General features: G+C 46.7%; 49 protein-coding genes and 1 tRNA gene (2 of these 50 running past the window's edge). 31 read left to right on the top strand and 19 right to left on the bottom strand.

Annotation, left to right across the window (positions count from 1 at the left end):
- The 3 genes from mutA to JXR92_RS17255 form a co-directional block, all read left to right on the top strand.
- Positions 1-1,476 carry the 3' portion of a methylmalonyl-CoA mutase small subunit gene (mutA, locus tag JXR92_RS17265; RefSeq protein WP_044467850.1) on the top strand. It extends 423 nt beyond the left edge of the window, so the window shows 1,476 of its 1,899 coding nt (coding positions 424-1,899); its start codon lies beyond the left edge, outside the window; its stop codon occupies positions 1,474-1,476.
- 1 nt (position 1,477) lies between these two features.
- Positions 1,478-3,625, top strand: coding sequence for a methylmalonyl-CoA mutase (gene scpA, locus JXR92_RS17260; protein ID WP_005833154.1), 2,148 nt, complete (start codon positions 1,478-1,480; stop codon positions 3,623-3,625).
- 314 nt (positions 3,626-3,939) lie between these two features.
- Positions 3,940-6,129 carry a DNA topoisomerase 3 gene (locus JXR92_RS17255; protein ID WP_138345009.1) on the top strand — a complete coding sequence of 730 codons (2,190 nt, stop codon included), beginning with the start codon at positions 3,940-3,942 and terminating at the stop codon, positions 6,127-6,129.
- 11 nt (positions 6,130-6,140) lie between these two features.
- Here the strand turns inward: JXR92_RS17255 and JXR92_RS17250 are convergent, their stop codons facing one another.
- Genes JXR92_RS17250 through aroC form a run of 4 tightly spaced genes read right to left on the bottom strand, consistent with a single transcriptional unit; the run spans position 6,141 to position 10,246 of the window.
- The gene (locus JXR92_RS17250) at positions 6,141-6,695 is read right to left on the bottom strand and encodes an NUDIX hydrolase (protein WP_005827192.1); all 555 of its coding nucleotides are present in this window, start codon (positions 6,693-6,695) and stop codon (positions 6,141-6,143) included.
- Positions 6,696-6,709: 14 nt separating this feature from the next.
- Positions 6,710-7,789: an anhydro-N-acetylmuramic acid kinase gene (locus tag JXR92_RS17245; RefSeq protein ID WP_117600013.1), complete on the bottom strand. Its 1,080-nt coding sequence runs from the start codon at positions 7,787-7,789 to the stop codon at positions 6,710-6,712.
- A 15-nt stretch (positions 7,790-7,804) separates the two neighbouring features.
- Positions 7,805-9,160: a dipeptidase gene (locus tag JXR92_RS17240; RefSeq protein WP_138345011.1), complete on the bottom strand. Its 1,356-nt coding sequence runs from the start codon at positions 9,158-9,160 to the stop codon at positions 7,805-7,807.
- A gap of 9 nt (positions 9,161-9,169) precedes the next feature.
- On the bottom strand, positions 9,170-10,246 hold the full coding sequence (gene aroC, locus JXR92_RS17235) for a chorismate synthase (RefSeq protein WP_138345014.1): 1,077 nt from the start codon (positions 10,244-10,246) through the stop codon (positions 9,170-9,172).
- 373 nt (positions 10,247-10,619) lie between these two features.
- On the opposite strand from aroC, the gene JXR92_RS17230 reads away from it, so the two are divergent.
- On the top strand, positions 10,620-11,972 hold the full coding sequence (locus JXR92_RS17230) for a DUF4925 domain-containing protein (RefSeq protein WP_206897505.1): 1,353 nt from the start codon (positions 10,620-10,622) through the stop codon (positions 11,970-11,972).
- Between the two features lie 121 nt (positions 11,973-12,093).
- On the top strand, positions 12,094-13,374 hold the full coding sequence (locus JXR92_RS17225; protein WP_138345016.1) for an L-cysteine desulfidase family protein: 1,281 nt from the start codon (positions 12,094-12,096) through the stop codon (positions 13,372-13,374).
- Positions 13,375-13,473: 99 nt separating this feature from the next.
- Here the strand turns inward: JXR92_RS17225 and JXR92_RS17220 are convergent, their stop codons facing one another.
- Positions 13,474-14,046 carry an FKBP-type peptidyl-prolyl cis-trans isomerase gene (locus JXR92_RS17220; protein WP_117600018.1) on the bottom strand — a complete coding sequence of 191 codons (573 nt, stop codon included), beginning with the start codon at positions 14,044-14,046 and terminating at the stop codon, positions 13,474-13,476.
- Positions 14,047-14,534: 488 nt separating this feature from the next.
- Here JXR92_RS17220 and ilvD point away from each other — a divergent pair, with 488 nt between their 5' ends.
- From ilvD to ilvC, 5 genes are all read left to right on the top strand, one after another.
- Positions 14,535-16,337, top strand: a complete 1,803-nt coding sequence (gene ilvD / locus JXR92_RS17215) for a dihydroxy-acid dehydratase (protein WP_138345018.1) — start codon at positions 14,535-14,537, stop codon at positions 16,335-16,337.
- Between the two features lie 84 nt (positions 16,338-16,421).
- Positions 16,422-18,173, top strand: coding sequence for a biosynthetic-type acetolactate synthase large subunit (gene ilvB / locus JXR92_RS17210; RefSeq protein WP_138345020.1), 1,752 nt, complete (start codon positions 16,422-16,424; stop codon positions 18,171-18,173).
- Between the two features lie 32 nt (positions 18,174-18,205).
- Entirely contained in the window at positions 18,206-18,766 is a 561-nt protein-coding gene (gene ilvN, locus JXR92_RS17205) for an acetolactate synthase small subunit (protein WP_005833135.1), read from the top strand.
- Complete coding sequence (locus JXR92_RS17200) at positions 18,766-19,515, top strand: acyl-[acyl-carrier-protein] thioesterase (RefSeq protein WP_138345035.1); 750 nt, start codon at positions 18,766-18,768, stop codon at positions 19,513-19,515. The genes ilvN and JXR92_RS17200 overlap by 1 nt, the downstream gene beginning before the upstream one ends.
- A 50-nt stretch (positions 19,516-19,565) precedes the next feature.
- Positions 19,566-20,609: a ketol-acid reductoisomerase gene (gene ilvC / locus JXR92_RS17195; RefSeq protein ID WP_138345022.1), complete on the top strand. Its 1,044-nt coding sequence runs from the start codon at positions 19,566-19,568 to the stop codon at positions 20,607-20,609.
- Positions 20,610-20,670: 61 nt separating this feature from the next.
- Here ilvC and JXR92_RS17190 read toward each other — a convergent pair whose 3' ends face one another.
- Positions 20,671-22,566: an AAA domain-containing protein gene (locus JXR92_RS17190; RefSeq protein ID WP_131225397.1), complete on the bottom strand. Its 1,896-nt coding sequence runs from the start codon at positions 22,564-22,566 to the stop codon at positions 20,671-20,673.
- 132 nt (positions 22,567-22,698) lie between these two features.
- On the opposite strand from JXR92_RS17190, the gene JXR92_RS17185 reads away from it, so the two are divergent.
- The 7 genes from JXR92_RS17185 to JXR92_RS17155 all read left to right on the top strand — a co-directional run bounded on the left by JXR92_RS17185 (position 22,699) and on the right by JXR92_RS17155 (position 32,462).
- Positions 22,699-24,942, top strand: a complete 2,244-nt coding sequence (locus JXR92_RS17185) for an aconitate hydratase (protein ID WP_131225396.1) — start codon at positions 22,699-22,701, stop codon at positions 24,940-24,942.
- Between the two features lie 3 nt (positions 24,943-24,945).
- Positions 24,946-26,106 (top strand): NADP-dependent isocitrate dehydrogenase, encoded by a 1,161-nt coding sequence (icd, locus tag JXR92_RS17180; RefSeq protein ID WP_138345024.1) that lies wholly within the window; start codon positions 24,946-24,948, stop codon positions 26,104-26,106.
- 12 nt (positions 26,107-26,118) lie between these two features.
- Positions 26,119-27,462 carry a citrate/2-methylcitrate synthase gene (locus tag JXR92_RS17175; protein ID WP_131225394.1) on the top strand — a complete coding sequence of 448 codons (1,344 nt, stop codon included), beginning with the start codon at positions 26,119-26,121 and terminating at the stop codon, positions 27,460-27,462.
- 160 nt (positions 27,463-27,622) lie between these two features.
- Positions 27,623-29,284: an IS1182 family transposase gene (locus tag JXR92_RS17170; protein WP_138346716.1), complete on the top strand. Its 1,662-nt coding sequence runs from the start codon at positions 27,623-27,625 to the stop codon at positions 29,282-29,284.
- A 242-nt stretch (positions 29,285-29,526) separates the two neighbouring features.
- Complete coding sequence (locus JXR92_RS17165; RefSeq protein ID WP_138345763.1) at positions 29,527-30,297, top strand: DUF1295 domain-containing protein; 771 nt, start codon at positions 29,527-29,529, stop codon at positions 30,295-30,297.
- A 65-nt stretch (positions 30,298-30,362) separates the two neighbouring features.
- Positions 30,363-31,586, top strand: a complete 1,224-nt coding sequence (locus tag JXR92_RS17160) for an NADH:flavin oxidoreductase (protein WP_138345765.1) — start codon at positions 30,363-30,365, stop codon at positions 31,584-31,586.
- A gap of 36 nt (positions 31,587-31,622) precedes the next feature.
- Positions 31,623-32,462, top strand: coding sequence for an SDR family oxidoreductase (locus JXR92_RS17155; RefSeq protein ID WP_138345767.1), 840 nt, complete (start codon positions 31,623-31,625; stop codon positions 32,460-32,462).
- Positions 32,463-32,522: 60 nt separating this feature from the next.
- Here JXR92_RS17155 and pfkA read toward each other — a convergent pair whose 3' ends face one another.
- The 3 genes from pfkA to cmk all read right to left on the bottom strand — a co-directional run bounded on the left by pfkA (position 32,523) and on the right by cmk (position 35,213).
- Positions 32,523-33,503, bottom strand: a complete 981-nt coding sequence (pfkA, locus tag JXR92_RS17150; protein ID WP_005827137.1) for a 6-phosphofructokinase — start codon at positions 33,501-33,503, stop codon at positions 32,523-32,525.
- Between the two features lie 140 nt (positions 33,504-33,643).
- A complete protein-coding gene (locus JXR92_RS17145) occupies positions 33,644-34,510 on the bottom strand; it encodes a 4-hydroxy-3-methylbut-2-enyl diphosphate reductase (RefSeq protein WP_117964110.1) in 867 nt (288 codons plus the stop codon).
- A 7-nt stretch (positions 34,511-34,517) separates the two neighbouring features.
- On the bottom strand, positions 34,518-35,213 hold the full coding sequence (gene cmk / locus JXR92_RS17140) for a (d)CMP kinase (RefSeq protein ID WP_138345769.1): 696 nt from the start codon (positions 35,211-35,213) through the stop codon (positions 34,518-34,520).
- A gap of 262 nt (positions 35,214-35,475) precedes the next feature.
- On the opposite strand from cmk, the gene JXR92_RS17135 reads away from it, so the two are divergent.
- From JXR92_RS17135 to JXR92_RS17095, 9 genes are all read left to right on the top strand, one after another.
- Positions 35,476-36,162: an energy transducer TonB gene (locus JXR92_RS17135; RefSeq protein WP_117600030.1), complete on the top strand. Its 687-nt coding sequence runs from the start codon at positions 35,476-35,478 to the stop codon at positions 36,160-36,162.
- Positions 36,163-36,242: 80 nt separating this feature from the next.
- Positions 36,243-37,217, top strand: coding sequence for a polyprenyl synthetase family protein (locus JXR92_RS17130; RefSeq protein WP_117600078.1), 975 nt, complete (start codon positions 36,243-36,245; stop codon positions 37,215-37,217).
- A gap of 16 nt (positions 37,218-37,233) precedes the next feature.
- Positions 37,234-37,935 carry a hypothetical protein gene (locus JXR92_RS17125; protein WP_131225390.1) on the top strand — a complete coding sequence of 234 codons (702 nt, stop codon included), beginning with the start codon at positions 37,234-37,236 and terminating at the stop codon, positions 37,933-37,935.
- Between the two features lie 8 nt (positions 37,936-37,943).
- Positions 37,944-38,723, top strand: coding sequence for a TatD family hydrolase (locus JXR92_RS17120; protein ID WP_138345773.1), 780 nt, complete (start codon positions 37,944-37,946; stop codon positions 38,721-38,723).
- 162 nt (positions 38,724-38,885) lie between these two features.
- A tRNA-Ser gene (locus tag JXR92_RS17115) sits at positions 38,886-38,973 on the top strand.
- A 77-nt stretch (positions 38,974-39,050) separates the two neighbouring features.
- Complete coding sequence (locus tag JXR92_RS17110; protein ID WP_117964113.1) at positions 39,051-39,854, top strand: MotA/TolQ/ExbB proton channel family protein; 804 nt, start codon at positions 39,051-39,053, stop codon at positions 39,852-39,854.
- Between the two features lie 5 nt (positions 39,855-39,859).
- Positions 39,860-40,345, top strand: a complete 486-nt coding sequence (locus tag JXR92_RS17105; RefSeq protein WP_117600034.1) for a hypothetical protein — start codon at positions 39,860-39,862, stop codon at positions 40,343-40,345.
- A 35-nt stretch (positions 40,346-40,380) separates the two neighbouring features.
- On the top strand, positions 40,381-40,971 hold the full coding sequence (locus tag JXR92_RS17100; protein ID WP_117600035.1) for an ExbD/TolR family protein: 591 nt from the start codon (positions 40,381-40,383) through the stop codon (positions 40,969-40,971).
- Positions 40,971-41,435 (top strand): ExbD/TolR family protein, encoded by a 465-nt coding sequence (locus JXR92_RS17095; protein ID WP_025833345.1) that lies wholly within the window; start codon positions 40,971-40,973, stop codon positions 41,433-41,435. The genes JXR92_RS17100 and JXR92_RS17095 overlap by 1 nt, the downstream gene beginning before the upstream one ends.
- A 74-nt stretch (positions 41,436-41,509) precedes the next feature.
- Here JXR92_RS17095 and JXR92_RS17090 read toward each other — a convergent pair whose 3' ends face one another.
- Positions 41,510-42,046 carry a GNAT family N-acetyltransferase gene (locus JXR92_RS17090; RefSeq protein ID WP_117964114.1) on the bottom strand — a complete coding sequence of 179 codons (537 nt, stop codon included), beginning with the start codon at positions 42,044-42,046 and terminating at the stop codon, positions 41,510-41,512.
- A 24-nt stretch (positions 42,047-42,070) separates the two neighbouring features.
- A complete protein-coding gene (locus JXR92_RS17085) occupies positions 42,071-43,348 on the bottom strand; it encodes an IgA Peptidase M64 (RefSeq protein WP_117964115.1) in 1,278 nt (425 codons plus the stop codon).
- 237 nt (positions 43,349-43,585) lie between these two features.
- On the opposite strand from JXR92_RS17085, the gene JXR92_RS17080 reads away from it, so the two are divergent.
- Entirely contained in the window at positions 43,586-44,062 is a 477-nt protein-coding gene (locus JXR92_RS17080) for an Lrp/AsnC family transcriptional regulator (protein WP_005827104.1), read from the top strand.
- Here JXR92_RS17080 and JXR92_RS17075 read toward each other — a convergent pair.
- From JXR92_RS17075 to JXR92_RS17050, 6 genes are all read right to left on the bottom strand, one after another.
- Positions 44,059-44,553, bottom strand: a complete 495-nt coding sequence (locus JXR92_RS17075; RefSeq protein ID WP_138345775.1) for a dihydrofolate reductase — start codon at positions 44,551-44,553, stop codon at positions 44,059-44,061. The two genes, JXR92_RS17080 and JXR92_RS17075, sit on opposite strands and share 4 nt — an antisense overlap.
- A 45-nt stretch (positions 44,554-44,598) precedes the next feature.
- Positions 44,599-45,393, bottom strand: coding sequence for a thymidylate synthase (locus JXR92_RS17070; RefSeq protein ID WP_138345777.1), 795 nt, complete (start codon positions 45,391-45,393; stop codon positions 44,599-44,601).
- A 75-nt stretch (positions 45,394-45,468) separates the two neighbouring features.
- Positions 45,469-46,650 carry a cardiolipin synthase gene (cls, locus tag JXR92_RS17065; RefSeq protein WP_259300437.1) on the bottom strand — a complete coding sequence of 394 codons (1,182 nt, stop codon included), beginning with the start codon at positions 46,648-46,650 and terminating at the stop codon, positions 45,469-45,471.
- Between the two features lie 214 nt (positions 46,651-46,864).
- Positions 46,865-47,191, bottom strand: coding sequence for a DUF5056 domain-containing protein (locus JXR92_RS17060; protein ID WP_138345779.1), 327 nt, complete (start codon positions 47,189-47,191; stop codon positions 46,865-46,867).
- The gene (locus JXR92_RS17055) at positions 47,178-47,723 is read right to left on the bottom strand and encodes an RNA polymerase sigma factor (RefSeq protein WP_138345781.1); all 546 of its coding nucleotides are present in this window, start codon (positions 47,721-47,723) and stop codon (positions 47,178-47,180) included. Before JXR92_RS17055 ends, JXR92_RS17060 begins: the two co-directional genes overlap by 14 nt.
- Positions 47,720-48,346, bottom strand: coding sequence for a DUF6249 domain-containing protein (locus JXR92_RS17050; protein WP_138345783.1), 627 nt, complete (start codon positions 48,344-48,346; stop codon positions 47,720-47,722). Before JXR92_RS17050 ends, JXR92_RS17055 begins: the two co-directional genes overlap by 4 nt.
- A gap of 254 nt (positions 48,347-48,600) precedes the next feature.
- On the opposite strand from JXR92_RS17050, the gene JXR92_RS17045 reads away from it, so the two are divergent.
- The 4 genes from JXR92_RS17045 (at position 48,601) to JXR92_RS17030 (ending at position 54,488) form a co-directional block, all read left to right on the top strand.
- The gene (locus JXR92_RS17045; RefSeq protein WP_117991071.1) at positions 48,601-48,942 is read left to right on the top strand and encodes a hypothetical protein; all 342 of its coding nucleotides are present in this window, start codon (positions 48,601-48,603) and stop codon (positions 48,940-48,942) included.
- 64 nt (positions 48,943-49,006) lie between these two features.
- On the top strand, positions 49,007-51,430 hold the full coding sequence (locus JXR92_RS17040) for a TonB-dependent receptor (protein ID WP_138345785.1): 2,424 nt from the start codon (positions 49,007-49,009) through the stop codon (positions 51,428-51,430).
- A 90-nt stretch (positions 51,431-51,520) separates the two neighbouring features.
- A complete protein-coding gene (locus JXR92_RS17035; RefSeq protein WP_131225387.1) occupies positions 51,521-52,978 on the top strand; it encodes a methyltransferase RsmF C-terminal domain-like protein in 1,458 nt (485 codons plus the stop codon).
- Positions 52,979-53,255: 277 nt separating this feature from the next.
- Positions 53,256-54,488, top strand: a complete 1,233-nt coding sequence (locus JXR92_RS17030) for a serpin family protein (RefSeq protein ID WP_138345787.1) — start codon at positions 53,256-53,258, stop codon at positions 54,486-54,488.
- A 56-nt stretch (positions 54,489-54,544) separates the two neighbouring features.
- Here the strand turns inward: JXR92_RS17030 and JXR92_RS17025 are convergent, their stop codons facing one another.
- Positions 54,545-55,771: a TolC family protein gene (locus JXR92_RS17025; RefSeq protein WP_057087220.1), complete on the bottom strand. Its 1,227-nt coding sequence runs from the start codon at positions 55,769-55,771 to the stop codon at positions 54,545-54,547.
- Positions 55,764-57,671 carry the 3' portion of an efflux RND transporter permease subunit gene (locus JXR92_RS17020; protein WP_138345789.1) on the bottom strand. The gene runs 1,215 nt beyond the window's last position, so 1,908 of the gene's 3,123 nt are visible here — the last part of the coding sequence; its start codon lies off the right edge, out of view; it ends in the stop codon at positions 55,764-55,766. The genes JXR92_RS17025 and JXR92_RS17020 overlap by 8 nt, the downstream gene beginning before the upstream one ends.

Below are 57,671 nucleotides of genomic sequence, written 5' to 3'. Positions count from 1 at the left end.
TCTACCTGCCAAGGGCATGTGGTGGAACTTGCGGAACTTCTTGTCGCTTATTTCCAGAAAAAGGATTATGATTTGACGAAGTTGCAGGGTTCCATCAACTATGACTACTTCAACAAGATGCTGGCCAAAGGTAAAGAAAAAGGTGATATGGTGGCAACAGCCAAGGCACTGCTCGAGGCTACCGCTTCCCTTCCGAAATACCGTGTGTTGAATGTGAATGCGTTGACATTAAACAATGCAGGTTCTTATATTTTCCAGGAGTTGGGTTACGCTTTGGCTTGGGGTAATGAATATATGAATCAGTTGGTTGATGCCGGTCTGCCGGCTGCAATGGTAGCCAAGAAGATTAAGTTTAATTTCGGTATCAGTTCCAACTACTTCCTTGAAATAGCCAAATTCCGCGCTGCACGTATGCTGTGGGCTAATATTGTGGCTTCTTACAGTCCTGAGTGTCTGCGCGACTGCGAAAACAAGGGTAAGGATAACGAGTGTCGCTGTGCAGCCAAGATGAAGATTCATGCGGAAACTTCTTCATTCAACCTGACTTTGTTTGATGCACACGTAAACTTGTTGCGTACGCAGACTGAGGCGATGAGTGCCGCCCTTGCCGGTGTTGACTCAATGACGGTTACTCCGTTCGACAAGACTTATGATGCTCCTAACGAATTCTCTGAGCGTATGGCGCGTAACCAACAATTGCTGTTGAAAGAAGAATCGCACTTCGATAAGGTTATAGACCCGGCTGCAGGTTCTTACTATATCGAGAACTTGACCGTCTCTATTGCCAAGCAGGCTTGGGACCTCTTCCTCGCTGTAGAAGAAGACGGTGGTTTCTATGCTTCCGTGAAAGCCGGAAAAGTGCAGGCTGCCGTAAACGAGAGCAACAAGGCACGTCATGCTGCAGTCGCCAAGCGTAAGGAAGTGTTGCTGGGTACTAACCAGTTCCCCAACTTCAATGAAAAGGCCGGGGATAAGAAACCGGTTGAGGCTACTTGCTGTTGCGGCGGCGGACATACGTGCGAAAAAGATGTTCCGACACTGAACTTTGACCGTGCTGCCAGTGAATTTGAAGCGTTGCGTCTCGAAACAGAGGCTTCCGGCAAACGTCCGAAAGCGTTTATGCTGACTATCGGTAATTTGGCCATGCGCCAAGCACGTGCACAGTACTCTTGCAATTTCTTGGCTTGTGCCGGATATGAAGTTGTAGACAACCTCGGTTTCTCCACTGTAGAAGAAGGTATAGAAGCTGCAATGGCTGCCAAGGCCGACATCGTGGTATTGTGTTCAAGTGATGATGAATATGCAGAATATGCTGTTCCCGCCTTCAAGGCTCTGAATGGTCGTGCCATGTTTATCGTAGCCGGTGCTCCTGCTTGCATGGACGACTTGAAGGCTGCCGGTATCGAGAACTTTATCCATGTCCGTGTCAACGTGCTGGAAACATTAAAGGAATACAACGCTAAACTTTTGAAGTAAGATGAGAAAAGATTTTAAAAACTTAGATATATATGCCGCTTTTCAACCCGTCAATGGTGCTGAGTGGCAAAAGGCTAACGGCATCCATGCTGATTGGAAAACGCCGGAACACATTGAGGTGAAGCCTGTTTATACAAAAGAAGACCTTGAGGGAATGGAACATTTGGGTTATGCTGCCGGACTTCCTCCTTATTTGCGTGGTCCGTACTCTGTAATGTATACATTGCGTCCCTGGACTATCCGTCAGTATGCAGGTTTTTCTACAGCGGAAGAGTCAAATGCCTTTTACCGTCGTAATTTGGCTTCCGGACAGAAAGGTCTGTCCGTAGCTTTCGACTTGGCCACTCACCGTGGCTACGACCCCGACCACGAACGTGTAGTGGGTGACGTAGGTAAGGCAGGTGTGTCTATCTGTTCCTTGGAGAATATGAAGGTGCTGTTCGATGGAATTCCTTTGAACAAGATGTCCGTCTCCATGACCATGAACGGTGCCGTACTTCCTGTTATGGCATTCTACATCAACGCAGGTCTGGAGCAGGGTGCCAAGTTAGAAGAAATGGCTGGTACTATCCAGAACGATATCTTGAAGGAATTCATGGTGCGTAATACCTATATCTACCCGCCTGCATTCTCTATGAAGATTATTTCTGATATCTTTGAATATACTTCTCAGAAAATGCCTAAGTTTAACTCTATCTCCATCTCCGGCTACCACATGCAGGAAGCGGGTGCTACGGCAGACATCGAGTTGGCTTACACCCTGGCAGACGGTTTGGAATATCTGCGTGCCGGAACGGCTGCGGGTATTGACATCGATGCTTTCGCACCGCGTCTCTCTTTCTTCTGGGCCATCGGAACGAACCACTTTATGGAAATTGCCAAAATGCGTGCCGCACGTATGTTGTGGGCAAAGATTGTGAAGCAGTTCAACCCGAAGAATCCGAAGTCGCTGGCTTTGCGTACGCACTCCCAGACTTCCGGCTGGTCGCTGACAGAGCAAGACCCGTTCAACAATGTGGGCCGTACTTGTATCGAGGCGATGGCTGCTGCATTGGGACATACTCAGTCACTGCATACCAATGCTCTTGACGAGGCTATTGCCTTGCCGACGGATTTCTCTGCACGTATTGCACGTAATACGCAGATTTATATTCAGGAAGAAACTTACATTTGCAAGAATGTAGACCCATGGGGTGGCTCTTATTATGTGGAAAGTTTGACCAATGAGTTGGCTCACAAGGCTTGGGAATTGATTCAGGAAGTAGAGAAGCTGGGCGGTATGGCAAAAGCCATCGAAACCGGTATTCCCAAGATGCGTATCGAAGAGGCTGCTGCACGTACACAAGCCCGTATTGATAGCGGTTCACAGACCATTGTCGGCGTGAACAAGTATCGTCTGGAGAAAGAAGCTCCGATTGATATTCTTGAAATCGACAATACGGCTGTCCGTCAGGAACAGATTGAAAACCTGAAGCGTCTGAAGGAAGGACGTAACCAGGCAGAAGTGGACAAGGCATTGGAGGCTATTACTGAATGTGTAAAGACAGGTAAGGGTAACTTGCTGGAACTGGCAGTCGAGGCAGCCCGTGTCCGTGCCACTTTGGGGGAAATCTCTTATGCTTGCGAAAAGATTGTAGGACGTTATAAAGCAGTAATTAGAACTATATCAGGCGTGTATTCATCAGAAAGTAAGAATGACAGCGACTTCCACCGTGCTTGTGAATTAGCTGAGAAGTTTGCGAAGAAAGAGGGACGTCAGCCTCGTATCATGGTAGCAAAGATGGGGCAGGACGGTCACGACCGCGGTGCCAAAGTTGTTGCAACCGGATATGCCGACTGTGGCTTCGATGTGGACATGGGACCCTTGTTCCAAACACCGGCCGAGGCTGCCCGCGAAGCAGTTGAGAACGACGTTCATGTAGTGGGGGTTTCTTCATTGGCTGCCGGACACAAGACATTGGTTCCGCAGATTATCGAAGAACTCAAGAAGTTGGGACGTGAGGACATCGTAGTGATTGCCGGTGGTGTAATCCCCGCACAAGACTATGACTTCCTTTACAAGGCAGGCGTAGCTGCCATCTTCGGCCCCGGTACTCCGGTTGCCAAGGCTGCTTGCCAGATATTGGAAATCTTGTTGGATGAAGAATAATCCGACACGTTAAATGTTAAAAGAGGGACGGCATATGTTTACATATCCGTCCCTTTTTCTTAATCTGTGTTATAGAACATATTTTTTAGTTGGATAATTTGCAGATTTATCAGAAGTCCGTATCTTTGCAATGTGTTTTTCATAGTATTAGATTTAAGGTTAACAAAGGTTGGAGTACAGCGGTACTCCTTTTTTTATGTTCATATGTCAGCTTTTGGGGAGAAAAAATTACCAGGTCTATGTTATCGTTCCTTGCTTATCGTTTCGTTCTTGCCCCCTTTTTATTACCTTTGTCCCACTAAATAAAATAGCGAATGATAGTTTGTATTGCCGAAAAGCCCTCTGTGGCGCGTGACATAGCCGATGTATTGGGAGCGAGAGAAAAGAAAGACGGATACATCGAAGGAAATGGATACCAGGTGACCTGGACATTCGGTCATCTTTGTACGCTGAAAGAGCCGCATGAATATACCCCTAATTGGAAGTCATGGAGCTTGGGAAGCCTGCCCATGATACCTCCCCGTTTCGGCATTAAGCTGATTAGTAATCCCACATACGAGCGCCAGTTCCATACGATAGAGAACCTCATGCAACATGCCGATATGATTATAAACTGTGGTGATGCCGGGCAGGAGGGAGAATTGATACAGCGTTGGGTGATGCAGAAGGCCGGGGCACGTTGTCCGGTGAAACGTCTTTGGATATCTTCATTGACAGAGGAAGCTATTCGTGAGGGGTTTGCCAAGCTGCGTGATGCGTCGGATTTCCAGCCTTTGTACGAAGCAGGCTTGTCGCGTGCCATTGGCGACTGGCTGCTCGGGATGAATGCCACCCGCCTCTACACCATGAAGTATGGGCAGAACCGGCAGGTACTTTCTATCGGCCGTGTGCAGACGCCGACACTGGCGCTGATTGTAAACCGTCAGTTGGAAATACAGAATTTTGTTCCCAAGCAATACTGGGAGCTGAAGACCGTCTATCGTGATACCACTTTCTCCGCCATCCTCCGGAAAAGTGAGGAGGAACTGGTACTGGAAGCCGAGAAGCAGAAAGAGGCCATAGCTGCTGGGAAGAAACCTAAAAAAGAAGAAGAGAATCGAGGTATCGACCCCATTACCGACCGCGAACGTGGGCTTGCTCTATTGGATCAGGTTAAGAATTTTCCTTTTACTGTGACGGATGTCACCAAGAAAGAGGGGAGGGAGGCGCCACTTCGCTTGTTTGACTTGACTTCTTTGCAAGTGGAATGTAACAAGAAGTTTGCCTATTCCGCTGATGAGACGCTGAAAATCATCCAGTCTTTGTATGAGAAGAAAGTGGCTACCTATCCACGTGTAGACACTACCTATTTGAGTGATGACATCTATCCCAAATGCCCCGGCATCTTGAAAGGTCTGCGTGATTACGAGACATTTACAGCCCCTTTGACAGGAACTGCATTGTTGAAGTCCAAAAAGGTTTTCGATAACTCGAAGGTAACAGACCACCACGCCATTATTCCTACCGGCCAGCATCCGCAGAATCTGACGGATATGGAACGTCGCGTATTCGATTTGATAGCACGCCGTTTCATTGCTGTATTCTATCCCGATTGTAAGTTTGCCACTACCACCGTATTGGGCGAGGTAGAGAGCATAGAGTTCAAGGCCACCGGCAAGCAGATTCTGGAATCGGGTTGGCGTGTTATCTTCGGCACCCCCTCGGTACAATCGCAGGAGGAGAAAGAGGAAAAGGGAGAAGAGGAGAATGTGCTTCCGGCTTTTGTGAAAGGAGAAAGCGGACCGCACGTTCCTGATTTATATGAGAAGTGGACGCAACCGCCCCGGCCTTATACGGAAGCCACCCTGCTGCGTGCTATGGAAACGGCGGGCAAGCTGGTGGATAACGACGAACTGCGTGATGCGCTGAAGGAAAACGGTATCGGTCGTCCGTCTACCCGTGCAGCCATCATCGAGACGCTGTTCAAGCGGAATTATATCCGCAAGGAAAAGAAGAATCTGATAGCCACTCCTACCGGTGTGGAGCTGATACAGATTATTCATGAGGAGCTGTTGAAGTCGGCGGAACTGACCGGTATTTGGGAGAAAAAACTACGTGAGATAGAAAGGCGGACATATAATGCCGGACAATTCTTGGAAGAATTGAAGCAGATGGTATCGGAAATCGTGATGAGTGTACTTTCTGATAACAGCAACCGCCACATCACCATCCAAGCGTCTGCTCCCGAAAAGGGCAGTAAGGCTTCTGCCAAGACAGAGGCTGCCGATAAGCCAAAAAAGGAGCCGAAGAAAAGAGCACCGAGAAAGTCTGCCGCCGCAGGTAAAAAGACGAAACAGGCTTTGGGCGCTGTGGCAGCTTCAAGTGTGGAGGTTCCCGTACAAGCTGACGATTTCGTCGGTCAGTCTTGTCCGCTTTGCGGAAAAGGTACCGTTATCAAGGGGAAAACAGCTTACGGTTGTTCTGAATGGAAATCTGGATGCACATTCCGCAAGCCGTTTGAATAAGGGTAATCACATTAAATAATTCTCTCCGCCATGTATTTCCAGAGGGGAGCAGCCATCAGCGCCTGGCGGATGCTTCCTTGCTGCAGCAATTCCTTGACCTCTTGCAAGGAAAGCAGGTGTACGGTCAGGTTTTCTGTATCTTCCAACTGTTGCTCGGAGATTTTCTCCACGTCCGTAGCCAGGAAACAGTAGGTAATGTTGGTGTGGGTACTTGGATTGGGAGAGATTTGCATGAACTCTTTCCATACTCCGTTTCCATAGCCGGTTTCTTCCAAAAGTTCCCGTTGTGCGGAAACCATCGGAGAGCCGTCCTCTTCTTCGCATACCCCTGCACAGAGCTCATAGGACGTTTCTTGTATGCCATGCCGGTATTGGCGGATAAAGACAAATTGTCCATCACGGGTGATGGCAATGGTATTCACCCAGTTGGGATATTCCAATATATAATAGGAGGGGATGTGGTTGCCGTTGGGTAGCACTACATGGTCCTTACGCACAGTGAGCCACGGGGCCCGATGAAGGTATTCGCTGGATAAGACGGTCCAGGTGTCTTTTGATTTTTCCATAATGGTAGAATTGACTATATTTTAAACAGCATCCCTCCGATATTATCTGCCGTGGCTCCCGTTACCGAGGCGAGGCATCCGGGTGTGTCCGCCATATAGAGGGCACCCAGGAAAGCAAAGATTAGGGCTTCCTTGTACTCTATGATTTGCCGGCTGGGAATCACGATTTCACACGGACACAAGGCGTCGATACGTTCTATGAGGAACTTGTTGAATGCACCTCCACCGGTAATCAGCAGCTTTCCATTGCCATCGGGCAAGGGGTGGGCGGTGATGATGCGTGATATTTGCCAGGCGGCATGCTCGTAAAAGGTACGTAGCATATTCTCCATACTCAAGCCATAACGCTCGAGCATGGGATATACCAGCGTTTCCACCCACTCCCGTCCCAATGATTTCGGTCCGGACTGATGGTAGAAATCCATTCCGTTCAGTTCGTCCAGCAGTTCTTGGCAAATGTTGCCTTGCCGTGCTATCTCGCCGTCACGGTCAAATTCCAATCCTATTTGCCGGCAGTAATGGTTGATGATGTAATTCACCGGACTGATGTCAAAAGCGATGCGCCGCCCGTCCTGCTCGAATGAGATGTTGGAGAAGCCGCCGATATTCAAACAGAAGTCGTAGTCAGCAAAAAGCAACCGGTCGCCAATAGGTACGAGTGGAGCGCCCTGCCCACCTAGCATGATGTCCAGCCGCCGGAAATCCGAAACGGTAGGTATATGGGTTTCAGCGGCAATGGCGGCTCCATCACCTATTTGGTACATGATTCTCTTTTGAGGCTCATGGAAGATAGTATGCCCGTGGGAGGCGATAATATCGGGGTGGACTCCAAATTCTTGCATGAACTCGTTGACACGTTCACCGAGAAACTTTCCATAGGAGCTGTGGAAAGTGATGAACTCCAAAGCACTCATTGTCTGTGCACCGGTACCCAATATCTGCTTCATGGCGTCAGGGTAGCTATAGCCTTTCGCACAGTCTATGTGGAAAGACCATTTTCCAGCTTGTCGTCGGAAAGTGCAACAACATACGTCCAGTCCGTCAAGAGAGGTGCCGGACATCAGGCCGATGGCTTGAATTTGGAAGTCTTTCATCCTGATTTTCTTGTTTTATTTATAATTGAGGTAGAATTCGACAACGGCTTCTATTCCTTTACGGAAGATGTCCAATGGTATATTCTCATTAGGTGAGTGGATGGCGTTGGATTCGAGCCCGAAGCCCATCAATACGGTTTTGATACCCAGCACTTGCTCGAAGGTGGAAATGATGGGGATACTTCCACCTCGACGCACTGCCAGCGGTTTCTTTCCGAATGCTTTTTCAAAACCTTTTTCGGCGGCTTGATAGGCGGGCAGGCTGATGGGGCATACATATCCTTGTCCGCCGTGCATCGGAGTGACTTTTACCTGCACCGAATCCGGTGCTATGTCTAAGATATAGTCGGCAAACAGTTTGGATATTTTATGGTGGTCCTGGTGGGGAACTAACCGGCAGGATACCTTGGCGTATGCCTTGGATGGGAGCACGGTCTTGGACCCTTCACCCGTATATCCGCCCCAGATGCCGCATACGTCGAAAGATGGACGGCAACTGTTACGTTCCAGCGTACTGTAACCTTTCTCTCCGAAAAGCGCTTTTACATTGATAGCCTTTTTGTATTTCTCTTCGTCGAAAGGAATGCGGGCTATCATGTCGCGCTCAGCTTGGGGAACTTCTTCCACATCGTCATAGAAACTCGGTATGGTGATACGTCCCCCCGCATCCGTTACTTTGCTGATAATCTGGCAAAGCACGTTGATGGGATTGGCGACGGCACCGCCGAAGTGTCCGCTGTGCAGGTCGCGATTAGGGCCGGTCACTTCTATTTCCCAATAGGCAAGTCCGCGCAATCCAGTGGTCAGTGAAGGCAGGTCGGCGCCAAGCATGCTGGTGTCCGAAACCAGTATGACATCTGCTTTTAGCAGTTCTTTGTGCTCTTGGCAGAAGCTTTCCAGACTGGGCGAGCCGATTTCTTCTTCTCCTTCGAAGATGAATTTCACGTTGGTTTGCAGCAGTCCGTTTCTGACGAGGTATTCAAATGCTTTCACTTGTATGAAAGACTGCCCTTTGTCATCATCAGCACCACGTGCCCAGATATGTCCGTCGCGTATTTCAGGCTCAAAGGGTTCGCTTTTCCAAAGTTCGAGAGGCTCGGCCGGCATCACGTCGTAGTGGGCATATACCAATACGGTCTTGGCGTCCGGGTCTACGATTTTCTGTCCAAAAACAATTGGATTTCCTTTTGAAGGCATTACCAGAGCTTCGTCTGCTCCGGCTTCGAGCAACAGTTGTGCCCAGCGTTTGGCGCAGGCAAGCATATCGTCGTGATACTCGGGTTTGGCACTGATGCTTGGAATACGGATGAGGCTGAACAAGTTTTCCAGCATTTTAGACTCGTTCTCTGTAATATATTTCTTTATTTCCATAGGTGAATATTATAGCTGAGTTGTTCTGTCAATCAGGTAATAATCCAGCAATGTCATTGCTGTCATTGCTTCCACGATGGGTACTGCGCGTGGCAATACGCACGGATCATGGCGTCCGCGGGCTTTCAGGGTGGTGTCTACACCGTCAATGTTCACGGTGTGTTGCTCCATCAGTACGGTTGCCACGGGTTTGAAGGCTACACGGAAATAGATGTCTTGTCCGTTGCTGATTCCACCTTGTATACCGCCCGAATGATTGGTGCGGGTCTCGATACGTCCGTTGTTGTTGTAGAACACGTCATTCTGCTCTGAGCCTTTTTGCTTTAATCCCTTGAAACCGTCTCCATACTCGAATGCTTTTGCTGCATTGATGCTGAGCATGGCTGCTCCGAGTGCCGCATGGAGCTTGCCGAATACGGGTTGTCCCAGTCCGATGGGGCATCCTTTGATGACACAGGTCACCACTCCTCCGATAGTATCTCCTTCTCCCTTTATCTTGAAGATGAGTTCTTCCATTTCTTTCGCCTTCGCCGGGTCGGGGCAGCGGACCGGATTGGTCTCTATCAGGTCGAGGTCGTATGCGGTATAGTTCTCTTCAAGGCGGATAGAGCCTACTTGTGAAGTGTATGCCGTGATGTGTATACCCAACTGCTTTAGTGCCAATTTGGCCAAGGCGCCCGCCACTACACGCGAGATTGTTTCACGGGCCGATGAACGTCCGCCTCCGCGATGGTCTCGGATGCCGTATTTTACCTTATAAGTATAGTCGGCATGTGACGGGCGGTAGACTTCTTTCAGATTATTGTAATCGTCAGAATGCTGGTTTTGGTTCCATACAATGAATCCTATGGGGCAGCCTGTGGATTTTCCTTCGAAGATGCCGGAGAGGAACTCCACTTTGTCACCCTCTTTCCGAGCAGTAGTGATACGTGACTGTCCGGGGCGGCGTCGGTTGAGCTCTGCCTGGACGAAATCCATATCAATGGCTATTCCTGCAGGGAATCCGTCTATCACTCCTCCCACACCCTTACCGTGTGATTCCCCAAAACTGGTAAGACGGAGAATATTTCCAAATGAGTTGAACATATCAAATGCTTTAAAGGTTTATATATGAGGTTAATGTGCCAATACGCTTTATAGGAAATGCTTTTGACTTTATAAAGATAACAACTTTTTTCATAAAACGTTTAAGGAAATAAGATAAAAAATCCTTTCCGTATAAAGTTGCCTGCCTTTACCAGAGTTTGGCTAATGGTTTGTTCTTTATAAAAATGGCTTACTCTTTATGAAATATACATCGGAATTTCACTCGTAATGATGAAAAAAGGAACATCTATTTTTTAGAAAAGACCTTGTACTGTAACCTTAAAAAGTGTTACTTTGCACCTTTAATTTAAAATGGGAAATTAATAGCTCCCTTGGGAAGCTTTTTATTAACTAAACAAGTACTCAAAAAAGTATGAAAAAGAATTTATTTTATTTATTTGCATTGATCTGTTCAATGAGTTTATTCACGGCTTGTAGTGATGATGACGATGAAAATTGGAAGAAAGTGCCTAATCAGATTATTACAGCTGAAAATCTGGAACTGGAAACTAATATTCCAACAAGTTCTGATGCTAGTATGAAATTAGCGATGACCGATGCGCAGAATGGTATTTTGACGTTGAATAAAGTGGTTAGAGGTGCAGATGAAATAGAAATTAATGTGACTGTTGTTGAACAGACAGACGGTACTTTTAAGTTTCAAGGCGAGAAAAGTGTAACGCCTGCTACTAAGGCGGCTTGGGTGCTGCTTAGCTCTACGAATGTGAAAGTTTCGGGTACTATCACATTAGAAGGGAAAGCTGCAGTTACGGTTTCTACGGAGTTTGTAGGAGATATCGTGAAGAAATATCAGTTGTGTGATGCTGTTTATTATGCTGATTCTAAAGATAGAACCAATATTTATGCTCCGGGAAGATTGACTTGGGTATCGCCTTATGGAGAAGGTGGTAATGCAGGGATTGCAGCGGATAATATCTCGACAGTAGGGACAAATGTCCTATCTGCGGCTATGATACAGCTTTTGAAAGATGTGGAGTTCAAAGCTGACGGTTCTATTGTAGCCAGCTATGCAGAAGAAATAAACATTACTATGGATCAGATGATTATGGCCGGTATGGGACAGCTCCCTTCAACGGACGGCATTGTTTGGAAATCTTCTCCTGCAAATCTGGCTTATTGGTATGTGAAGGGTGAGCATATCTATGTTGTGCTGAATATTCCTGCCATTGTAACCGAAGCATTGAAAGATGCTGAGGATTCTCAAGTGACTCCGGAAGCTATTTTGCAGATTATAGAAATGGTGAAGAGCATGAGTGGAGCTGACATCAAGAATTTGTTGGGTCAGTTGTTGGCTGGACTTGAAGATGATAATATGCTGAAAAAGTTAGATATTTCTAAAATTTCCGATAGTGATATTGAAAAACTGATTGGCTATGTAATCGATGGTTTCCCCTTGAACTATAGAACTACCCAATTGGAGATAAAGAACGAGGAAGAGCTCGTAAGAACGGTAAATGATCTCTCTATCTATCTGGATAAGGATTTATTTGATATTTTTATGCCTGCTCTCTATCCGATGTTACCTGATGTAGATATGTTGTTAAAGAACACGAACATTGAATTCAGGGGACAGAGTATACCTTTGTGGAATATGATCCAGATGCTGACTGCCTTGAACTCAATGACTGAAATAGAAGGAATTTGGAATGTTACTACCAGATTCAATTTAGGTATAAGTCTTGGTGACAATTCTTATAAAAAATAAGAAAAGATTTTTCTTTATCTATAAAGAGGGTTCTGTGCTTGGAATCCTCTTTTTTATTTTTTTGTTCGTTTTATTATAGAATAAAATACATTATCTTTGCCTGCATCAAATTTGAATAAATATGACTGAAACGGAAAGACTGCAAATCATTACCCTTGTCAAGAACGAGGTCGTCCCTGCCATTGGTTGTACAGAACCTATAGCTGTAGCATTGTGTGTAGCAAAGGCTGTGGAAGTGTTGAATAAGCGTCCCGAAAAGATAACCGTATTGCTGAGTGCCAATATTCTGAAGAATGCAATGGGAGTGGGTATTCCTGGTACGGGGATGATTGGATTACCGATTGCTGTGGCACTTGGCGCTTTAATAGGCAAGTCGGCATATCAATTGGAGGTTTTGAAAGACAGTACCCCTGATGCAGTGGAGGCAGGAAAGCGTTTCATAGAAGAAAAGCGTATCCATATATCCTTAAAAGACGATATAGAAGAGAAACTTTATATAGAAGTCTGCTGTGAAGCCGATATGGACAAGGCAACCGCCATTATTGCTGGTGGACATACTTGCTTTACTTATATAACGCACAACGGGGACATCCTGCTGGACAAACAAACCGCTTCTTGCTTCGAAGAGGAGGAGGATGTATTGGACTTGACTTTACGCAAAGTGTATGACTTCGCCATGACAACCCCATTAGACGACATCCGTTTTATTCTTGATACGGCACGACTGAACAAGACTGCCGCCGAACGTTCCTTCGAAGGTGAATACGGTCATGGTCTGGGTAAAATCCTACGTGGCACTTACGAACACCGGATTATGGGCGACAGTGTCTTCTCTCATATCCTTTCTTACACTTCGGGAGCATGTGATGCCCGTATGGCAGGAGCTATGATTCCAGTGATGAGTAATTCCGGCAGTGGTAATCAAGGGATATCCGCTACCCTTCCCGTACTAGTCTATGCCGAAGAAAACGGGAAATCAGAAGAAGAATTGATTCGTGCCTTGATGTTGAGCCATTTGACAGTAATCTATATCAAGCAGAGTTTGGGACGGTTATCCGCCTTATGCGGTTGTGTGGTTGCTGCCACTGGTTCCAGTTGCGGTATAACTTGGCTAATGGGGGGTACTTATGAGCAGGTGGCATATGCTGTACAGAACATGATTGCCAATCTTACCGGAATGATTTGTGATGGTGCCAAACCTAGTTGTGCATTGAAAGTGACTACCGGAGTTTCAACCGCAGTACTTTCAGCCATCATGGCCATGGAAAACCGTTGTGTAACTTCCGTAGAAGGTATTATTGATGAGGATGTGGATCAGAGTATCCGTAATCTGACAAAAATCGGTTCTAAAGGAATGAATGAAACGGATAAATTGGTATTGGAGATAATGACAAGTAAATAATTAAAAAAATGAAGAATTAAAAATGAAAGAATTATCATGCAGCATACTTATATTGCGTAGTTTGATTCTTTCATTTTTAATTCTTCATTTTTAATTCTTCTAGTGGCAGCATCCGCCTCCACATTCATGGTCGCCGCATCCGTCGCCACAGTCACCACAACCGCAGCTGCCGCAACCGCCACCCATCATACGGGCGACTTCGGCAAGTTCTTCGTTTGTAGCCAGGCGGCTTTCCACTACTTCTCCAGTGAAGTTCAAGTCACAACCTGCGAGCGGATGGTTCATATCCATTACGACGATATCTTCCTTCACTTCTACCACACTTCCGTTGATGCGTTGACCTTCAGAAGTCATCAAGGGGATAACGGCACCTTCTACTACACGATCGCTGTCGAATTTCCCTTCTATCATAAAGATTTCTTTGGGGAGGTCAATAACATGGTCGTCGTCATATTCACCATAAGCTTCTGATGCCGGAATGGTAAAGTCGAATTTATCGCCTATCTGCAAGTCTTTTATCTGGGCTTCAAAGGGTTCGAGTGTCATTCCCAGCCCTGAGATAAACTGAAAAGGATGCTCTACGGGTGCTTCTTCTTCGAAATCTTTTTCTCCGTTTTCGATTGAGTACAGCTTATATGCTACGGTGATGTACTTGTTTTCTACTGTTTCCATTAATTTTCTATCTTTATTTAATTAGTAAATACTTTTTTTGAGTATTTGAAGAGACAAAGATACGAATTATTTGTTTCGGGATGTAGAGAGCCTTTGGTAATTTTCAGATTATTAAATGGTTTCAATGATTGGCAATACATTTACATTGGCTGTCCGAATGGTTCTATTTAGAACTGTTAAGTGATAAAATAGGATTTTAGGGCGATATTTTCTTACGATTATTCATATTTATCTTATTTTTTTATTCAATTTGTTTGGAGATTATAAAAAAGCCCTTACCTTTGCAGCACATTTGAAACAAAAAAGAAGAATTAAGTTATGAATTTACATACATCTATTAACCTGGCATTCCTGCATATTATTCGCGTCGTGGTGGTGGCATCAAGAGCGTGAGAAAGGTTATGTATGTATTCGTATGTTAGAAGATAATTTATTAAGCCTTTCTCACTATAGTGGGAGAGGCTTTTTCATTAAAAGGAGATTTGAAAATGAAGCATCAGTTACGCAGCTCGTTCAGCACACAAGGTCGTCGCATGGCGGGAGCCCGTGCATTGTGGACGGCGAATGGTATGAAGAAAGAACAGATGGGTAAGCCCATTATCGCTATAGTCAATTCCTTTACACAATTCGTCCCCGGGCATGTACACCTGCACGAAATAGGCCAGTTTGTAAAGGAAGAGATTGAAAAGCGGGGATGTTTTGCTGCGGAGTTCAATACGATTGCCATTGACGACGGTATCGCTATGGGGCACGACGGAATGCTTTATTCCCTGCCTTCAAGGGATATCATTGCCGATAGTGTGGAGTATATGGTAAATGCTCATAAGGCAGATGCTATGGTTTGCATCAGTAATTGTGACAAGATTACTCCGGGGATGCTGATGGCAGCTATGAGGCTGAATATACCGACTGTGTTTGTTTCAGGCGGTCCGATGGAAGCCGGGGAATGGAACGGACAGCATTTGGATTTGATTGATGCCATGATTAAATCTGCTGATGAAAGTGTGGGCGATAAAGAGGTGGCACAGATTGAGCAACATGCCTGCCCCACTTGCGGATGCTGTTCAGGCATGTTTACCGCTAATTCCATGAATTGCTTGAATGAAGCGATTGGATTGGCACTGCCCGGTAACGGCACGATTGTAGCCACTCACGAAAATCGCAAGAAACTATTTGAGGATGCAGCCAGGTTGATTGTAGAGAATGCCTTTAGATATTATGAAGAAGGGGATGAGAGTGTACTCCCGCGCAGTATTGCTACCCGTGAGGCATTTTTGAATGCCATGACGCTGGATATTGCGATGGGCGGTTCCACTAATACGGTACTTCATTTGTTGGCTGTGGCTCACGAAGCCGGAGCGGATTTTAAGATGGACGACATTGACATGCTCTCCCGCAAGACCCCCTGCTTATGCAAGGTGGCTCCCAATACCCAAAAGTATCATGTACAAGACGTTAACCGTGCCGGTGGCATCATTGCCATCATGGATGAGCTTGCCAAGGGCGGATTGGTCGATACGAATGTCCATCGTGTGGATGGAATGACGTTGGCAGAGGCAATCGACCGGTATAGTATTACCAGCTCTAATGTATGTAAAGAGGCAATCAAGAAATACTCCAGTGCGGCAGCCGGAAAGTTCAATCTGGTACTCGGCTCACAAAATGCGTCTTATAAGGAACTCGATACGGACCGTGCGACCGGTTGTATCCGTGATTTGGAACATGCATACAGCAAGGATGGCGGTCTGGCGGTTTTGAAAGGAAATATAGCTCAGGACGGTTGCGTTGTTAAGACTGCCGGTGTAGACGAGAGTATCTGGAAATTTACGGGGCCGGCGAAAGTTTTCGACTCACAAGATGCGGCTTGCGATGGTATTTTGGGTGGAAAGGTAGTCAGTGGAGACGTCGTCGTCATTACTCACGAAGGACCGAAAGGTGGACCGGGTATGCAGGAGATGCTTTATCCTACTTCTTATATCAAATCCCGCCATCTGGGTAAGGAGTGTGCATTGATTACTGACGGGCGTTTTAGTGGTGGTACTTCCGGACTGAGTATCGGACATGTTTCTCCCGAAGCGGCTGCCGGTGGTAATATCGGTAAGATTAAGGATGGGGATATTATCGAAATTGATATACCGAACCGTTCTATCAATGTGAAGTTGACGGATGAAGAGCTTGCAGCACGCCCTATGACTCCGGTAACCCGCAACCGTGAAGTCTCCAAAGCATTGAAAGCATATGCCAGTATGGTGAGTTCCGCTGACAAAGGGGCTGTGAGGTTGATTGATTAAAGGCCTCACCCCCGACCCCTCTCCGAAAGAGAGGGGAGGAGGGAATGATACAAATTTCCGAAGTTTTTAATAAAAAGATAAAGTATGGCTGATAATAATAAAAAGAGTAACTTTTCCTCCCTCTCCCAAGGAGAGGGTCGGGGTGAGGCTCTAATAACAGGCGCAGAAGCATTGATGCGCTCTCTGGAGCATCAGGGAGTAAAGACTATTTTCGGTTATCCGGGAGGGAGCATCATGCCGGTATTCGATGCCTTATACGACCACCGGAAGGAATTGAACCATATCCTGGTTCGCCATGAACAAGGAGCCACCCATGCGGCGCAAGGCTTTGCACGTGTGTCGGGCGAGGTTGGCGTTTGTCTGGTTACCAGTGGACCAGGTGCTACCAATACTATCACGGGCATTGCAGATGCCATGATTGACAGTACGCCTATCGTTGTCATTGCCGGCCAGGTAGGGACGAACTTCTTGGGTACGGATGCATTTCAGGAAGTGGACTTGGTAGGCATTACTCAGCCTATCACGAAATGGAGTTACCAGATTCGTCGTGCAGAAGATGTGGCCTGGGCAGTGGCACGTGCTTTCTATGTGGCAAAGAGCGGACGTCCGGGACCGGTCGTGCTGGATTTTGCTAAAAACGCCCAAGTGGAGAAAACAGAATATGCGCCTACTAAGGTGGACTATGTCCGTAGCTATCTTCCCGTTCCCGAAATGGAGCCGGAGGCCATACGGAAGGCTGCTGAATTAATAAATGGTGCGGAACGGCCTTTGGTGCTGGTAGGACAAGGCGTGGAGCTGGGAGAAGCCCAGCAAGAGCTTCGTGTTTTCATTGAGAAAGCCGGAATGCCTGCCGGATGCACTTTATTGGGACTTTCCGCATTACCTACGAACCATCCGTTGAACAAAGGAATGCTTGGTATGCACGGTAACCTGGGGCCCAATATCAATACCAATAAATGTGATGTCCTTATCGCCGTAGGCATGCGCTTTGATGACCGTGTGACGGGTAAATTGGAAACATATGCCAAGCAGGCGAAGATTATCCACTTTGATATTGACCCTGCCGAAATAGATAAGAATGTAAAGACCGATGTTGCTGTCCTGGGAGATTGCAAAGAGACACTGGCTGCCGTTACCCAATTGCTGGAACCCGCCAACCATCAGGAATGGATTGACAGTTTCCGGCAATACGAGGAAGTGGAAGAGGAAAAGGTAATCCGTCCGGAATTACATCCGGCAGGAAAAGCGCTAAGCATGGGTGAGGTGGTGCGTGCTGTGAGTGAGGCTACCCATAACGAGGCGATATTGGTGACTGATGTCGGCCAGAATCAGATGATGTCTGCCCGTTATTTCAAATACAGCAAGGAACGTAGCATTGTTACTTCCGGTGGCCTGGGTACTATGGGCTTCGGCCTTCCGGCAGCTATCGGTGCCACTTTTGGACGTCCGGACCGCACGGTATGCGTATTCATGGGAGACGGCGGCTTGCAGATGAACCTGCAGGAGCTGGGTACCATCATGGAACAAAAGGCTCCGGTGAAGATGATTCTGTTGAACAATAACTTCTTGGGTAATGTTCGTCAATGGCAGGCGATGTTCTTCAATCGTCGCTATTCGTTTACTCCGATGATGAATCCGGATTATATGAAGATTGCTTCGGCATATGATATTCCTGCACGCAGGGTAATGACCCGTGAGGAGTTGGCAAAAGCGATTGAAGAGATGATAGTAACTGACGGACCGTTCCTGCTCGAAGCTTGTGTGGAGGAAGAAGGAAATGTAATGCCGATGACACCTCCGGGGGGTTCGGTCAATCAGATGTTGTTGGAATGCTGAAGTCATGCGAAATTAAAGAATTTACTCTATCTATGGATAAAAAACTATATACAATCATTGTTCATTCGGAAAACTTTGCCGGTTTGCTGAATCAGGTGACGGCTGTGTTTACCCGCCGGCAGATAAACATCGAGAGTTTGAATGTATCGGCCTCCTCCATCAAGGGGGTACATAAATATACCATTACCGCTTGGACGGACAAGGATACCATTGAAAAGGTGACCAAGCAGATTACCAAGAAAATAGATGTGCTGCAAGCCCATTATTTCACGGATGATGAAATCTATCAGCACGAGATTGCCCTTTATAAAATAACGACCCCTACGCTGGAAGAAAAACCGGAGGTGTCCAAAGTAATCCGTAAGTACAATGCCCGTATTGTGGAGGTGAATGCTGTATTTGCCATTGTTGAGAAGAATGGCATGAGTGAGGAAATCACCAATCTTTATGAGGAGTTGCGCCAGTTGGATTGCGTACTTCAGTTCGTCCGTTCGGGTCGCGTAGCCATTACGACCAGCTGTTTTGAGCGTGTCAATGAATATCTGGCGGACCGTGAAGCAAAATATCGTCAAAGTAAACACCAAGAATCATGATGAGCGAGAACAATAAGATAGGTACCTACAAGTTTGTTGCCGAACCGTTTCATGTCGACTTTACCGGACGGCTGACAATGGGAGTATTGGGCAACCATTTGTTGAATTGTGCGGGTTTCCATGCCAGCGACCGCGGTTTTGGCATCGCGACTCTAAACGAGGACAATTATACTTGGGTATTGTCCCGTCTGGCTGTCGAACTGGATGAAATGCCTTATCAGTACGAAGATTTCTCCATTCAGACTTGGGTGGAGAATGTCTATCGCCTTTTTACAGACCGTAATTTCGCTATCATCGATAAGGAGGGCAAGAAGATTGGGTATGCACGTTCCGTTTGGGCGATGATTAGCATGAATACCCGTAAGCCGGCAGATTTGCTGGCTCTTCATAGTGGCAGCATTGTAGATTATGTCTGCGATGAGCCTTGCCCGATAGAAAAGCCTTCGCGGATAAAGGTGGCCTCAAAGGAACCGGTTGCTGTTTTGGTAGCCAAATACAGTGATATTGACATTAACGGGCATGTGAACAGCATTCGTTACATCGAGCACATCCTTGATTTGTTCCCGATAGAGATGTATAGGGAGAAGCGCATTCGTCGTTTTGAGATGGCGTATGTAGCCGAAAGCTATTATGGGGATGAGTTGACTTTGTTTATGGATAATGCCGGTGAGGGTGTTTACGATGTGGAGGTGAAAAAGAACGGCAGCGAAGTGGTCTGTCGCTCTAAAGTGATATTTACAGAGAAATAAATAAATTTATCAACGTTGGCGTAAGCCACAAATAAAAATTAGAACAAAAAATGGCACAATTGAATTTTGGCGGTGTTATTGAGAATGTAATGACCCGCGAAGAATTTCCTTTGGAAAAAGCACGTGAGATTTTGAAAGATGAAACAATTGCAGTAATCGGCTATGGTGTACAAGGTCCGGGCCAGGCTTGCAACTTGCGTGATAACGGTTTCAATGTGATTGTGGGACAACGTCCGGGCAAGACATACGAAAAGGCTGTGGCTGACGGATGGGTACCGGGTGAAACTTTGTTCGGCATCGAAGAGGCTTGCCAGAAAGGTACTATCGTCATGTGTCTGTTGTCTGATGCTGCTGTAATGTCTGTATGGCCGACTATCAAACCTTATTTGACTCCCGGAAAGGCCCTTTACTTCTCTCATGGTTTTGCTATCACCTGGAACGACCGTACCGGCGTGGTTCCTCCTGAAGATATTGATGTTATTATGGTTGCTCCCAAAGGTTCCGGTACTTCACTTCGTACCATGTTCCTCGAGGGTCGTGGCTTGAACTCATCATATGCCGTCTATCAGGATGCTACGGGTAAAGCTTTTGACAAGACGATTGCACTGGGTATCGGCATCGGTTCGGGATATTTGTTCGAGACAACTTTCATCCGCGAAGCCACTTCCGACTTGACCGGTGAACGCGGTTCATTGATGGGTGCTATCCAGGGATTGCTGTTGGCTCAGTATGAAGTATTGCGCGAAAACGGCCATACTCCTTCTGAAGCATTCAATGAAACAGTGGAAGAGTTGACTCAATCTTTGATGCCATTGTTTGCCAAGAACGGTATGGACTGGATGTATGCCAACTGTTCTACTACGGCACAGCGTGGTGCGCTGGATTGGATGACCCCGTTCCATGATGCCATCAAGCCGGTTGTACAGAAATTGTATGCAAGTGTGAAGTCGGGCAACGAAGCCCAGATTTCTATCGACAGTAACTCCAAACCCGATTATCGTGAGAAGCTGAATGCAGAATTGAAAGCCTTGCGTGAAAGCGAAATGTGGCAGACAGCTGTTACAGTTCGTAAACTTCGTCCGGAAAACAATTAATCAGCTTTATATAAATAGGTGAAATACCCTCTTCGGTGTTACCGGAGGGGGTATTTCTTTATTATTGATTCCCTATATTTTGAATAAACTCCAATAGCTTCCGGTAAAAACCGTGATGTTTCAGCGTCTCTGCCTCTCCCAATATTACCAGCTTCATACGTGCCCGGGTGATGGCTACATTCATTCTCCTTAAATCATTCAGGAATCCTATCTGTCCTTCTTCGTTGGCACGGACAAGGCTAATGAAGATAACATCGCGCTCTTGCCCTTGGAAGCCATCCACCGTATTTACAGTGAACAAGCTGCGATAAGGCTTGAGTGAAGCGTCTGCCTTTATCTTGCTGCGGAGATATTGCACTTGTGCCTTGTAAGGGGAGATGATGCCGATGTCTATTTTTTCTTCCAGAATGCGGTTGCCACCGATACGGTTGATGTAGATTTTCAGTTCTGATAGGAGCAGGTCCGCTTCCGCCTTATTAATGCGCCCGAAAGTCTCTCCCACAAATTCTTCTTTGAAATCCATTTCGGAGGTGTCAATCCAGTGGATGGGGGTATCCCAGTCCAGGATGCCCCGGTAACGCACTTCGGGAGCGGCTTCCAACTCGCTATTATAAAACCATTGGGAAGGAAATTTCATGATTTCCTCGTGCATGCGGTATTGCACTTTCAGCAAAGAGACAACGGCAGGTTTGTTGGACACCACTTTCTCCATCAATGTTCGTTCCAGACCTCCACGGGCGGCTTCGTAGCATTTTATGGTGGGCGGAAGTTGGCAGTGGTCACCCGCCAACACCACGCGGTCTGCCTTTCGGATGGCTATCCAGCAGGCAGCCTCTAAGGCCTGGGCTGCTTCATCAATGAAAAGGGTGCCGAAACGGCGTCCGTTCAGCAGCCGGTGATTGCTGCTTACCAGCGTGGAGGCTATGACATGTGCCCCATCAAAAAGCTCTGAATTGATTTGTATTTCCAATGCGGTGGCGCGGTCGCGCAGGCGGCTCATACGGCTGCGTACTCCTTCGCGTTCGTCATAGCTGCCACGGCGGGCACGGCTGCCCAGTTCACGGAGATTTTTCCGGATGCTCCACAGTTCCGGATAAAGTGGATGGTTCTCGAAACGACGCTCGTAGGTAAAGGAAAGCATCTTGTCGTTGACACGGGTCGGATTGCCGATACGCAGGACATTGACGCCACGGTCCACAAGTTTTTCCGAAATCCAGTCGACGGCGGTATTGCTTTGGGCACATACCAGTACCTGCGGTTCCCGATGCAGGGTTTCGTAGATGGCTTCCACTAAGGTGGTCGTTTTTCCGGTTCCCGGAGGACCATGTACAATGGCCACGTCGCGGGCACACAGCACTTTGTTTACAGCTGTCTCCTGCGTGGAGTTCAGCCAGGGAAACCGTACGGGGTAGAGCTCTCGGAAACCGGCTTTCGAGGTTCCCAGCAATATGTCCCGCAATTCGGCCAGGCGGTTGCCTTTGGAGCGTAACGTATCTTCCAAGGCTTCGAACATGGTCCGATAGGATGTTTCGTCGAAATAAAGTTGCACGCCGAGGTTGTCCGTTTCCTGCACTTCCATAACGGCACCGGCTCCGGGCATTATCGCTACCATCCGTGTCTCGTCGGCATAGCTTACGGTAGCGGTGAAGTTCATATAGGTTATTTTCCCATCGGCAGACTGGCGGAAAAAACATACGGGACGGCCGAACTCAAAATTATGTTCTATATCGGTATTTTCTGTGTGTGTAATTTCTATTACTAATTGATTCAGTGAATTATAGTAACTTCGTCCCGGAGTGGCAGGATACCAGCAAAGTCCCCGTTTCACTTTCCGGGCAACTCCCATGTTTTCGGTTTGGCGTTTGAATTCCTCTTTTTCGTATTCGTATTCCATGCGCAGCAAAAGTTGTTGCTGCTGGAGGTGAATAATAGGACTATTTGAATCTTGTTCCTTCATGGTTGCAAAGGTAATCATTCTTCGCTTCCGACGGAAAAAATGCTTTATTTTGTTAAACTATTCAGCCTTTTTATTTGTTTATGATATTAATTTGTAATCTTTACAATAATGAAAAACTAAAAAATAGTGGTTATGGTATATGATTTAACGATGCTCAAAACGTTTTATGCCGCTTATTCGGAGAAGATAGAACGCGTACGGAACGTACTGCGGCGTCCGATGACTTTAGCGGAGAAAATTTTGTATGCTCATTTGTATGATGGGGATAAAGTGAAGAACTACAGACGGGGAGAAGACTATGTGAATTTCCGTCCCGACCGTGTGGCCATGCAGGATGCAACGGCTCAAATGGCCTTATTGCAATTTATGAATGCAGGCCGTGAGCAGGTTGCCGTGCCTTCCACTGTGCATTGTGACCATTTGATTCAAGCATATAAAGGTGCAAAAGAAGATGTTGCGACTGCTACGAAGACCAACGAGGAGGTCTATAATTTTCTCCGTGATGTTTCTTCCCGCTATGGCATAGGTTTTTGGCAGCCGGGAGCAGGCATTATTCACCAGGTGGTATTGGAGAACTACGCATTTCCGGGTGGAATGATGGTAGGCACGGACTCTCATACGCCCAATGCCGGAGGTTTGGGCATGGTGGCCATTGGTGTGGGTGGTGCCGATGCGGTGGATGTGATGACCGGCATGGAATGGGAACTGAAAATGCCGCGTCTGATAGGCGTACACTTGAAGGGTAAATTGAGTGGCTGGGTAGCTCCCAAAGATGTTATTCTGAAGTTGGCGGGTATTCTTACTGTAAAAGGGGGAACCAATGCCATCATTGAATATTTTGGACCGGGAACCGCTTCATTGTCTGCCACTGGAAAGGCTACCATCTGCAATATGGGGGCAGAGGTGGGGGCGACTACCTCCCTTTTCCCTTACGATGAGCGTATGGGTACCTACTTGAAGGCTACCGGACGTGAAGAAGTGGCAAAAATGGCTGCTTCCGTAGCTGCCGACCTTCGCGCCGACGACGAAGTGCTGGCAAATCCGGAAAAATATTACGACCGCATCATTGAAATAGACCTCTCGCTATTGGAACCGTATATCAACGGGCCCTTTACGCCGGATGCAGCAACACCGATATCGAAATTTGCCGAGGTAGTGATAACCAATAACTATCCCCGCCGGATGGAAGTCGGCCTGATAGGGTCGTGCACCAATTCGTCCTATCAGGATTTGAGCCGCGCAGCCTCCCTTGCCCGGCAGGTAAAGGAAAAGAATTTGAAGGTTGCTTCTCCGCTGATTGTCAACCCCGGTTCGGAGCAGATACGTGCCACTGCTGAACGCGACGGCATGATTGCCGCTTTCGAAGATATTGGCGCAACGATAATGGCGAATGCCTGCGGACCTTGTATTGGCCAGTGGAAGCGCGATACTGATGACCCCGAACGCAAAAATTCCATCGTCACCTCTTTTAACCGTAATTTTGCCAAACGTGCCGATGGAAATCCCAACACTTTTGCTTACGTCGCTTCCCCGGAGATAACGATGGCGCTGACCATTGCCGGTGACCTTTGTTTCGACCCGTTGAGGGATACGCTGGTCAATGCCAAAGGAGAGGTTGTGAAACTGTCCGAACCGGTCGGTGAAGAACTGCCGGCACACGGGTTTATAGGAGGAAAGGAAGGATACATTGCTCCAGGCAAAGGACAGACGGAAATTACGGTCAATCCTCATTCACAGCGCTTGCAACTGCTGACTCCCTTCCCTGCCTGGGATAGCATGGATTTGCTGAATATGCCTTTATTGATTAAAGTGCAGGGGAAATGTACCACCGACCACATTTCCATGGCAGGGCCATGGCTCCGTTTCCGGGGACATCTGGAGAATATTTCGGATAATATGCTGATGGGAGCTGTCAATGCTTTCAATGGAGAGACGAATAGTGTCTGGAATCGCTCTACCAATACCTATGGAACGGTGTCAGGCACGGCGAAATTGTATAAATCCGAAGGCATCCCTTCCATTGTCGTTGCCGAAGAGAATTATGGTGAAGGTTCCAGCCGTGAGCATGCTGCCATGGAACCACGTTTCCTGAATGTACGCGTCATTTTGGCGAAAAGCTTTGCCCGTATCCATGAGACGAATTTAAAGAAACAAGGCATGTTGGCGTTGACCTTTACGGATAAGGCCGATTATGACAAGATTCGGGAACGCGACCTGATTTCTGTCATGGGTTTGAAAGATTTTGCTCCGGGACGCACGTTGAAGGTGGTTCTTCATCACGAGGACGGGAGTAAAGAAAGTTTTGAAGTACAACATACGTATAACGAACAGCAGATAGCCTGGTTCCGGGCCGGTTCTGCACTTAATGCAAGATAGAATATGGAAAAAATTACTGTACCTTTTATTACCGGCGATGGGGTGGGAGCAGAAGTGACCCCATCCATGCAGGCTGTCGTGAATGCCGCTGTCAAGAAATCCTATGGTGACCGGCGTGGCATTGAATGGAAAGAAGTGCTGGCAGGAGAACGTGCCTTCCACGAAACCGGTTCCTGGTTGCCGGACGAAACCATGGAAGCCTTCCGTACCTATAAGGTGGGCATCAAAGGTCCTTTGACAACTCCCGTCGGCGGAGGTATCCGTTCCTTGAACGTAGCCTTGCGTCAGACGCTCGATTTGTATGTCTGCCAACGTCCGGTACGTTGGTATAAGGGCATTGTTTCTCCACTCAAAGAGCCGCAGAAGGTGGATATGTACGTATTCCGTGAGAATACCGAGGATATTTATGCAGGCATCGAATGGGAAGCCGGAACTCCGGAGGCTGAAAAGTTCTATCGTTTTCTCCATGATGACATGGGGGTGACAAAAGTCCGTTTTCCCGAAACCTCCTCGTTTGGCGTGAAGCCCGTTTCAAGAGAAGGAACAGAGCGCTTGGTGCGTGCCGCCTGCCAATACGCCCTTGAGCATCATCTGCCTTCCGTGACGTTGGTACACAAAGGAAACATCATGAAATTTACGGAAGGCGGCTTCAAGAAGTGGGGGTACGAACTGGCAGAACGTGAGTTTGGTAAAGAGCTGGCAGAAGGGCGTCTGGTCATCAAGGACTGCATTGCCGATGCATTCTTGCAGAACACGTTGCTTATCCCTGAAGAATATTCCGTGATTGCCACGTTGAATCTGAACGGCGATTATGTGTCCGACCAACTGGCTGCCATGGTAGGCGGCATCGGCATTGCACCGGGTGCGAATATCAACTATAAAACGGGGCATGCCATTTTTGAGGCTACTCACGGGACGGCTCCGAACATTGCCGGGAAAGACATTGTGAATCCCTGTTCCATCATCCTTTCCGCTGTGATGATGCTTGAATATCTGGGTTGGAAGGAAGCAGCCTCTCTTATAGAGAACGCCTTGGAGCAAAGTTTCACAGAAGCCCGTGCTACTGCCGACTTGGCCCGTTTTATGCCGGGTGGCGTCTCGCTGTCCACTTCGGCTTTCACCCGGGAGATTGTAAGGAGAATAGAAAATGGGAATAACGAATAAAACGAAACGATTATGAAGAAGGAGTATCTGATTTACAAGCTTTCCGAAGATTTGAAGGAAGCTACCCGGATTGAGAATGAACTGTTCAGGAAGTTTGATGTGAAGCGCGGTTTGCGTAATGAGGACGGCACGGGAGTCTTGGTGGGGTTGACCAAAATAGGCAATGTGGTCGGCTATGAACGCATCCCCGGTGGAGGGCTGAAGCCTATTCCCGGCAAATTGTTCTACCGCGGTTATGATGTGGATGACTTGGCACACGCCATCATCAAAGAGAAGCGTTTCGGTTTTGAGGAAATTGCCTACTTGTTGCTTTCCGGTCGCCTGCCCGACAAGGAAGAACTCTCTTCTTTCCGTGAGCTCATCAACGACAACATGCCGCTGGAACAGAAGACCAAGATGAATATCATTGAACTTGAAGGAAACAACATTATGAACATCCTGGCGCGCAGCGTGCTCGAGATGTATCGTTTTGACCCTGATGCAGATGACACTTCCCGCGATAATCTGATGCGGCAGAGCATTGAGCTTATTTCGAAATTCCCGACCATCATTGCGTATGCCTATAACATGCTTCGCCATGCCACCCATGGCCGTTCATTGCATATCCGCCATCCGCAGGAAAACCTTTCCATTGCCGAGAATTTCCTCTATATGCTGAAGAAGGACTACACGGAGCTGGATGCCCGCACACTCGACCTGCTGTTGGTTCTTCAGGCCGAGCACGGTGGTGGTAACAACTCCACTTTTACCGTACGTGTCACTTCTTCTACCGGGACGGATACTTACTCTTCGATAGCGGCAGGTATCGGTTCCTTGAAAGGGCCGCTTCATGGAGGTGCCAATATTCAGGTTGCCGATATGTTCCACCATCTGCAGGAAAACATTCAGGACTGGACGAACGTGGATGAGATTGATACTTACTTCACCCGCATGCTCAACAAGGAAGTCTATAACAAGACCGGTTTGATATATGGTATCGGACATGCCGTCTATACCATTTCCGACCCGCGCGCCATTCTGCTGAAGGAGCTTGCCCGCGACCTTGCCCGCGAAAAAGGGAAAGAACGTGAGTTCGCTTTCCTTGAACTGCTCGAGGAGCGCGCCATTGATGTGTTTGGCCGTGTGAAGAATAATGGAAAGACGGTTTCGAGCAATGTGGATTTCTATTCGGGCTTTGTCTACGAGATGATTGGGCTGCCGCAGGAAATCTTCACGCCTTTGTTTGCCATGGCACGTATTGTCGGTTGGTGTGCACATCGCAATGAAGAATTGAACTTTGAAGGTAAGCGTATTATCCGTCCTGCCTATAAGAATGTTTTGGATGAGGTGGCTTATGTGCCCATTAAGAAACGGTAAGGATTAGACTTGTATCTTTTAAATCGTTCCATCACGGGGGAAAGAGGTTGTGTCAAAATGCTGACACAGCCTTTTTTTATGCGCAAAGCCCAGACTTTCTCAAGCCCGGGCTTTGTTATTACCCAAAGTTTTCGTATCTTTAGGCATAAAGTTTTTCGTTATGGCAAAGTTACATTTTCGTCCTTACATTCCCAACCAAACCGTTCTTTTTCCACAAAGAATTGATGAAAACATAGCTGCGAACGACCCGGTCCGCATCGTGAATGCTGTTATTGACAACCTCAATCTTGAGAGTTTCAAGAAGCTTTATAAGGAAACGGGCCGTTGTCCTTATCATCCTAAAATGATGCTTAAGGTGATAATCTACGCCTACATGAATAATATCTATTCTTGCCGTAAAATAGAGAAGCACCTCCTTCGTGACATTCATTATATTTGGCTTGCCGGTAATGAGCATCCGGATTTTATCACGATCAACCGTTTTCGTAACCGTGTAAAGGAGGAAATAAATAATGTATTTACCCAGTTGATTTTTGTCCTTGCCGATAAAGGTTTCATCAGCCTTGATGTGGAGTATATTGACGGCACCAAGATTGAATCCAAAGCCAACAAATATGCTTTTGTCTGGCGCAAGACAGTCGAACGGAACCGTACGAGACTAATGGATAAAATCCGTATTCTCTTGGAGCAGGTGGATGAAACCATTGCACAGGAGAACTCTATAAAAGACACATCCGTGGAGTTTACTTCCTGCAGGCTCTCTGACATAGTGGATGAACTTAAAGAAGCCCTGGAACGCCAGCCTGCAACAAAGGATAAGGAAGAAAAGAAAGCCCTGCGCAAAAAGAAGAAGCAGGTCAGGGAACTTGAAGGGTATCGTGACAAGCTGATAGAATATGACAATCACCTTGATACCCTTGGAGAACGTAACTCCTATTCCAAGACCGATCCTGGTGCCACATTCATGCGCATGAAAGAAGATGCCATGAAGAACGGGCAGACCAAACCCGGATATAATCTGCAAATAGGTACTGAAAACCAATTTATCACAGACTTCCGTCTGTTTCCCAACCCTACCGATACACTGACCCTCATACCTTTTTTCCACTCTTTCCAGTACCGCTATAACCGTTTACCGAATATCTGCGTGGCAGACTCCGGTTACGGTTCGGAAGAAAATTACCGGTTCATGCAGGAGAATGGGATAGAAGCCTTCATCAAGTACAATTACTTCCATAAAGAACAGCGTCCCCGTTATACTCCCAACCCGTTCCATGCCGAAAGTCTCCATTACAATGCCCAAGAGGATTATTACGTTTGTCCTATGGGACAGCACATGAACCGTATAGGAACCAAACGTGACAAGACAGCGAGCGGATACATCACCGAAAGTGCCCGGTATAAAGCAAAAAGATGCGAAGGTTGCCCTTTGCGTGGCAGTTGTTTTAAAGCTCGGGGGAACCGTATTATAGAAGTCAACCACCGATTAAATCAATACAAACGGCAGGCACGGGAAAGGTTGCTCTCAGAAGAAGGTATCAAGCATAGAGGCAGGAGGTGTATAGAACCAGAAGCTGTGTTTGGACAAATGAAATACAACATGGCATACAGAAGATTCCGGCATGTGGGAGAAGACAAGGTTACAATGGACTTTGCTTTCTTTGCTATAGCCTTTAATATCAAAAAAATGTGCGCTAAACTGATAAAAGAAGGAAAGGGGCTCATTACAGTTGCCAAATATTTGTTTATGGGACTATTTATAACCCGATATAATTGGAATATAGCAACTTGCTGCCAAATGCATGAGGAAAAAGTAGCATAGCCAAAAGAAAATATAGCAGAACTTAAAATATAAAAGAGGTTGTGCCAACGTTTTGACACAACCTCTTTTCTCCATGGTGGAATGAAATTTACTCCATGATGGAACGATTAGATTTTCGTATCTCTACTGCTTAATCTTCTCAGTAAAAAACACTGGTTTTTGCATGAAAAAACAATTATCCGGGGAAAACGATTTGTTTGTTGTGAGTTTTCTTTATCTTTGCTTCGCATAAATAAAGAACTATGAATCAGGAAACTTTTCAGATATTTCTGTGGGTAATGAGTGCTGTGGCATTGGTTGTCTTTATTGCACTCTATTTTGTCAAAGCGGGTTATGGCATGTTCCGTACTGCCTCGTGGGGAATCTCCATCAATAATAAATTGGCGTGGGTGCTTATGGAAGCGCCGGTATTCATCGTCATGTTTGGGTTGTGGGGGAAGAGTGGAGCGGGATTTGCCGTGCCGGTATATTTCTTCTTCCTGCTGTTTCAGTTGCACTATCTTCAGCGGGCCTTTATTTTTCCGTTCCTGCTGAAAGGTAAAAGCCGGATGCCGGTAGCTATTATGGCGATGGGTATCGTCTTCAACCTTTTGAACGGGATGATGCAGGCGGGCGGTTTGTTCTATTTCGCTCCCGAAGGCTTGTATGCCGATGGCTGGGCCTATTTGTTGAAACCTCATGCCTTGTTGGGAGTCATTCTGTTTTTTGCGGGTATGTTCGTCAATTTGCATTCTGACTATGTGATACGTCATCTGCGCAGGCCGGGTGATACGAAGCATTATCTTCCCGGAAAAGGACTTTACCGATACGTCACTTCTGCCAATTACTTCGGTGAACTGGTGGAATGGACGGGGTTTGCCATACTCACAGCTTCTCCCGCCGCCTGGGTGTTCGTCTGGTGGACGTTTGCCAACCTTGTTCCCCGTGCCGATGCCATTCACCGCCGTTATCGGGAGGAGTTTGGTGATGAGGCGGTAGGAAAGCGCAAACGCATCATTCCATTTCTTTATTAATGGAAAATGGAGAGTTGAAAATGGAAAATGAATAATTCATAACTTATAACTCATAACTCATAACGATGGAATCCAAGTTATTCACCCCCGTCACTTTCGGACCGTTGACTTTGCGTAACCGTACCATCCGTTCGGCTGCTTTCGAGAGCATGTGTCCCGGAAACGCTCCGTCGGACATGTTGCTCGACTATCATCGGTCGGTAGCGGCGGGAGGTATAGGTATGACTACTGTTGCTTATGCGGCAGTTACTCAGAGCGGCTTGTCTTTTGACCGCCAGTTGTGGATGCGTCCTGAGATTATCCCCGGACTCCGTAGGCTGACTGATGCCATACATGCGGAGGGGGCTGCGGCAGGCATCCAGTTGGGACACTGTGGCAATATGTCCCATAAGAGTATTTGCGGTTGTATGCCTGTCGGTGCATCTTCCGGTTTCAATCTTTATTCTCCTACTTTTGTGCGCGGACTTCGTGCCGATGAGCTGCCGGAGATGGCGCGCGCTTATGGACGTTCGGTGAATCTGGCACGGGAGGCCGGATTTGATTCTGTAGAGATTCATGCAGGGCATGGCTATCTCATCAGCCAGTTCTTGTCCCCGTCCACCAACCATCGGAAAGACGAGTTCGGAGGCTCGTTGCAGAACCGTATGCGTTTTATGGATATGGTGATGGAAGAAGTGATGAAGGCTGCCGGCAGTGATATGGCTGTGCTGGTGAAGATGAACATGCGCGACGGTTTCCGTGGAGGGATGGAGCTGGACGAGACGATGCAGGTGGCCCGGAGGCTGGAGCAGTCGGGAGCACATGCGCTGGTCTTGAGCGGTGGGTTCGTCAGTAAGGCGCCGATGTATGTCATGCGGGGCGAAATGCCTATCCGCAGCATGACGCATTACATGACCTGCTGGTGGTTGAAATACGGTGTACGCATGGTAGGCAAATGGATGATACCGAGCGTACCGTTTAAGGAAGCCTATTTCCTGGAAGATGCCTTGAAATTCCGTGCCGCCTTGAAGATACCGTTGGTTTATGTGGGTGGCCTGGTTTCCAGGGACAAGATAGATGAGGTGCTGGATGACGGCTTCGAGGCTGTGCAAATGGCACGTGCTCTGCTCAATGAGCCGGGGTTCGTCAACCGCATGCGTGCCGAAGAGAATGCACGTTGCAACTGCCAGCATAGTAATTATTGCATTGCCCGGATGTATTCCATCGAGATGGCATGCCATCAGCATTTGAAGGAGGAGCTTCCACCTTGTCTGAAAAGGGAGATAGAGAAAATCGAAGCGAAAGGCTGATTTTTAGTTTTTAATTTTCAATTTTTAATTATTAAAGTGAATTTAGCTGTTATAACCGGGGCAGACGGTGGCATGGGCATGGAAATTACCCGCGCAGTGGCAACTGCCGGCTATCAGGTCATCATGGCATGCCGTGACCCCCAAGCTGCCGAACCCAAGCGGCAACTGCTGATGCGTGAAACCGGTAATCCGCGTATTGAGACTGCTCCCATTGATTTGGCATCTCTGGCTTCAGTGGCCGCATTTGCAGAGCATCTGTTGAAGCGGGGAGAGCCGTTGGCGTTGTTGATGAACAATGCCGGAACCATGGAAACGGAACGCCGCATTACCGAAGACGGACTGGAACGGACGGTGAGTGTCAATTATGTAGGGCCTTACCTGCTGACCCGCAAGCTGCTGCCATTGATGGGAGAGGGGAGCCGTATTGTGAATATGGTATCTTGTACGTATGCCATCGGTCATCTTGACTTTCCGGATTTTTTCCTCCGGGGAAAGAAGGGTGGCTTTTGGCGCATTCCTATATATAGCAACACGAAGCTGGCATTGACTCTGTTCACCATCGACTTGGCCAGTCGCGTCAAGCACAAAGGTATTGTTGTGAATGCGGCCGACCCGGGGATTGTGTCTACCAATATCATCACCATGCATATGTGGTTCGACCCGCTGACAGATATGCTTTTCAGACCTTTTATCCGTACTCCCCGTAAGGGAGCTGCAACGGCTGTCGGCTTATTGCTGGATGAGGATGCCGGTAAACGTACGGGTACATTGAATGCCAGTTGCCGTCCCAAGTCTCTTTCGGAGAAGTATACCCGGCATGTACAGATGGAAGAACTGTGGGAGAGGACGGAAAATATAGTGAAGAAATGGTTGTAAAAAACAGAGAAGGCGCATATGTCGCCTTCTCTGTTTATGGGGTACCTGAACTGTCTGTCATCAGATCGACAGTTCTCTCAATACATTTACAAGGTCTTTTTTGATGGGTTTATCATTTTTGATGGCTTTCGTGAAAGGAACGTATACCACTTCATCGTGGTCAATGCCTATCATGACATTGCGCTGTCCTTCCATGATGGCGTCGATGGCGGCTGCGCCCAGACGGCTGGCAAGGATACGGTCGTGTGCCGTAGGACTACCACCGCGTTGCAAGTGACCGAGGATGGTTACGCGTACGTCATATTGGGGGTATTCGTTCTTTACACGCTCTGCATAGTGCATGGCACCGCCGGTCAGTTCACTCTCGGCTACCAGTACGATACTGCTGTTCTTGGATTTCCGGAAACCGTTCTTGATGAATTCTTCCAGTTGGTCTACTTCCGTACTGAATTCCGGGATAATGGCTGCTTCTGCTCCGGAGGCGATGGCGCCGTTCAGAGCGAGGAAACCGGCATCGCGTCCCATGACTTCTACGAAAAACAAGCGCTCATGGGAAGTGGCTGTATCACGGATTTTGTCCACAGCATCCAGGATCGTGTTCAGCGCGGTGTCGTAGCCGATAGTGGTATCTGTTCCATAAAGGTCATTGTCGATAGTTCCCGGCAGCCCGATACAAGGCACGTCAAACTCTTGTGCAAAGATACGAGCACCGGTCAGCGAACCGTCGCCTCCGATAATCACTAAGGCGTCAATGCCTTCTTTCTTCATGTTGTCGTAAGCAATCTGGCGGCCCTCGGGAGTCGTGAACTCTTTGCAGCGGGCTGTCTTCAGGATTGTACCACCCAGCTGGATGATGTTGCTGACATTTTGGCTTTTGAATTCTTTGATTTCGCCGGTTACCAGACCTTTGTAACCTCTATATATACCTTTAACTGAAAGTCCGTTGTAAATAGCCGAACGTGTCACGGCACGTATGGCTGCGTTCATTCCCGGAGCATCACCTCCTGATGTCAAGATACCAATGCACTTAACTGTTCCCATAACAATCTTTTTGTTTAGTATTAATAATCATGATGAAAAATAGATTTGGACTATTTTTTCATGCCGCAAAGATAAGGAAAAAGCTGAGGCCGTGACTAATAAATTACGTTAATTTGCTGTTCCAAAAGGATGACAAACTGTTATTTAAGTTTTGACTTTATGGCTTCTGAAATTTCTTCCATCAGCCATTTAGGGGTGGAAGTGGCTCCGCAGACACCGATGGAATTGGCACCGGCTAACAGAGAACTATCTATTTCTTCGGCACTGTCTATCAAATGTGAATTGGCATTGACTTTTTTACACTCACTGAACAGCATCTTGCCGTTGGAACTTTTTTTACCGCTAACAAAGAATATTAAATCATGGGAAGCGGCAAATTTTCGGATATTGGGTATCCGGTTTGCTACTTGTCGACAGATAGTGTCGTATGATTCAAAAGTAACTTCCGGTGAGATGTGTCCCTCTATGTATTTTACAATGTTTTGAAATCCGTCCAGAGATTTTGTGGTCTGGGAATAGAGCCGGATGTCTTTGCTGAAATCCAGTTTCCTTGCCTCTTCCTGCTTTTCAATAACGATGGCCTTTCCCGTAGTTTGACCTACCAGTCCCAGTACTTCGGCGTGTCCATTTTTGCCATAGATGACAATTTGTTTGTCTTGGCCGTCTTCCTGGACATACTCTTGCTTTATCTTCTTTTGCAGGCGGAGTACGACCGGGCAGGTTGCGTCAATGATTTCTATATTGTTGCGGCGGGCAATGTCATAAGTTTCGGGGGGTTCTCCATGAGCGCGAAGCAACACCTTGGCGTTGTGGAGGTGGTTGAATTCCTCATGGTTGATGGTAATCAGTCCCATTGCTTTCAGGCGTTCCACTTCACGGCTGTTGTGCACGATATCTCCCAGACAATAAAGGGTTCCTCCTTTCGCCAGTTCCTCTTCTGCCTTGTTTATTGCGGTGACAACTCCGAAACAGAAGCCGGAGCCTTCGTCTATTTCTACTTTTGCCATATCCGGTTCAGTTCTTCTCCTTTATAACCCGTTCGAATTGTTCGGCCAGCCATTCCTTTTGTTGGGAAATGGTCAGGTGGCTGTTGTCCAACAATAAAGCGTCAGAAGCTTTGCGCAGCGGACTTACTTCCCGGTTTTGGTCAATATAGTCCCGTTGTTTCACATTTTCCAGAATTTCGTCAAAGCTGGCTTCTTCCCCTTTGGCCTTCAGTTCATCATAGCGGCGTTGTGCCCGTATTTCGGGGCTGGCAGTTACAAAAATTTTCAGCTCGGCATCCGGGAAAACGGTAGTGCCGATGTCGCGCCCGTCCATAACGATGCCTTTGGCCTTGCCCATCTCTTGTTGCTGTGCCACCATAGCTTCGCGTACGAAATCCAATGCTGCAATGGGACTGACACGTGAAGACACTTCCATGGTACGGATTTTGTTTTCTACATTTATTCCGTTCAGGTAGGTGTCCGGGCGTCCGGTTTCGGGGTTCAGGCGGAAAAAAATATGTATATCCTTTATTAGACTTTTAAGTTTTTCGGTATCTATGCGGTCACCCTGGAAAATACTATTCTCCATACTATATAATGTTACTGCCCGATACATGGCACCGCTATCTATATATATGTAGCCGATTTCGCGGGCGAGGTCTTTGGCCATAGTGCTTTTTCCGCAAGAGGAAAAGCCGTCGATTGCTATTGTTATCTTTCTCATGACTTTTATACTATAGTTATATAGGTATAACACCTGCAAAACAGAAAATTTCAATATTTCATTTAAAATTCTTGCCAAAGATACGGTATTTTTAAAATATCTCGTTACATTTGTGGCACAAAAGCACATGGAGGCTTTTGAAGGATTAAAAAAATGAAAATGGAGCGCCTATTGTGTAAAAAAAAACAGCAGTGCGTGAACATTCTTGGGAAAAGTGCTATATTTGCCCCAAATGAGAAACACTAAAATTATATTATAAATTATGGAAATTAAGAAATCACCTAAGGCAGACTTGGAGAGTAAGAAGTCGACTTGGCTGCTTGTCGGTTATGTGATTGTGCTCGCTTTCATGTTTGTTGCGTTCGAGTGGACAAAGCGTGACATCAAGATTGATACGAGCCAGGCTGTTGCCGACTTAGTATTTGAAGAGGAAATTATTCCTATTACGGAACAACCGGAGCAGGTTACTCCTCCGCCCCCCGAAGCTCCTGCAATTGCAGAAACCTTGACTATTGTTGAGGACGATGCTGACGTGGAAGAAACTGCTATCGTATCTTCTGAAGAATTGAACCAGGCTGTGGAAATTAAATATGTTCCCGTAGCAGTGGAAGAAGAAGAACCGGAAGAACAGACTATTTTCGAAGTGGTAGAACAGATGCCTGAATTTCCGAATGGTGGTATGGCTGGTCTGATGCAGTATCTGAGCAAGAACATCAAATATCCTACTATTGCACAGGAAAACGGAACTCAAGGTCGTGTAACTGTACAGTTCGTGGTTAATAAGGATGGTAGTATTGTAGATGCTAAAGTTTTGAGAGGTGTTGATCCGTATTTGGACAAAGAAGCTGTCCGCGTGATTATGGGTATGCCGAAGTGGAAGCCTGGTATGCAGCGTGGTAAACCCGTTCGCGTTAAGTATACTGTACCTGTAATGTTTAGATTGCAGTAATAAAATATCTATAAGTGGGAGAGGCTGCCGGAATGCAGCCTCTTTTCATTATCCGCTATTTCCTAAATTCTGAAAATGTCATGTTTACAGCTTCCGAGCTTTTAGAAAGAATAAATTCTCATATTGCAGAATTGCAGTTTACCCGTACTCCTCAAGGTTTATATGCTCCCATTACCTATGTGCTGTCCATGGGTGGAAAAAGAATCCGTCCGGTATTGATGTTGATGGCCTACAATCTGTATCAGGAGGATATTACCCGTATTTTTAATCCTGCAATGGGTATTGAAGTGTATCATAATTATACTCTTTTGCACGACGACTTGATGGACCGTGCAGACCGTCGCCGTGGCAAGGATACAGTACATAAAGTCTGGGATGACAATGCTGCCATTCTTTCGGGGGATGCAATGCTTGTATTGGCTTATCAGTTTATGGCTCAATGCCCGGTTGAACATTTGAAAGAAGTGATGGATATATTTAGCTTGACCGCACTTGAAATCTGTGAAGGGCAACAGCTGGATATGGAGTTTGAACATCGGAAAGATGTGAAGGCAGAGGAGTATCTGGAAATGATTCGTCTGAAAACTTCGGTATTGTTGGCTGCAAGTCTGAAGATTGGTGCTCTTTTGGGAGGGGCTTCTTCTGAAGATGCGGAGCTGTTGTATGATTTTGGCATGAACTTGGGTGTCGCTTTTCAGTTGAAAGATGACTTCCTGGATGTTTATGGCGATGCTGCCGTCTTTGGAAAGAATATTGGAGGTGACATTCTGTGCAATAAAAAGACCTACATGCTGATAAAGGCTTTTGAACATGCGGATGAAGGCCAGTTGACTTATTTGAATGCTTGGGTGGATGCTGTTTCATTCAATCCGGAGGAGAAGGTTGCTGCGGTGACGGAACTGTATAACCAGATTGGTGTCAAGGAGTTGTGTGAGAAAAAAATGGAAGAGTATTGTGAGCGCGCAATGGAAAGTTTATTGGCGGTGAACGTGGCGGATGAAAAGAAGGAAGAATTGAAGAGCTTGATGGCTAACTTGATGCATCGGGAAGTGTAACTTAAATCCGGGAGAAATGCCTTATAGAAGATTGCCTAATACAGATCAAGCGAGAATACGGGCGCTGAAAGCAGTGGTCGTCAAGGGTGATATATGTAATGTGTATGATTTGGCCGTATCTTTGAAGGTATTGACTGATGCGCGGAATTTTCTTACAAAGTTTGAAGCTGCGCAAGCTTATTATGCCGACTGTTTTGAGCGGCAGGCTCGGGCGGGACGTAAGCATCAGGCTAATGTAAAGACTGCCCGTCTGTATATTTCTCATTTTATCCAGGTGTTGAATTTAGCTGTCATCCGTTCTGAAGTGCGTATTGCTCATAAGGAATATTACGGTTTGGACACAAGCAACAATAATGTGCCTGATTTATCGACAGAGCCTGCTTTGGCAGAGTGGGGGCGTAAAATCGTGGATGGGGAAAACAAGCGTATATCTCAGGGAGGAATTCCCATTTATAACCCTACGATTGCAAAAGTGAGGGTGCATTATGATATTTTCATGGATAGTTATGAGAAACAAAAGAATCTTCAATTTTTAACAGCCCGCAGTTTGGACACCTTGGCTTCGATGCGTGCAGAAGCGGATGAGTTGATTCTGCATATATGGAACCAGGTGGAAAAAAAATTTGAGGAGGTTACTCCTAATGAGAAACGGTTGGATTTATGCCGTGATTATGGAATAATCTATTATTATCGTACTGGTGAAAAACGCAAAGAGTAAGTTGAAGAATGAGATTGATTGATTCACATTCCCATCTTTTTTTAGAAGAGTTTGCAGGGGATTTGCCCCAAGTGATGGCCCGTGCCCGTGAGGCAGGAGTCACGCATATTTTTATGCCCAATATCGATAGTACCACCATAAAGCCTATGCTTCGGGTGTGTCGTGAATATAAGGGGTATTGCTATCCAATGATTGGGTTGCATCCCACGTCTGTGGATGCGGATTATGAAAAGGAGTTGGATATAGTGGCCCGGGAGCTGGCCTCATCGAACGAATTTGTTGCAGTTGGTGAAATTGGTATGGATTTGTATTGGGATAAGACTTTTCTCAGAGAACAGCAAAGGGCGTTGGGCAGGCAGATTGAGTGGGCTTTGGAATACGATTTGCCGGTAGTGCTGCATTGTAGGGAAGCGTTCGACCATATATATAATGTGTTGAAACTTTATCGGCAGACTCCTTTGAAAGGAATTTTCCATAGTTTTACGGGGACCTCGGAAGAGGCCTGCAGGATTATGGAATTTGCGGATTTTATGATAGGAATAAATGGTTTGGTGACTTTCAAGAAATCAACTTTGCCCGAAGTCTTGAAGAATATTCCTTTGGAACGTATCGTGCTGGAAACCGATTCCCCTTATCTGACTCCGGTTCCCAATCGAGGCAAGAGGAACGAAACCGCATATGTTAAGGATACTTTGGTAAAGGTGGCCGGAATCTATGGGAATTCTCCTGAAAAGGTGGCTCAGGTTACTTCTGATAACGCTTTAAAAGTGTTCGGAATGCTCAAATAAGCTCTTTAAGATTTTAAAGTTTATTAATTTTGAGATTTTATTTAATATAAAACGGGGAGAATGAGGCAGAACAACAAAAAAAAGAATACATTTGTAGCTGAAAACGCTTGTGGTTCGCATTTTTTTTGTAATTTGCACCCGATTTCAGAAAAGGCGTCTATTGGAGAGATGCTCGAGTGGTTGAAGAGGCACGCCTGGAAAGCGTGTATACCCCTAAAGGGTATCCGGGGTTCGAATCCCCGTCTCTCCGCAATGTGATAAAATGGAGATAAAACAACAAATTATAATAAATAAATTAATTAATTAATCTTAAAAATTAGACACACAATGAAAAAGTTATTTGCAATTGTTGCTGTGATGGGAGTCTTAACATTTGGCTCAACTCAACTTGCTCAGGCTCAAGATGCTCCTGCAGCTGAACAAACTGAACAAGCAGCTGTAGCACCTGCTGCTGACGCTGCTGCTCCTGCCGCTATGGAAGCTGCAGAAGGTGGTATCCACAAAGAGATTAAAACAAAGTTCATTGAAGGTACTGCATCTTTCATGAGTTTGGTAGCTATCGCATTGGTTATCGGTCTTGCATTCTGTATTGAACGTATCATTTATTTGAGTTTGGCTGAAATCAATACAAAGAAGTTCTTGTCTGCTATCGAAGCTGCTTTGGAAAAAGGTGACGTTGAAGCTGCTAAAGACATCGCACGTAACACAAGAGGTCCTATTGCTTCTATCTACTATCAAGGTCTGATGAGAATTGACCAAGGTATTGACGTAGTAGAAAAGTCTGTAGTATCTTATGGTGGTGTACAAGCTGGTTACTTGGAAAAAGGTTGCTCTTGGATTACACTGTTCATCGCTATGGCTCCGTCTTTGGGATTCTTGGGTACTGTAATCGGTATGGTGCAGGCATTTGATAAGATTCAGCAGGTAGGTGATATCTCTCCGACGGTTGTAGCAGGTGGTATGAAGGTTGCCTTGATCACTACTATCTTCGGTTTGATCGTTGCTTTGATTCTGCAGGTATTCTACAACTATATCTTGTCTAAGATTGAAGCTTTGACAAGTGAAATGGAAGATTCTTCTATCTCACTGTTGGATATGGTTATCAAATATGACTTGAAATACAAAAAATAATTAAGATGGCTAAGTTATCATATAAAGTATCATACTACGTACTGTATGTCATGTTCGCTATCATCTTGGTAGTGTTAGGCTTGTTCTACTTCGGTGGAGATGCTCAGGGCGATGCAGTATTGATGAGTGTTGACGCAGAAATGTGGCAACCGGCTCAGACAGACGCATTGATTTATTTGATGTATGTCTTGTTCTTTATAGCTATTATTGCTACCGTGGTTGGTGTTGTGTTCCAATTTGGATCTGCACTGAAAGATAATCCGGGAGCAGCGTTGAAATCTTTGATCGGTTTGGTTATATTGGTTGCAGTTGTTGTTATTTCTTGGGCTATGGGTAGTGAAGAGCCACTCGTTATTCCGGGTTATAGCGGAACTGAAAATGTTCCTTTCTGGTTGAAGCTTACTGATATGTTCCTCTATTCTATCTATATCTTGTTTGCTGGTACAATCTTGGCAATCATTTTTAGTAGCATTAAGAAGAAATTATCATAACCGATTGAGGTAAATCAATCTAAAGAGTAATTACAATGGCAAAAGGAAAAAGAAAAGTTCCTGATATTAACTCAAGTTCTACAGCGGATATTGCATTCTTGTTGCTGATTTTCTTCTTGATCACGACATCTATGGATACTGACCGTGGTTTGGCAAGACGTTTGCCGCCTCCACCGGAAAAAGACCAGAAGATTGAGGACCAGAAGAAGAAAGAACGTAATGTTCTGCAAGTCTTCTTAAATATGCAGGACCAGTTAATGTGTGGGAATGATTATATTACAGTTGACCAATTGCGTGCGAAAACAAAAGAATTCATTGCCAATCCGTACAATGATGAAACGAAGCCGGAAAAGATTTCAAAGAATGTTGCTTTCTTCGGTACGGTTCAAGTAACGGAAAATCATGTGGTTTCTTTGCGTTGTGACCGCGGTTCTTCCTATAAGGCATATATGGCTGTACAGAATGAGTTGGTAGCAGCTTATAATGAGTTGCGTGATGAATTGGCTCAAGAGAAGTGGCAGAAAAATTATGCTGAGTTGGATCAAGAACAGCAAGATGCAATTCGTGAAATTTATCCTCAGAGAATTTCTGAGGCAGAACCTAAAAAGTACGGAGAAAAGAAGTAATGGGAAAATTTAATAAGACTGGTAAACGTGAGATGCCGGCGTTGAACACTTCTTCTCTGCCTGACCTTATCTTCACCTTGTTGTTCTTTTTCATGATTGTGACAACGATGCGTGAGGTAACATTAAAGGTTGAGTTTAAGGTTCCGCAAGCTACGGAATTGGAGAAACTGGAGAAGAAGTCGTTGGTTACGTTTATCTACGTAGGAAAACCTACTGCCGAATTTCGTAAGAAGTTAGGTAATGAGAGCCGTATCCAGTTGAACGACAGTTATGCTGAAGTTGCTGAAATTCAAGATTATATTATTGGTGAACGTGCCAGTATGAAAGAAGAAGATCAGCCACAGATGACAGTGTCTTTGAAAGTTGACCAAGATACGAAAATGGGTATCGTAACAGATATCAAGGAAGCTCTTCGTCAAGCTTATGCTTTGAAGATTAACTATTCTGCGCAACCGCGTCAGTAAGAGTTGATTTAAGATATAATAAAGGTCGTTTCAACAAATGAAACGACCTTTATTGTTTTAAGTATATTGGATTTTTAAGATTTCACATTATATACTTCGCAGTAGATGTGTTCCTTTACAGAGTCAAAATCCTTTCCACATTCTATATCTCCATAGGCCATGATGAGCATAGGTAGGTAGTTGTCTCCTGCTTTGTAGGGTGGTTGTTGGTAGGGCTTTTCCCATAAGGAGAATCCTTGCCGTTGATAGAAGTTAATGCGGCGTTTAGCCATTTCTTCTTGGGGTATTTCCACTTCCAAGACGATGGGATGTTTTAAGAGTTGGCACAAATGGTTCAGTACACTCTTTCCATACCCGCCGTTACGCTGTGCGGGGTCAATGGCAAAATGCTCTATATAGTAGAAATGTCCGAAATCCCAGTAAGTGATGAGGCCTACCGGGGTGTTGTTATGGAAGATGATATTGTTATAGAAGTGCGTTTTGGTATCTGTATACTTGCGCAATTCCTCCAGTTCCCGGTACTCCTCTGAAGGGAACGATTGAGTCATTAATTTCTCCATATAGCTGTACAAGTCTGTGTCAGCTGTTGTAATACGTTGAAGTCTGATCATAAGTTCTTTAAGTTTAGTTTGTTCTTATTCTGTATAAAATTCAATGATGCGGCGGATAGCTCGTTGGCAGATAGGACAGAAAGTGGGATATTCATTGGTACGCATGCGGCAATTGTCTGCCGGACGGTAGATGCCTTTGGCAGAATAGCCGGCTCCTTCATATACACCTACGGGATATGTTCCACTTTCAGAAGAGGGAGTAGGAACGGGAGTTCCTTGTGCAAGCATGTCTTCCCACTTGGAGGTGAAATTGATTCTCGTGCTGATATTCTGTTCCCAGGGTTCCACATCTAATGGATAGGTATCTGTCATCACGTCATTGTCATAGAAATATTCATCGGCCAGTCCGCCAAAGCTATGCCCGAACTCATGTACCACAACGGGGCGGAACATTGGATGGTGGGCGGTAGTAAGGGTATAGGAATTATAGATTCCACCGCCGCCATATTCTTCCGTATTGGCAAGGATGATGATGTGTTCATACGGTATTCCAGCCAGCGCATCGTGTATGGATTTGACACGGGAGGTTGTCAGATACCGGTCTGAATAGAATGTGCTGAAATGAGAACTGAATGCTGTCCGTTTCCATTCTCCGAGGCGTGGTACACTTACTCCGCTGTCTTCGGAGGGGCTGGCCACTGCTACAATGTTGAAGTACTTTTTCATGGACCGGAAGGGTTCGTGGGCAAACAGACTTTCGCAGGCAATGGCTGCATCTTTGTAGAATACCGGCATCTCTTCGGGAGTATATCCTTCTGCAAGGATGGCTACGTCGATGCATTTGTCTGTATTGCCGCTTTGCAGCAGATATTTATGTGGTGTGATGTGGGCAGTACCTTTCTGCTGTATTAGGATATCGTCGGGACTGACCGTATGTTTCATGCTTGCCCGTACATTTCTACGCGGGTCAAGGAGTGTTATTTCTATTTCTGCAGGACGAAGGGGATAGGGAAGGAGGAAGGTGTTTTCGAATCCTTTGGTTACTGCTTTGGCTTCATCTGTTTCCAGCCACTCCTGAAAGAGCGAAGAAAAGGATGTTTTGTAGATTACGTTGCCATTGGCAGCATCCCGCATAATGATTTGTCCGTTTCCTTGCAGGGGCAGTTCAGACAAGTGATGCTTCCTTCCTGCCCAAGAGGGGAGACAAGACAGTCCGTCCAGGCATATCTCTTGTTTGGCTGCATTTCCGGTAAAGATATAGTCGATACGTAGGGTCTTATCGGCAAAATAATCGGCAAAGCTTTGGGCATGCAAGGATATTGCTGCCATCAGGCATAATAGGAATAAGGAATACTTTTTCATAACGGTTCATTATTATTGCTACGACAAAGATAATATCTTTAAAGCTCATCTGCAATTTTCCAGTCGTGCGAGATGGAATTTGCGTATACGCTTTGAAATGCCTGATATGCGGTATTATTCTTTTTTTGTAAGAAAAGTTATAAACCGTATTTTTATTGGCGAAAAAATAGCTAACTTTGCATATTGCCGTATAGATATGCGGGAGATATAGTAATTTATTAATCATTAGAATTTGAAATGGGACATCATCAGTTGGATACTTTAGACGAACAGATTTTAAAACTTATAGCCGATAATGCACGCATTCCTTTCCTTGAAGTGGCTAGAGCTTGTAATGTATCGGGAGCAGCCATTCATCAGCGCATTCAAAAGCTGACAAACTTAGGTATATTGAAAGGTTCTGAATATGTGATTGATCCGGAGAAGATAGGATATGAAACATGCGCCTATATCGGTATCTACCTAAAGGATCCTGCTTCCTTCGATGCTGTAACGAGAGCATTGGAAGCTATTCCCGAGATTGTGGAATGCCATTTTACAACGGGCAAGTATGATATGTTCATAAAGCTTTATGCCCGCAACAACCATCATTTGCTGAGCATCATACATGATAAGTTGCAGCCGCTGGGACTGGCGCGTACGGAAACCTTGATTTCTTTTCACGAAGCCATCAAGCGGCAGATGCCTATAACGGTAGAAGAAGAGGAAGATTAATTCTGCCGGCGGATATAATCGACAAATGCATAAGGGCAGGGATGCTTCTCATCTGCGGGGTGAGACTCCCTGCTTTTTTCTTGCCATACAGTCGGAGCGACTTCGGGAAAGTAGGCGTCCACCTGAGTGGCTTCTGCATCCACTTCGGTCAGGCAGAGGGCATCCGCAAAGGGGAATGCCTGGCGATAAACACTTGCACCGCCGATGATGTAGACGTGTTCGTTGGGTTGGCAACTGTTCAGTGCTTCTTCCAGTGAGGGAAAAACTTCTGCACCGGGACAGAGCAAATCTTTTTGAGTGGACAGAACAACGTTGCGGCGGTTGGGAAGCGCGCCTTTGGGGAGAGATTCAAAGGTCTTTCGGCCCATGATGATGGTATTTCCCGTGGTGAGGGCTTTGAAACGCTTTAAATCATTGGGAAGCCAAAATAGCAATCGGTTCTGATAACCGATACCTCTCTTTCTATCTACTGCGGCGATAATACTAATCATATGTGTGTAAAATTCTTTTCTCTTTCTATCTTTTTATTATAGGATTTATACTGACACTTTCCCTGCAATATGCGGATGCGGGTTATAGTTGATCAGCTCGAAATCCTCGAACTTGAAGTCGAAGATGCTTTTCACATCAGGATTGATTCTCATCTGCGGCAAATCCCGCGGTTCACGAGATAGTTGGAGCTTTACCTGCTCCAAATGGTTCAGATAGATATGGGCGTCTCCTAAGGTATGGATGAAATCCCCGGCTTTCAGTCCGGTGACTTGTGCCATCATCTGCAGGAGCAGGGCATAGGAAGCGATGTTGAAAGGCACTCCTAAAAAAATGTCTGCACTACGTTGGTACAGTTGCAGACTCAGTCGTCCGTTGGCGACATAGAACTGGAAGAAAGCGTGGCAGGGAGGGAGGTTCATGTTGTCCAAATCGCCTACATTCCATGCGCTGACTATAATCCGGCGTGAGTCGGGATTGTGCTTGATGGTTTCTACAGCTTCGCTGATCTGGTCGATGGATCCGCCTTTATAGTTCGGCCAGGAGCGCCATTGATACCCGTAGATATGTCCTAGGTCGCCGTTTTCGTTCGCCCATTCGTTCCAGATACGTACACCGTTGTTCTGGAGATATTTCACATTGGTGTCTCCCCGGAGGAACCATAGCAGTTCGTATATGATTGATTTAAGATGCAGCTTCTTGGTAGTAAGGCAGGGGAAGCCTTCATCCATGTTGAAACGCATTTGGTGGCCGAATACGCTGATGGTGCCGGTACCCGTACGGTCGCTTTTCTCTACGCCTTCGGTCAGTACGCGGTTCAGCAGGTCTAAATATTGCTTCATGATGTAATGCTCTGTTTTTATCCGAACGCAAAGGTAGGGGAATTAATTAAAGATTAATAATTAAAAATTAAAAACTTAGAGGAAGGGGGTCATCAAGTTTCCCACCCAGCCTACGAATTTCTTCCATCCGGAACGCTTTTTCCAGACTTCAGGAGTGAGCAGCGTACTGTTTTGCATGTCTCGTTCGAACATGGCATTCAGTTCATTGGTGGTCTTGGGGTCGAAGATGAAAGCGTTTGTCTCGTAGTCGTAGCGCAGGCTGCGGCTGTTGAGATTGGCGGTACCTACTGTGCAAAAAGTGCTGTCTACCATCATTATCTTGGAATGGTGGAAGCCGCCGTTGAAGAGGTATATCTTGGCTCCTTTCTTCATCAGCTTATGTGCTATATAGAATGAGGCATCCGGTGTAAAGGCTATGTCTGACACGGCAGGTATCATGATTTCCACTTCAGTACCTTTTTTCAGTGCGTTCTTGATTGCCTTGCGGATTGATTTGGTCGGAACGAAATAGGGATTCACGATTCGGATATTCTTCTGTGCGGCTTGTATGGAAGCTGCATAGGCATGGCTGATGGAGCGTGGTGTTTCGCGTGGCGTGCGGTCTACGATGGCTATTTCTTCGGCAATACTGTCGGGCAGTTGCGGAATGTCCGGAAAATAGGCGGGACCTCCAACGTGTTGTCCCGTCTCTCGGTTCCACATGGTCAGGAAGATGCCTTGCAGATAGCGCACGGCATCTCCTTCAAGATGTATGTGCATATCGTGCCATTTACCGATTTTAGGCAATCCGTTGATGTAGTAGTCGGCGATGTTCATGCCACCGGTATAACCTATCTTTCCGTCAATTACTACTATTTTCCGATGGTCGCGGTGTATGGCGTGGTTTACCCAGGGAAAAGTGATAGGGTCGAACTTGACGATTTCGATGCCTTGGGCATGGATGGATTTCAGATGGTGTTCCTTCAATGGTTGGTTGTTGGACCAGTTACCGAAGGCATCGAACATGGCGCGGACTTCAACCCCTTCCTTGACCTTCTCTGCCAGAAGGCTGAACAAGGCATTGGCTATGGAGTCGTTGCGGAAATTGAAATATTCCAGATGGATATGATGCCGGGCATGGCGGATATTCTCGAAGAGGTCGACGAACTTGTCATGACCGGTCATCAGTAATTTCACTTCATTGTTGTAAGTAACGGGAGCGCCCATTTCCTTCAAGTAATTCATGACGATGGAATCGCTTGTTGTTTGCGCTTCGATATTCCCAATAGAAAAAACGAATAATGTGATGAATAGAATCTTTCTCAAAACTTTCTCCTCTTATTAAGTTTTCTGAGTGGGCAAAGATACAATTTCTTGTTGATATATGTCTGTCCGTTTAAAAAAAATTAGCCCTTACCTTATTGGATAAGATAAGAGCCAATGACTTTGTTGGAGTAGTACATGTCCTCTTTCTCCGGGCACGGATATATATTTATGCCATGGATACAATCTTGCGGTAACCGAAATAGAGCAATACTACTCCGGCAATGATTAACGACTTGGGATCAAGCTCTGATGCTCCGCTCCGGATGGCTGTGTCAAAGGTCTCGCGCAAGGTGTCCAGTATCAGCTGCACTCCGTCGAGGGCGACGAATAGCACGAGACACAATGTAAAGCAGAATGCTGCCCATATCTGTGCCAAGTGGTGGCTACGGTCGGGCAAGTGCCGCAGTACGCGGCGGCTGAATCCGTTATCGGCTATTTCCTGCCGGTGTTCGGCAAAGAATGAAGTCAGGAGTTTATCATTATTTTCCATCATAACCATTTTGTTTTAAGTAGGAAGCCATTTTGTCTTTCGCCCGCGAGAGGTGGCTTTTTACCGTTCCCGCCGGACATCCGGTGATACCTGCAATCTTTTCGATGCTTTGGTCTTCCATGTAGAAGAGCGTGATGCAGGTGCGTTCCATTTCCTTCAGTGTGGCGAGGGCACGGTAAATGTCTATGTGCTGCCCCACGTCCTGCTGCAGTGTGCTGCATTGAGCATCCACTCGGTACGTATCCAAATCGTCCGTCTCTTTCCTGCTGCGAATATAATCATAAAAAACATTATAGGCAATACGGTAGAGCCAGGTCGAGAAATTGGATAGATTCTTGAACGAAGCGATGTTTGTATAGGCTTTGATAAACGTATCTTGTGCCAAGTCGTCACTCAACTCGCTGTCGCCGCAGGTCTGGTGCAGGAAGAACTGCCGTACGGACGACTGGTACTTCTTCACCAACCGGTCGAAGGCCTTGGTGTTTTGAAACACCACGACCTGTGCGACTAACGATATGTCATTGAGTTGACTCATTTTTCTTCGTTCTTCTTCTGTTGGCCGTAGAAAATCACCAATTGTCCGAAGCCGGTGAACATGACGAGTAAGCCGATACATCCGAGACCGAATTCTCCGGTAATGGCCCAAAGGAAGATGAACAGGCCGATGCCGACGAATATGTTGTTGATGCCTTTGCTACGGATGTCTGTTGCTGCGGCTTCTTTGAAGAAGTTTTCAGGCAGTTGCTGTCCGCTGGCCAGGGCTTGTTCTGCCAGGCGGTACTTGGCCTTCCGGTTTTTATAGCGGAAGAAGAATACTACGAATATGATGAGTAGCGGCAGTCCGAATACAAAGACGATGGCTGTTACGGCAATCACGGTCTCCGAAGTCTTGCTTCCGAGGTCGAACCCGTTCCAGTCCATACTGCTGTTGTGGTGGGTTCTCCATTTTTCCGGAGCATCGCTACTGCCGGTACCGTTTTCATAAGTCATGATGCTGAGTGTGTCTGTTACGGTTTCTCCATTGATGACAGTGTCCCTCAATTCGATGACTCTTTTCTTGTTCCCCTGACCGTCGTTCTCTGTTACGGTTCTGTTTGCGCCTTGCACCAGTGTGCAGAACATCATGGCGAGCATTAATCCTAAAATGATACGTTTCATAATCTATGGTTTTTTAATTTGTTTCTTTGTTGGTTAGACGTATCGTCACCTTTATAAAGTTGCAAAGAGAAGATATTTTTTTTAGAAAACCGGAAATAAGACGATATTTTTCCGGAAAATGTCTTATTGTCTTTTTCCTGGAATAACAAGAAGTAGGTATTTGCGACTGTAAATAGAGGTAAATATACAAACCGGGTTGTTTCTTATTGTAAATACTGTTATCTTCGCACATCTGTTTTTATTGGGAAGTCTTGATGAAGTTGAGGAATATAATGAAGTGTTTCCTCCCTCTGCTGTTCATTGCCTATCTGGGAGGAATTACGCTGTTTACCCACTCGCATGTGGTGAATGGTGTTATCATTGTGCATTCCCATCCATTCAAGGGACAGCATGAGCATACAGAGGTGCAGTTAGAAACCATTTTCTATCTTGCCTCTTTCGTCTCCTCTTCCCTTCCGTTGCTTCCGGTTGCCGCGACGGTTTTCCTTGTTTTGTTGTGTGTACTGAGCATTCTTGCCACGGAATGCATCAAGTGTGTAAAGCTTCGTGGCGGTATTTGCCTGCGTGCTCCCCCTTCTTTTTTTCAAATCCGATAGATTAAGGCAATTCCGTTGTGGGATTGCGTCAACCTCATTGATTAACATATTATTTTAGAAGTACATGAAAAAATATATATTTTTTGTGGTGGGAGCAGTATGTCTGTTACTCTCATCAACCGTTTATGCCGAAGATTTGAAGAGTACCGATGCCAATATTGTCGGTCATGTAATAGAAAAAAGTACAAGGGAACATTTGCCTTATATGACAGTTTCGCTGAAAGGCACCACCATCGGGACCATGACCGATGCCACCGGCCACTATTTCCTAAAGAATCTGCCTGAAGGTGAGTTCACGTTGTCCGTCAGTGCCGTAGGTTATAAGTCGCAGGAGCGCAAAGTCGTTCTGAAACGTGGTAAGACCTTGGAAGAGAACTTTGAGTTGGAAGAAGACATGGTGGCACTGGACGGGGTGGTAGTTACAGCCAACCGCAACGAGACTGCCCGGCGTTTGGCACCCACTTTGGTCAAAGTGGTTACTCCTAAACTGTTTGAGCAGACAAATTCGCATACTTTGTCGCAAGGACTGGCCTTTCAGCCAGGTGTGCGGGTGGAGACCGATTGCCAGAATTGCGGTTATTCACAAGTGCGCATCAACGGGCTGGATGGGAAATATACCCAAATATTGATAGACTCACGTCCCATCTTTTCCTCTCTGGCCGGTGTGTATGGGTTGGAACAGATTCCCGCCAACATGATAGAGCGTGTGGAAGTGGTGCGTGGAGGTGGTTCAGCCTTGTTCGGTTCTTCAGCCATTGCCGGGACGGTGAATATCATTACGAAGGAACCGATTCGCAATTCCGGTTCTTTCTCGCATACCATTTCCAATTTCGACGGTTCCGGCTCGTTCGACAACAACACGACCCTGAATCTTTCCTTGGTTTCTTCGGACAGTAAGATGGGGGCTTATGTGTATGGCCAGAGCAGGCATCGTTCGGCATGGGACTCCAATGGAGACGGTTTCTCCGAATTACCGAAGCTGAAGAACCAGACTGTCGGTCTGAATGCTTACTACCGGACAAGTGCCTATTCCAAGCTGAGCCTTGAATACCATCATATGGAGGAATTCCGCCGTGGTGGAAGTGGCTTCAGCCTTCCCCCTCATATAGCCGAGGATGCCGGATTGAACGGTACCGGGGCGCCCGGACTGGTGGAACAGCTGAAACATTCCATCAACACGGGTGGGCTCAAGTTTACGGCTTTCTCCAAAAACCAGAAACATACGTTCAGTACCTATGCTTCGGCTCAGCACATCGTGCGCAATAGTTATTATAGCGCTTATGGAATGACTACGGACTTTACCGGTGTGCTGGGTGCCCAGTATATTTATCATTTTGACAAGTGCCTGTTTATGCCTGCCGATTTGACCGGAGGCATTGAGTTCAATCACGACAATCTGCATGACAAGGCAACGGACGTACAGAAGTATCGTGATGCTGCTTTGGCCGAAGATCCTACGGCAACGGGTGACCGCTTGCAACAACTGATTGAGAAATATACCCCCGCCCCGTTGAACCAAATGGTGAATATAGCAAGCGCCTATGCCCAGAATGAGTGGAAGAACGAACAGTGGAGTTTCCTGATTGGCGGGCGCGTGGATAAAAACAGCATCATGGACAAGGCTGTTTTCAGTCCCCGTGCCAATATCCGTTATAATCCTACTCAGGATGTGAATATCCGTTTCAGTTATGCTGAGGGATTCCGTGCTCCACAAGCGTTTGATGAAGATCTGCATATCAGTAATGTGGGTGGAGAATTGGTTTCCATTGTCCGCGCCAAAGGATTGAAGGAAGAGCGTTCGCGCAGCTTCAATGCTTCGGTAGACTGGTATCATTACTTCGGAGATTTCCAGGCAAACCTATTGGTGGAAGGCTTCTACACGAAACTTTCCGACCCGTTTGTCCTGACGCCTCCGGTGAAAGACCCGGACGGTAGTGCTTATCTGATACAGACCCGCATCAATGGTTCGGGAGCTAAAGTGTATGGCGGCACATTGGAAGGAAAGGTTGCCTATAAGGATAAGGTTCAGTTGCAGGCAGGGTTGACACTTCAACGAAGTATCTATGACTCTCCCGAAGAATGGAGTGCGGATGAGGAGCACTTGTCGGAGAAAGAACGTTACAGTGACAAGATACTGCGTACTCCCGACGTCTACGGCTACTTTACAACTACCTATATGCCGGTTAAAGCCTTCTCAATAGCTTTGAACGGCAATTATACCGGGCGGATGTACGTTCCCCATTTGCTTTCGGAGGTGAACGGTGAGGCGGATGTATTGGTAAAGAGTCCGGACTTCTTTGAACTTGGAACAAAGATAGCTTACGACTTTGATTTTCAAGGGTTCTGTTTGCAGCTCAATGCCGGTGTACAGAATATATTCAATTCTTATCAGAAAGATTTTGATAAAGGAGCGAGCCGCGATTCCGGTTATATCTACGGACCGGGTGCACCGCGTTCCTATTTTGCAGGGGTGAAACTCAGTTTTTAAAAAGAGTATTGAACCGTGCTTTTTGTTTAGCCCCGTAGATTGGTGAAACGTATTTTGCACTATCTTTGCTGCCATAAAACAGTTCAAAGCATGAAGCTACCCTCATCTTTCACCGATTATACACGCGCCCTCTTGGGTGTGGAAGAATATGAAAAGCTGGCTGCCGCCCTGGAAGGGGAGCAGCCGGTCAGTATCCGACTGAATGAAGATAAATTACCGGAATCTTCATTCAGTCTTTTTCGTTCCTCTTTGGAGCATGTTCCCTGGTCTGCTGCCGGATACTATCTGGACAAGCGGCTGACATTCACTTTCGACCCGCTGTTTCATGCAGGCTGCTACTATGTGCAGGAGGCTTCGTCCATGTTTGTGGAGCAGGCTTTGAGGCGGTATGTGGGCGAAGGACCGGTGGTGATGCTTGACCTCTGTGCGGCTCCCGGCGGGAAATCCACGCATGCCCGTAGCGTGTTGCCCGCAGGCAGTCTGCTGGTGGCCAATGAGGTAATCCGCAACCGCTCGCAGGTATTGGCGGAGAATCTTACGAAGTGGGGGCATTCCGGTGTGGTGGTCACTAATAATGACCCGGCGGATTTTTCTTCCTTGACGGACTTCTTCGACGTCATATTGACGGATGTCCCCTGCTCTGGCGAGGGGATGTTCCGTAAAGACCCCGTTGCAGTAAGTGAGTGGAGTGGGGAGAATGTGGAAATCTGCTGGCAGCGCCAGCGTCGCATCGTTACGGATATCTGGCCTTGCTTGAAGCCCGGAGGCATTCTCATCTACAGTACTTGTACCTATAATACAAAGGAAAACGAAGAGAACATCCGTTGGATACGGGATGAATTCGGGGCGGAGGTATTGCCATTGGAAATTTCTACTGACTGGAATATTACGGGTAATCTATTGTCGGGAGAGGACTTTCCCGCCTATCGTTTCCTGCCCCATCGGACGAAGGGGGAAGGATTCTTTTTGGCAGTTCTCCGCAAACCGGGCGTGAGCGATGGGAATACCTGGGCCGGGCAGGTGAAATCCCGGGAAAAAGGAAGAAAACCCCAAGGAAAAGGAGCGAAAACTCCGGGTGTTTCCAAAGAACAGCTTTCGGCACTGCATGAGTGGTTTGCGGTTCCGGATAATTACGAATTTATCGTCAATGGCAACAACGTCAGCGCTTTCCCTAAAGCGTATCTCTCCGAACTGTCGGCTTTGCGTTCGTCACTCCGTATCGTGCAGGCTGGGGTAGATGTTGCCGAGTTGAAAGGAAAAGACTGGATGCCTGTTCATGGGCTCGCCATGAGTATAGCACTGAATCCGGATGCCTTTGCCCATGAAGAGATAGGCCGCGAGCAGGCCATCAGTTATCTGCGCAAGGAGGCTGTTGTCCTTTCGGAGACTGCTCCGCGCGGCATTGTCTTGCTCACCTACAAACAGATACCTCTAGGATTTGTCAAGAATATAGGTAACCGTGCCAATAATCTTTATCCCCAGGAATGGCGCATACGCAGCGGATATTTGCCGGAAGGGGTGCTGGAATTGGCAACAATAACCGGGTGAAATCAATCACGTTACTGCAAAGCTGCTGTATATATTTTGCAGTAGCACTGCAGAGCTGTTGCAGTGACACTGCAAATATATATGCAGCGCGACTGCAACACATATGCAGTGGTGCTGCAACACATATGCAGTGCGACTGCAAAAAATATGCAGAACTTTGCAGTATAATAATAGAGTAGGAATGTACTATTTTTTATTGTTTCTTCAATGCAGTATTTTGTTTGTTCAAGCATTTTCTATATATAGATAACTGTTTTAAAACTAATACTATTTGCTTATGCTTAAAAAAACGATTACTGCCTTAAGCCTACTTTGTATCCTTGCAGCCTGCCAGAGTGACGACAACTCTTCACCACAACCCAAGCCCCGCAAAGACATTGCCTTGACCCGTGCCGAGCAGGAGATGACGGATTTAGGAACGGATTTCGCTTTCCGTTTCTTTAATCAGGTTTGTAAAACTGAGGTGGAAAAGCCCAATCTGTTCATCTCTCCTTTGAGCGCTTCGCTCTGTCTGTCTATGATTGCCAATGGAGCGTTGGGAAACACACTGTCTGAGATGACAGATGTCCTGGGCTTTTCGGGCTATTCGTTGGAGGAAATGAACAACTATAATAAGAAGCTGGTGGAGGCGTTGCTCGATTTGGACAATACCACGCAGCTGGGAATTGCCAATTCCATCTGGATAAAGCAAGGGTTCGGTGTTCATGACGACTTTGTAAGCGTGAACAAAAAGATGTATGACGCGCAAGTGCAGGAGCTGGATTTTGCCTCTCCCAAAGCTCCGGGCATTATAAACAGTTGGTGTGCCGGGAAAACGAATAATTGCATCCCCAAAGTCTTGAATGAGATTCCGGAGACGGCGCGTCTTTATCTGTTGAATGCGCTTTATTTCAAGGGAATTTGGAAGAATCAATTCAAAAAATCGGATACGGCAGAAGAGGCTTTTACGAATGCTGACGGAAGTAAATCGACTGTACACATGATGAATCTTCGTGACGAGAGATTCAACTATGCCGAGAATGAGTATTTCTCAATGGCAGAGTTGCCTTACGGCAATGAGGCTTTCAGTATGGTGGTGCTCTTGCCGGCAGAGGGAAAATCGTTGGATGAGTGCCTGCCGCAGCTGAATGACGAGCGCTGGGGGGAATGGAACAGTAGTTTATCAAGCTCTGCCTTGAACCTTAAGTTACCCCGGTTTGAAATGGAATATGATAAAGAACTCATTGACGATATGATGGCAATGGGAATGCAGGAGGCTTTTACTCCATCGGCCAATTTTTCCGGAATGGCGGATGAGGATTTGTTTATCAGTTTGCTGCAACAGTTCACTTATGTGAAAGTGAATGAAGAGGGGACGGAAGCTGCGGCTGTAACTGTCGGAGGAATGGACCTGGCCGTTCCCGGACCAAGTACGGTAATTCCGTTCTATGTGGACCGTCCTTTCATCTTCCTGATAAAGGAGAAGAGTACGGGAGTTATTCTGTTTATGGGTAAAGTCACAAAACTATAACCACAATATATTGAAATAGGAAGAGCTGTCTGCCAACCGTAGACAGCTCTTTCTATTTATAACCGGCTCTTGTATATCTGTGCCATTGCCTTCTGATACTGGTTTTCCAGTTGCAGAAGGTTTGTCTTGCTTTGATAGACAACCGATATTTCAACGAAGTATTCAATCATACTGATTTGTCCTCCCATAAGTGCTTGTTTCAGTAAAGAAAGGTCTTGCTGTTGATGGAAGGTGCGCTCGTATTCCTCCATGGAAGCGTGCAGGTTCTTGGCCTCTTCATAGAGTTGCCACAAGGCAGAGCTGGCTTGCAGTGCGGCGTTCTCCTTTTGGTAGTCAATGTTGAGCGCTTGTGTCTTGGCTATCTTGACCTTATTGCGGTTTTCGAAAAGCGGGAAAGAGAAGCCTACTACTACGCCGTTCAGCGGATGCCCCGATTCGGTATTTCTACGGTAACCCAGTTCCAGTTTGGGCAGCCAGCCTTGCTTGCTTGCCGAAATCTGTTTCCGGGCGGCAGAACTTTCACCTTGCAAGGATTGCAGGGTGGGGTCTGAAGCCAGCAGTTCGTCGGCCAGTGGGCGGAAGTCGGTTGGTAATGGCACTGCCGGATACTCTGTCAGTCCAAGTGCCTGGGCGTTAGGGGTTACACCGGGCATGGGACGTCCCGGTGTGAACGGCTGGTTTCCGTTGAGGACAAGCAGCTCTTTCAGTTTGTTGTTAAGTGCCGTCTGGTTCATGCGGGCTTCCGTGCGTACATTCAGCAACTCCAGATTAATCTTGTTGGTTTCCAGTGCATTGGCATCTCCCGTTTCCAAACGTCGGGTGTACATGGCCGACAGCTCCTCCGCATTCTTTAACCGTTCGTCGAGCAGGGCTTGCTGGCGTTGCAGCATGATGATGTCCAGGCATACTTCCTTCGCTTGCAGCAATATCTGCTGGCGGAAGGCGGTGGCTTGTGCATCCAGTGCATTTGTCTTGAGTCGGTTCATCTTCCCTCGGGTGGCGTAAAGCGTGGGGAAGTCGAAGCTTTGCGAGATGACCATTTCGCCGACTGTCTCGTCACTGTTCTTGGAGTCCCAAAGGTGGGCGTATGACAGTGTAGGGTCAGGGAGGTTGTTGTTTGTCTTGTTCTCCAGTTTTTGTGAGGAAATGAGGTGGGAGTTAGCCTGCAACTCCTTGTTGTTGGCCTCTATCTGCTGGAGCACGGCATCAATGCCGGACGTTTGTGCGCTCATCCCCGCAAAAGCGAGGATGGCGGCGCTGAATATGAAAAATCTTTTATTCATTGTCTGACGTTTTAGGTTGTTGGTTACGGTGCATCATTAGGTAAACAATCGGAATGATGAAACCGTTCAGGAACGTGGATGTTAAAAGGCCGCCCAAGATAACCTTTGCCATCGGGCTTTGTATCTCGTTGCCCGGCAGGTCGCCACTGAGAGCCAGCGGGATAAGTGCCAGTGCACTGGATAGGGCGGTCATCAGGATTGGATTCAGACGGTCGAGCGAACCGCGGATAACGCTGTCGTAGACGCCATAGCCTTCTTCCTGCTGCAAGTGGTTGTAATGGCTGATGAGCAGCATTCCGTTTCGGGTGGCGATACCGAACAGTGAGATGAAACCGATGATGGCGGGGATACTCACTTCTCCCGTTGTGATGAGCAGGGCGAATACACCGCCTATCAATGCCAGCGGCAGATTGATAAGGATGATGGCGCTCTCCTTCACACTGCGGAATTCATGGTAGAGGAGCAGGAATATCACCACGATGGACATGAACGAAGTAAGTGCCAGAGTGCGGCTTGCTGCCTGCTCGCTTTCGAATTGTCCGCCGTATTCGATGTGGTATCCTTCCGGCAGTTTGATTTGTGCGTCTATCTGGGCTTGTATATCATTGACTACACTTCGCAGGTCGCGGTCGGCCACGTTGGCGGAGATGACGATTTTACGCTTTACATTCTCGCGGCTGATGGTGTTCGGACCCATGGCCGAGCGGATTTCCGCTACATAGTTCAGTGGAATTTTCTGTCCGTCGCCCGTATCAATCATCAAGTTGCGTATTTTTTCCATTTTGTCGCGCAGGTCGTCTTTCACGCGTACGGTTAGGTCGAAGCTCTTTCCCTTTTCGTAAACTTGGGAAACGGCTTCACCGGCCAGACAGACATTGACAAATTCCGAAAATTCGGGCAGTGAAATGCCGTATTTGGCAAGCATTTCCCGTTTGGGCGAAATGACAAGTTGCGGACGCTCAATCTGCTGTTCCACGTTTAGGTCAGCAATACCGGGAATACCCTGGATGGCACTCTTGATTTCATTGCCCAGAGTGAACATGCGGTTCAGATCGTCGCCGAACAGTTTGATGGCGATGTTCGCCTTTGTACCGGATAGCATGGCGTCTATACGGTGGCTGATAGGCTGGCCTATTTCCACGTTTGCCCCTACAATGGTACCCAGTTTTTCGCGGACTTCTGCTACGAGCTCGCTGCGCGAGCGGTCTTTCAACTCAAACGGTGCCTCAATCTCAGAGACGTTTACTCCCAGAGCGTGTTCGTCCAGTTCTGCACGTCCCGTTTTACGGGCCACGGTCTGTATTTCGGGGATGGAGAGCAGCAGCTCCTCGGCACGGTGCCCCATCTTGTCGCTTTCTTCCAGGGAGATGCCCGGAAGCGAGGAGATATTGATGGTGAACGAACCTTCATTGAAAGGCGGCAGGAACGAGCGGCCCAGGGTGAAGAAACAGCCGAGCGCCACTACAAATAGTCCGACAGTACTTCCCAGTACCCCTTTCTTATGCCCCAATACGAAAGTCAGTGCAGAACCATACCATTGCTTCATCTTGCGTGCTACGGCAGAGTCGCTGTTTTCGTTGTTTTGTTTCTTTATTTTCTCTTTTCCCAATAGATAGGAGCAAAGTACAGGCGTTACGGTCAGTGCCACAACGGTAGAAGCGATCAATGCCACGATAAACGCAATGCCCAGTGGTACCAACATTCTACCCTCCATACCACTAAGGAAGAACAGAGGCACGAAACTGACAATGATTATCAGCGTTGAATTGAGGATAGGCATACGCACTTCTTTCGATGCATTGAACACCACTTCCAGAATAGGAAGTTGCTCGCCGGCAGGTTTCAGTCGGTTTTCGTGCAAACGCTTGTAGACATTCTCCACGTCCACGATGGCATCATC

The sequence above is a fragment of the Bacteroides parvus genome (assembly GCF_017309675.2).
GTDB lineage: Bacteria > Bacteroidota > Bacteroidia > Bacteroidales > Bacteroidaceae > Bacteroides > Bacteroides uniformis.
The sequence above is the reverse complement of the archived record's forward strand: the minus strand, read 5'-3'. Positions and strand labels throughout refer to the sequence as shown.

Bases quoted from the DNA above. Each gene is read 5' to 3' on its own strand.
- JXR92_RS17030 (WP_138345787.1), top strand. From the start codon at position 53,256: ATGCTTAAAAAAACGATTACTGCCTTAAGCCTACTTTGTATCCTTGCA.
- ilvN (WP_005833135.1), top strand. From the start codon at position 18,206: ATGGATAAAAAACTATATACAATCATTGTTCATTCGGAAAACTTTGCC.
- JXR92_RS17135 (WP_117600030.1), top strand. From the start codon at position 35,476: ATGGAAATTAAGAAATCACCTAAGGCAGACTTGGAGAGTAAGAAGTCG.
- JXR92_RS17070 (WP_138345777.1), bottom strand. From the start codon at position 45,393: ATGAAGCAATATTTAGACCTGCTGAACCGCGTACTGACCGAAGGCGTA.
- JXR92_RS17100 (WP_117600035.1), top strand. From the start codon at position 40,381: ATGGCAAAAGGAAAAAGAAAAGTTCCTGATATTAACTCAAGTTCTACA.
- JXR92_RS17245 (WP_117600013.1), bottom strand. From the start codon at position 7,789: ATGAAAGACTTCCAAATTCAAGCCATCGGCCTGATGTCCGGCACCTCT.
- JXR92_RS17050 (WP_138345783.1), bottom strand. From the start codon at position 48,346: ATGAAACGTATCATTTTAGGATTAATGCTCGCCATGATGTTCTGCACA.
- JXR92_RS17055 (WP_138345781.1), bottom strand. From the start codon at position 47,723: ATGAGTCAACTCAATGACATATCGTTAGTCGCACAGGTCGTGGTGTTT.
- ilvB (WP_138345020.1), top strand. From the start codon at position 16,422: ATGGCTGATAATAATAAAAAGAGTAACTTTTCCTCCCTCTCCCAAGGA.
- JXR92_RS17225 (WP_138345016.1), top strand. From the start codon at position 12,094: ATGACTGAAACGGAAAGACTGCAAATCATTACCCTTGTCAAGAACGAG.
- JXR92_RS17255 (WP_138345009.1), top strand. From the start codon at position 3,940: ATGATAGTTTGTATTGCCGAAAAGCCCTCTGTGGCGCGTGACATAGCC.
- aroC (WP_138345014.1), bottom strand. From the start codon at position 10,246: ATGTTCAACTCATTTGGAAATATTCTCCGTCTTACCAGTTTTGGGGAA.
- JXR92_RS17035 (WP_131225387.1), top strand. From the start codon at position 51,521: ATGAAGCTACCCTCATCTTTCACCGATTATACACGCGCCCTCTTGGGT.
- JXR92_RS17250 (WP_005827192.1), bottom strand. From the start codon at position 6,695: ATGGAAAAATCAAAAGACACCTGGACCGTCTTATCCAGCGAATACCTT.
- JXR92_RS17130 (WP_117600078.1), top strand. From the start codon at position 36,243: ATGTTTACAGCTTCCGAGCTTTTAGAAAGAATAAATTCTCATATTGCA.
- ilvC (WP_138345022.1), top strand. From the start codon at position 19,566: ATGGCACAATTGAATTTTGGCGGTGTTATTGAGAATGTAATGACCCGC.
- JXR92_RS17165 (WP_138345763.1), top strand. From the start codon at position 29,527: ATGAATCAGGAAACTTTTCAGATATTTCTGTGGGTAATGAGTGCTGTG.
- JXR92_RS17085 (WP_117964115.1), bottom strand. From the start codon at position 43,348: ATGAAAAAGTATTCCTTATTCCTATTATGCCTGATGGCAGCAATATCC.
- JXR92_RS17230 (WP_206897505.1), top strand. From the start codon at position 10,620: ATGAAAAAGAATTTATTTTATTTATTTGCATTGATCTGTTCAATGAGT.
- JXR92_RS17220 (WP_117600018.1), bottom strand. From the start codon at position 14,046: ATGGAAACAGTAGAAAACAAGTACATCACCGTAGCATATAAGCTGTAC.
- JXR92_RS17075 (WP_138345775.1), bottom strand. From the start codon at position 44,553: ATGATTAGTATTATCGCCGCAGTAGATAGAAAGAGAGGTATCGGTTAT.
- ilvD (WP_138345018.1), top strand. From the start codon at position 14,535: ATGAAGCATCAGTTACGCAGCTCGTTCAGCACACAAGGTCGTCGCATG.
- JXR92_RS17240 (WP_138345011.1), bottom strand. From the start codon at position 9,160: ATGGAAATAAAGAAATATATTACAGAGAACGAGTCTAAAATGCTGGAA.
- JXR92_RS17145 (WP_117964110.1), bottom strand. From the start codon at position 34,510: ATGGCAAAAGTAGAAATAGACGAAGGCTCCGGCTTCTGTTTCGGAGTT.
- JXR92_RS17170 (WP_138346716.1), top strand. From the start codon at position 27,623: ATGGCAAAGTTACATTTTCGTCCTTACATTCCCAACCAAACCGTTCTT.
- JXR92_RS17175 (WP_131225394.1), top strand. From the start codon at position 26,119: ATGAAGAAGGAGTATCTGATTTACAAGCTTTCCGAAGATTTGAAGGAA.
- JXR92_RS17080 (WP_005827104.1), top strand. From the start codon at position 43,586: ATGGGACATCATCAGTTGGATACTTTAGACGAACAGATTTTAAAACTT.
- JXR92_RS17090 (WP_117964114.1), bottom strand. From the start codon at position 42,046: ATGATCAGACTTCAACGTATTACAACAGCTGACACAGACTTGTACAGC.
- cmk (WP_138345769.1), bottom strand. From the start codon at position 35,213: ATGAGAAAGATAACAATAGCAATCGACGGCTTTTCCTCTTGCGGAAAA.
- JXR92_RS17025 (WP_057087220.1), bottom strand. From the start codon at position 55,771: ATGAATAAAAGATTTTTCATATTCAGCGCCGCCATCCTCGCTTTTGCG.
- JXR92_RS17190 (WP_131225397.1), bottom strand. From the start codon at position 22,566: ATGAAGGAACAAGATTCAAATAGTCCTATTATTCACCTCCAGCAGCAA.
- JXR92_RS17095 (WP_025833345.1), top strand. From the start codon at position 40,971: ATGGGAAAATTTAATAAGACTGGTAAACGTGAGATGCCGGCGTTGAAC.
- JXR92_RS17125 (WP_131225390.1), top strand. From the start codon at position 37,234: ATGCCTTATAGAAGATTGCCTAATACAGATCAAGCGAGAATACGGGCG.
- JXR92_RS17185 (WP_131225396.1), top strand. From the start codon at position 22,699: ATGGTATATGATTTAACGATGCTCAAAACGTTTTATGCCGCTTATTCG.
- scpA (WP_005833154.1), top strand. From the start codon at position 1,478: ATGAGAAAAGATTTTAAAAACTTAGATATATATGCCGCTTTTCAACCC.
- pfkA (WP_005827137.1), bottom strand. From the start codon at position 33,503: ATGGGAACAGTTAAGTGCATTGGTATCTTGACATCAGGAGGTGATGCT.
- JXR92_RS17120 (WP_138345773.1), top strand. From the start codon at position 37,944: ATGAGATTGATTGATTCACATTCCCATCTTTTTTTAGAAGAGTTTGCA.
- JXR92_RS17045 (WP_117991071.1), top strand. From the start codon at position 48,601: ATGAAGTTGAGGAATATAATGAAGTGTTTCCTCCCTCTGCTGTTCATT.
- JXR92_RS17040 (WP_138345785.1), top strand. From the start codon at position 49,007: ATGAAAAAATATATATTTTTTGTGGTGGGAGCAGTATGTCTGTTACTC.
- JXR92_RS17110 (WP_117964113.1), top strand. From the start codon at position 39,051: ATGAAAAAGTTATTTGCAATTGTTGCTGTGATGGGAGTCTTAACATTT.
- JXR92_RS17200 (WP_138345035.1), top strand. From the start codon at position 18,766: ATGAGCGAGAACAATAAGATAGGTACCTACAAGTTTGTTGCCGAACCG.
- JXR92_RS17105 (WP_117600034.1), top strand. From the start codon at position 39,860: ATGGCTAAGTTATCATATAAAGTATCATACTACGTACTGTATGTCATG.
- icd (WP_138345024.1), top strand. From the start codon at position 24,946: ATGGAAAAAATTACTGTACCTTTTATTACCGGCGATGGGGTGGGAGCA.
- JXR92_RS17060 (WP_138345779.1), bottom strand. From the start codon at position 47,191: ATGATGGAAAATAATGATAAACTCCTGACTTCATTCTTTGCCGAACAC.
- JXR92_RS17160 (WP_138345765.1), top strand. From the start codon at position 30,363: ATGGAATCCAAGTTATTCACCCCCGTCACTTTCGGACCGTTGACTTTG.